Source organism: Pseudomonas sp. JZ114 (assembly GCF_051027705.1).
Lineage (GTDB): Bacteria > Pseudomonadota > Gammaproteobacteria > Pseudomonadales > Pseudomonadaceae > Chryseomonas > Chryseomonas luteola.
The window spans coordinates 57672-113774 of sequence record NZ_CP069260.1 but is presented as its reverse complement, the minus strand read 5'-3'; the positions used below and the strand labels follow the sequence as shown (position 1 = coordinate 113774).

The window sequence follows — 56103 nt, the reverse complement described above, 5'->3', positions numbered from 1 at the left end:
TCAAACAGAAGGGCACCAAGTGGAAAACGACGAACTCAGACGCAAAATTCAGGCTCACCCGGAAATTCAGAAATGCTCAGAGGGGCCGTTCAGTCGTGCATTCCTGAGGGGGCGTGCATGGATCAACACCCGCACCCTTGATACGGTGTGCTACAAATGGATTCACGAAACGCATTCACTGGTCGAACTCATCTGTAATTATTTGCTAACCAAGGACGAACGCAACGAGGTTTTCCCTTCAAATTATGACTTGGGGAGTCTTCAAAAACTCAATACGGCTAGTACCCGAACAGCACGCGTATCCGAATACCTCAAAGCTGCCTATGAGCGAGACCCAAAGCCTTTATTGAAATCAGTAAAAGAAGATATCAAGGCGTGGACGGGGTACGACTTTAAAGACTATTGCGAGGTCGACAATAGCATCGCCACCAAGGTGCTCTGCGCGATCTACGAATTTCGTGTACTAATTTATCCAAGACTCACGAGCCTGTTGGAAAATCCAACCTCGGAAGACAAGTACTCCTCTGAATTCAGAAGTGCGTGGCCAGTTGAAATTGATGGGACATCAGCTGACAAAGCGAGAAGCATCGTTTCGACTATCTCAGACCTCAAAGCCATGATGACTTTTCAGATGAGTCGTGAGGATGATGACTTAAGACGGCTCATGCTGCTCCTTCAAAGCCAGTTTGAGAGTCGTACCTTTCCCGATGTCCTCAGCACGATGAAGGGATATCGTGTAGCGAAAGAGCAATCCATGCGGAGGGTGCATCAATACTTACCGAAAGGCCCAGGCGCAAGGGTCGGCAGACTCGACCGAGTTCTCTTCGTGCATTTGACTCTGCTTGAGATCGAGCACAAACGATATGCGACCGATGCTTTAGTCGAATTCCTTAAAACCGATGACAGTATCCCTGCACTTAAATCACTAGAGTTATGCAGAGAGTGGCTTTACGACGAAGGGGAGTTTGACGACCAAACCATTTTCGGATTGGTCGCTGATATCACAGGAGTTTTGATCGAGCAGGAGGATTGGCAATCCTACTGGAATTGTTCGACGTTGATATTATCCATGAGGTTTGTGTTCAGAAATAGCGCCACATTAATCGAGCGGTTCGCTGCTCTAGTGACCCTTGTAGGATCTTCAATACAGCAACTAGAGTATCCAATCTGGTGGAAAGGTTACACCTCAATAAGTCGACGGCCATGGCTCTACTTAAAGAATGCAATGGACAGCTTGCCGAGGCTCGGAGTTACCAATGCAATAGATTCGATCCCCTATGGTTATCGGGAGTTCTGGACACAACGCTACTACCTCATTGTTCATCGCTGCATGGAAGCTGAGGAGGTATGGAGCGACTGCAACACCTGCGAGAGCAACGAAATTAGAATGGTTGTCGACATGTTTCGCTCGACAGGCATTGATGAAGCGATTGAGCTGGCCTCCGATTACATTCAGTACAAAGTCGAGAACAGCCTAGAGCAAACAGTCAAAATCATGGAAAATTAGAAGACAAAGCGCGCCCTTCTTCTAGCTACAAAGCTAGATTCGGTACATGAGGCATGAATCTCTCCACTATCGTGGTTACCTTTGAACATCTGCTTTAGCCGCTCTCTGCCAGTTGTGACCGGCAGAAACCGACCCAAAGTAGCTATTGGAGAACCGCGGCCTTGTGAAGAAAATCGAATTTGACATAAATAAAATTGATCTGCCAAACACTAAGGAAACTCCGATTAAGTCAGCAAGTGACAGCCGATTGGCGACCGAATCGATTTTTTAACCCGGTCTTCGGCGACAAGCTTAACTAGAAACCCGGCTTTTGGCCGGGTTTCTGCGCTTTATAGACGCACCTCTCCTGCATCGGTCAGCAAATGTCGGCGGGCCATCCACAGGTTCGACAGGGCGAACAGCGTGACCAACTGAGCGGTGTTCTTGGCCAGGCCCCGGAAGCGCACCTTGATATAGCCGAACTGCCGCTTGACCACCCGGAAAGGATGCTCGACTTTGGCTCGTACCTGCGCCTTGGCCTTCTCGATCTTGCGCTTGGCCTTGTAAAGGGCGCTGCGCTTGCTCAACTGCTTGTAAGTGCTGCGCCGGGCAGCGATCTGCCAGATGACCTGGCGACCTTCATGCTCGGCACGCCTCTCCACGCCGGTGTAGCCCGCATCGGCACAGACCACGTTCTCCTCCCCGTGCAGGAGTTTGTCGACCTGGGTGACATCCGCCACATTGGCGCAGTCCCCACGACGCTGTGCACCAGGCCAGACTCGGCATCGGCACCGATATGCGCCTTCATGCCGAAGAAGTACTGATTGCCCTTCTTGGTCTGGTGCATCTCAGGATCGCGTTTGCCTTCTTTGTTCTTGGTTGAGCTGGGCGCATGGATGATGGTCGCATCAACGATAGTGCCCTGGCGTAGCGACAGCCCGCGTTCGCTCAAGTGGCCATTGATTACAGCCAGGATGCCCGTCGCCAGTTCGTGCTGCTCCAGCAGGTGGCGGAAGTTCATGATCGTGGTGTCTTCTGGAATACTGCCTTGGGTCAGCGACAGCTTTGCGAACTGGCGCAGCGAGGTGATCTCGTACAGCGCTTCCTCCATGGCCGGATCGCTCAGGGCGAACCAGTTCTGCAACAGGTGAATGCGCAGCATGGTTTCCAGGGGATACGGCGGACGACCATTTCCAGCCTTTGGGTAGAACGGCTCGATCAGTGCCAGGAGACCAGCCCACGGCACCACCTGCTCCATTTCTACCAGAAAGCGTTCGCGCCGGGTCTGTTTGCGTTTGCCGGCGTACTCGGCATCGCAAAAGCTCATCTGGGTCATACGGCGGCGCTCGGGTTTAGCAAAGGTGGCATTTCACCAGATCGGCCGGGACTTTTCCGGAGTTTCCCTAGACATACCTCCCGGTCCTCGTTACGAGACAGGCCTCCACTCATCAAGGTGTAGTAGGCCTCGCAGTTGTCGTCTCTAAACTTCAACCACGCTCGTTGGCTTTGCCTCAAACTTTGGCTTAGCTCTTCTTTAGGTACTAGTCCGCCATCAAAGCCACCCGAGTCAATCTTGTGCACGATGTCGCGATAGGTTCTATTGAGCTTCGCGTCAACTGACTCCTCGGGATCGGGCGTAACACAGGGCTCCTTGCATCGCTCCTGCGCTTGAGCCTGAAAGACGATGCCCGCTATACCCGTATGGATCGATGCTTTGTCACTTGCAGTTACCTGCCTTACGATACCCGGCCGCCTGCGCCTCAGCCTCGGAACTGAACGGTACCTGATTCTTGGCCGAGACCTTGGTATAGCTTGGGCATCCCTGAGGCAGGTGATAGATGTGGCTATTCTTGTTACCAATAATGGTTTCAGGCGATATAGAGTTGCTAGTATTAGCCGGCTGGGCAGCTTTCTGATTTCGTGCCGGAATCGGGCTGACGATACCCTCCCCTACCGGCTTGTACCCCAGGGTCCACTGGCGCTCACCGGTTACGAACGGATTGTGGTGGCCCATCACTGCGGCAATACGGTTGTCCCGTTCCTTTTCCCAGGCGGTAACAGGATGCTGCCTGTCCCAGGCCATGAGGAGCTGCTGTTGCTGGCGCGACATGGACAGGTCAAAGCGATCGTACATGTAGAACGTTACCCGAGCCGTCAGGCCCTTGACCTCATCGCGGGGCTCGGCTGAGCGGCCGGCAAAGTCAACTTTCGTCTTGCACTGCCCATACTGCGGTGCCACACCAGTCACCATGCCGTACTGGTAGTTGCTTCGATCGCCATTGACCTCGCCCACCGAGGGGTAGAGGTTAAAGATATCCGCTTCCATGGCGCGAAAGATCGGATCGTCCGAGACACAGTTCTTGCGCCCGCCGTTCTGCCAGCACTGGCGCTGGTGACCAAAGATCCAGGCGGGGACGATATGCTCCCACTCGATGCGCTCGGCCCGGTTCTGCTGCGAGCGCGTCTGATAGCCACAGGACGCCAGGTCAATGCGTCCACCCGACTTGCCGGTCCAGGTCCAGTGACAGCCGCAATACAACTCACCTTGAGCGCTGCTGCCCTGGTCGAAATAGACCTTTTGCTTGGCCACAACCTTAGCCTCGGTAAAAGTAGCGGGTGGTTCGGCCTGAACGGCAAAGGGTAAGAGCAAAGCAAGGGAGAGCAGGACTTTTTTCATTACAGTATGCAGGGCAAACGAGACGGACCGGCATTATAGAGGGTGGTCAGGGATTATGCTGGCGGGAAGGTCTCTCGGCGATCATCAGTTTTGCGCGAGATACCCCGTACTTGTAGTGCGGGGAGGGATAGCGCGGCGCGCAAAGCGTGCCCTCTTATCGCTTCCTGCTAAGGGCCAATTTCTATCTCACATCAAGTTTTGTATGTTGTAAGGCATGACTAAACGCGCCTACAAATACCGGTTCTACCCAACGCTTGAACAAGCAGAGCTGCTTGCAAAGACGTTTGGCTGCGTGCGTTTGGTCTATAACACAGTGCTTCGCTGGCGTACCGATGCGTTCCATAAGGAACAGCAGAAAATCGGCTATGCCGCTGCTAGTGCCTACCTGACCGCACTCAAGAAGCAGCCGGAACTGGCGTTCCTGAATGAGGTTTCCTGCGTCCCTCTTCAACAATCCCTGCGCCACCTGCAGACTGCGTTCAAGAACTTTTTTGAAGGACGGGCCAGGTACCCCACCTTCAAGAAAAAGCGAAACCATCAATCGGCAGAGTTTACGGCATCAGCATTCAAGTATCAGGATGGCAAATTATACTTGGCCAAGAGCACCGAGCCATTGGCGATCAGATGGAGTCGTGCCCTGCCGTCAGCCCCTTCTACCGTGACGGTTTCAAGGGATGCAGCTGGGCGCTATTTCGTCTCGTGCCTGTGTGAATTCGAACCTCAAGCCTTGCCCGTCACGCCGAAAATGATCGGCATCGACATGGTGTTTGTACCCTCCGAAGGCGAGCCGGTTGCCAATGCTCGCCATACAGCCAAATACGCCTCCCGGCTGGCGTTGGCGCAGCGCCGTCTGAGCCGTAAAAAGCTCGGCTCTGCCAATCGAGCCAGGGCCCGCCAGAAGGTTGCGCGTATTTACGCCAGGATCGCTGATTGCCGACTCGACGGCTTGCACAAGCTGTCACGCAGACTGATTAACGAAAACCAAGTGGTCTGTGTCGAAACTCTTGCTGTAAAAAACATGATCAGAAATCCCAGACTGAGCAAAGCCATCGCCGACGCGGGTTGGGGTGAACTGGTCCGCTAGCTGCAATACAAGAGCGCCTGGGCAGGCAGGCGAGTGGTCGCCATAGACCGCTGGTTTCCAAGCTCAAAGCGTTGTTCTGGCTGTGGGTTTGTAGTGGACCTGATGCCGCTTAGCGTCCGTTCGTGGGTTTGCCCTCAATGCAAGGCAGAACATGACCGGGACGTGAATGCCGCCCTTAATATCAAAGCGGCCGGGCTGGCCGTGTTAGCCCCTGGAGCGAATGTAAGCGGCACAGGTCAAGTACCTGTGTCCTGTTCGCAGTGAATTGGGAATCCCCGGCCTTCAGGGCGGGGAGCAGTCAATCTGCTGGGCAATCCAGCCGTAAATGTAGTCCAAGACCTGTTTAGCCCCTTCCTCCGTATCTACCAGATCTATCGGGCAATTTCCGTCTAGGTATTCATTAGGGCTGTTCATCCACTTAAACGCATTGCCTTCACCTCCCCTGATTGGAATGGCTAAATTCAATACCTGCCGTAACAGGTCAGGACGGGCATACCATGACTCAGGCTTGATGGTAGGTCTACGGCCTTGAATGACCCGAGGTAATTGGCACGCTGCCAGCTCCGCATGCGTGATATGAGTTCTGACCCAGTGCGCTAGCTCTGCCAGACTCGTATTGGGGATTCGCTGATGATCCGAAGTGGGAACGACGATTCCTATCTTTACGTCGGTATGTTCTCGGATCATTCTTAAGGCAGGGACAATATCCGTGTCATTGGTGACAATAACCGCATGGTCAATGACGCCTGTCAGTGCATCGTGGTAGGCATGAAGCGCAAGATTCACATCGCTCTGCTTCTCTTCTACTTTCCAGGCCTGGATTTCTTGGCAGTCCCGAGGAGGCTGATCAGGATTTTCGGCATCAACAATACGAACCTTCATCTTGTTGACTGCATAGTAGCCTTCTATTACCTCTACCCTCCCCTTATAGTATTTCGCCAGGGCTGTGTGATATCTGGCCTGTGAAGAAACGGAGTCTGGCGTCTTGGCAACCTTTTCAAGAATTTTGGCAGTAAAAAATTTAAGGCCTGGGTTAACAAGAAGAGAGCCGTAAGGTGTGTTACCAGACTCATTCTTGAGCAAAGCAGACGGCAAGATTTGCTTTTCGAAAAGGGCAAGCAGGTCAAGCCACTTATAAGCCGTACCCTTCAGGCAGCCATAATAAAAATTATAGCCATCAACATAAACCCGAGTACGTAGAGGCCCTGAGGGAGGAAGCAATCCCGGCATGTTCATACTCCATAAACGAAAAAACCGGCTAAAGCCGGCTTTTTCCCCCTCAAATCAGATGGTCAAGCCACACCGATCATGAGGGTTAGTTGTTAAACTGATTATGCCATTCTGATTACAGAATACAAGGACTTTTTAGGGACTATTTAGGGCCTCGGACTGCCAACGAAGGCAGCGCTCAATTAGAAAAATCCCCCGCTATGGTCAATCTGGTGGCATAACGTACTGTTAAAGTCCAGCTAGATGCTTCGACCTCTAAATGAAGTTTTCATCCCTATTAGGCGTTAGGGCGTCTCATGATGAGACACACCAAAATTTTACCTTTAGCAGCGGCTACTTCTGGTCAAACCTGTGTCAGTAAATGGGCGAAGCGCTGCAGACGCTCGCTGGCCAACTGCATATCCTATGGTCCATAGCCAGCGGCGGCCAGATTGGCTGTCACCTTGTCGATCTCTGTCTGACTGGCCTTTATGAATCGCCTGGCTCCCTCGGGCCCGAAACTGGCCAGACAAACCTAGCCGCATAAGAAAATCTCGAAGTGGCGCCGGGTACAAAGCACATGCGTCGTAAACAGCTGTAAAGGGGGAATGCCTCATTCTTAACCCATGCCTAGCTCTTGGGACTGCTGGGCAAGTTCGGCCATCGCCTGCTCACTGGCACGCTCACGCGTTTCCTTGTAGTGCATCAGGTCGGCAAACCTCACCCTACGGTGCTTGCCGGTCCGATGATAGGCTAAGACGCCCTCTTCAAGCAGCTTGACTAAATGAGGGCGGGACACATTAAGTAGATCCGCAGCCTCTTGAGTTGTCATTTCCGCATGAACAGGTACCACCTTTACGGCGTTTCCATCAGCGAGTTCTGCCAGAATGTCTACCAGCAGGCGCAGCGCCGAAGTAGGCAGCTCGACCTGATGCGCCTGTTTCTGATCTTCAAAGATCTGAATGTGTTGCGTCTCGAACTGGATTGCCAGGTAGGGCGCCAAGGCATGATGACCCTGCACGGCCGCCCTTACCTCGCCCTCGGTGGGCATAGTCATCTTGGATTGAGCTATAGTGACCATAAATGGCTCCTCTACAAAAGCATTCTGCACACTTCAGATTAAACGAGATAATCAAGGCAAAGGATGCGCTTGGGCATATGCCTACTACTTGCATACCTGCAACTACAGGTACGCAACCGACGTGTTGTCGTATAGCACTACTACCCGCTTTACGAGGAGATAACCTCGAGAAGCAGTAGCGAACCTATAAAACCCTCAGCCTAAGATGTTGTGGCCCTTTCCAACTGTCTCTGACCGGTTTTCCAAATGAGCATAGAAACCCATATATTCCCTCAAGCCTGGGAGGAGCACCTAACTGAAGAGGCTCCTGTTAGCAGACAAAACACCACTCTGCCTACCGGCGCACATACGCTGGGCTTCAAAGACATGTCCTTCGAGCAGTTTGAGCAGTTCTGCTGGTGGCTTTTGAGAAGAGATCACGATCTGGTTGGCTGTCAGCGACTAGGGCAGATGGGAGCTAAATCTCAACAGGGTATCGATCTCTTTGCCTTTGAACGTAGCCGTCCGGATCAGCTTCATGTTTTTGAATGTAAATGCAGACGTAGTTCAGGTAAAGAGCTTCTGTCTGCGGTTGACACTTTTTTAGCAGGCGAGTGGGCGAATCGTGCCCGTAAATATACCCTAATACTGGCGCAAGACGGTCTTCAATCGCTTTCTGATTACTGGCTAGAGGCTAATCGAAAACTTCATGGAAAAGGCATCGAGGGTGATATCTGGACGGCCGAACACCTTACAGAAAGACTTCAGGATGCACCTGACGTGCTGTTGAAGTTTTTCCCTGGAGCAGATAGCCAGCAATTCGGTAACGCCTGGATGGCAAAGGTGGGCTTCACAGAGAAACTTCTAAAAGCCATCACAGATCCACGGCCTGAAATTGCAAATCTGGCAAATGATTATCTAGTTCACGCAAACCTGAAATCGAGCCAACTTGAGACACACTATTTTGATGAAAAGCACTGGTCTATCAAGCAACCCTTTATAGATCTGTCGTCGTTTCTCCCAGCACCCGATCAGTATCCAGGCTCAGCTGCAGTCTCCATTAAGCTCCCTAGTACCGGAGGCGTGACAGTAGTTCTTGATCAAAAATGGCTTCTTACTCATTTCTTAGGTAACAATGGCGAGCCGGTCTCTACCAAGACGAGACCCTTTTACCGAGGGACCTACGGGCTGGGTCAGTTCAAGCACATTGTTGATCTCAACAATTGTCAGTTTCATGTTTCAGATCAGGTGCTTCAAGAGATAGTAGGGATAGCTGATCGACTTTCTGATACCTATCTCAATTCTCTTCGCAATCTTGAAGCTGAGTTGAAAGCAAACAATTTCCCCGTGATGCAAAGACATGGCACCCAGTTTGTACTATGCGTTGTTGAGAAGGACGTATGGGATGTACTCATAAGCTTCGCTAATGCTCATGAGACAGACAACGGCAACACCACATGGCATATATTTCACAGGGCCTTTAACCGGATAATGCCCTACTCTCCCTCAGGGTACAGGGCCATGTTATTTGGAGAGTCCGTTGATGAGCTATGTGATGACCATGAGATAGCGATACTTTGGAACGCGTCCAGCTACCATTCCTCTTCTGACAACGTTACCTGGTCCTGCCAGGAATGCTATCGCTGGTTGACACAGTTTCTGCTTCCCGCTGCAGGGCATTGGCATGCGAAGCGAAGCCTGAAATGGCGAAGAGCCTGTTTTAGCCCAATCAAAACCTATCTGAACTTTAAGGAAACTGTTTCCTATTACAGCGGGCCCGAAGCATTTAAAACGGTGCAGCATACGGCCTTGCTCGACAATCACCGCTATAGAGAGATTGGTCTTGTCGCAACGGTGAGTATCTTGCAGGCGTTTTTTAACAGTAGCTGGGTTAGCGATCGAGCCTATTTCGATGCGGGCCAATTATCCGCCTTGTATGGGACACTACTGATCCTCTTGCCAGCACAGCGTGGACATCCCAGCTATATCTGCGCAAAATTAAATCTCAGCGCAAACTATCCTAATCATCTAGAGCTGGCACAGGCTGTCGAAGCGCTAATGGTTGAAGTCAAACCCTGTACCGATACTCACCTCATCGATAATGTGATGCGCGCTATGCTAGAAACACTTGATGGTGACGCCAGTTGGGTGTCTGCAGCTGATCAAGAACGTATCTTTGGAGCTTTGTTTCCCTTCATGATCTTTCATGACCAGAAGCAGTTGATTAATCGCCACAGCCTTTATCTTTAAGCGATACGGCAAATCTCCTTCGATGAATTAAAGTGTCTCATCATGAGACACTTTTTAGATCAAGTGCTAGCCACCAGCATCTTTCTCACAAATGGCGTTTGGCCTCGCTTTCAAGATGACGCCTAGCCTTTCTAAAGTGGTCTCGTCTGCTGCTCACATCATTGCCTTTACTGCTGAAAACCGGCGCCTCCCCAGTGCCTGCAAAATAGCCGAGGCTCCATAGGGCATCATGTTGACAGGCGGTGGCGATTGGCTCAGAGCGCAAGTGCTTAATGTGCCTACTCGAAGCCCCATTTCCGGAGCGTAAAGCGGAGAGAGTGAGCAGGTCAAACACAAAGGCCGCTGTTTCAAGGAGTGGGACAGCCACGGTTTGGCAGGATACAAATTCCGCTCTGCCTCGCTCCTTTAGGACGCCCGCGAATGCTGGTACTTCAATGTAGTGGTTGATGCCGATAGCAAGCCAGGGCTTGGACAGGGTTAGGTAGGCGTCGACCTTGGTCTTAAATAGATTGCGAAAATTCAGCGATGGCAGCAACCTTGAGAAACGGCAGTTCTAGTGTGATCTAGGGCCAAAGCTTGCCTCGCCCAACACAGCCAAAACAGGAAACGTATCCATACTATTCACGCCAGGATCACCACCCGGCGCAATAATGCGCTGCACCAGTTCAGCCGCAGGTTGGTAAACAGCTACGGCACCATCATCGTGGGCGACGTAAGCCCTTCGAAACTCGCCAAAACCAAGATGCTAAGTCAGTGCTGGATGCTGGCTGGACAATGCTGGAATGCAAGTGCGTTCGCGCAGGTATTGTTTTCAAGGAAATAGCCGAGGCATACACCACTTTACATGCTCAGCTGGCGGCATCCCGACAGGGGTCAAAGAGCGTCTATAAGAGAATAGGTTTGCAGCAAGTACAGTATCGGTTACGACCGCGATATCAACGCAGCCAGGATTATTTCTGCGCTCGGGCAGAAGCGCCTATCAGCGGGATACCTGTCTTTTTAGAGCACCGAGGATACCACCCGACCTATAAGAATCGGACTCATGATAGCCCGTTACTATCATAGCTATGCCCTTCATTTCTTCAACTCAGCAGCGAGACTTCTAAAATCTCACAAGGCTGCCTCAGAAATTTCCAAAAGTATTCTTGTATTGATACCAATCGAAGAATTAAGCATCACATCGTAAGCCTTGTAGTTTTAACGGCCTTTACACAAAGTGTCTCATCATGAGACACCAACGATGTCATTCCCCTTGAGCAGATTGAGAGCGCAGCCTAGCTACTACATATGTGAGGTTTTCTACAGTCGTTCATGTGTCTCATGATGGAACACTTAAACTTCATATAGACCTGACCCCAGGATGGAAGGAACAGAGCTGCGGTGGCTATGCCAAATACGAGATTAGGCGTAAGGGGACTAGGAACCATGCAAGTGTCTCATCATGAGGCACTTGCATGCCAAGGCGGAAAACGATACTCAACCCGCCCGCAATAAACGATCTGCTCTAAAAAATTACCCTATCGCTTAATTTTTTGTAGCTGATCATAAGTATACTTAAGCTGATTGGGCCTATGAGAAGGGCATAAATGTCTCATCATGAGACACCTATTTTCAGCTTCACTCTGAAGCGAAGGGGGAATGAAAGACGATGGATTCATCAAAGGCGACCGTCATTGCTGTAGCCAATCACAAGGGCGGGTGTGGCAAAACAACGACCTGTATAAACCTGGCCGATAATCTAGCCCAGATGGGTAAAACCGTTCTGGTTATCGACATGGACCCACAGGCCAACTCAAGCCTGCATATCGGAATGAACCACCCTGCCGAGATACGCTATACAGCCGCTGAGATGCTGCTAAATCTTGAGCTCCCACTTCAGGCTTTCATTCATACCGATACTCGCGTTGAAGGCGTAGCGCTGATCTATGGGTCAATGGGATTAGAGACTATTGGGGACACGCTTAAGAATAGTCATCCACGTCCGAATGAGGTGTTGCGTGCCCGGCTTGAGCCGCTGCTGGAGCACGTCGACTACATCATTATCGACTGCCCTCCTTCGCTACAGATTCTCACCATGAATGCGTTGGCTGCATCGACTCATTATCTAGTCCCGCTGGAATCAGGTGCGCCTTATGGAGCCTATGGGCTAAGTGACCTTAACAAGCGGGTAGGGCAGATCAAGCTGATTAATCCCACGCTCGAATTCTTGGGCGCCCTGCTTATCTGGCATGACGACAGGTTAAGCCTGTGTCGCCAGAATGAAGAAGATGCAGCCAAGATGTTTGGCAAGGTCATCCCGATCAAGATCGGCACGTCCTCAAAGATCAACCAGTCAGCTGCCGTCAAGGTACCGCTGCGCCTTATTGACAAGAACAACCACATTGCAAAGCAGTACAAGGAACTGGCTGAGCATATTGATAGCGTTGTAACCAAGGAGTACGCATGATGCCCGCACAAAACAAGCAAAAGGAACAAAAGCCGACCGAAGCCAAGGCCGGTAATGCCAAGCCGGGGCGCTTGAATGCTTTCATGGTTCAAAACGCTTTCTCAGCCAATTTCCAGGAGCATCAGCAAAAGCAGCTAGTAGGCAATCCCCTGTCGGGCCGTACAATCAGGTCTATTGAGGTTGACCAAATCACCTCTAGCCCTTATCAGCCCCGTCTGGAATTCGATGAGACCTATATTGAAGAGCTGGCTCGATCCATTGAAGAAAATGGTCTGATTGAGGTCATCAAGGTTCGCCCCGTGCCCACCGGGTACGAGCTGGTTGCAGGTGAGTGCCGACTTCTCGCACACAAGAAGCTGGGCCTTAAGACCATCGATGCAGAAATAGTACAGATCTCTGACGCCGAATCTGCTGTCCAGGCACTGGCAGAAAATATCCATCGTAAAAACCTCAGCGACCTGGAAATCTATCTCTCGCTTGATCGCTTCGAAGGCGCCTTTTCTACCGCCAAGCAGGTCGCATCACTGCTTGAGATGAGCCGTGCCCATTTCTATCGGATCAAGGCATTTGAAAAGCTTCCCAAGCCTGTTATTGATCTTCTCAAGACCAAACCCAGACTAGTCTCTGCGCTTTCGGCTGCCACTGTTGCCAAAACCATCGGTACACTGTTCGACGAAGGTGTGTCCAAGGCTGAAATTGAAAAGGCGCTGATTGTGGGGGTGCGGGACATGATCAGTGATGAAAAGAAAGTACCCAACCTCTCAGCGTTTCTGACCAAAAAACTGGCTCAGAAACCTCAAAAGCCCGCCGCAGAAAAGGAAGAGATCATTGTAGGTCACAAGCCTGTTGCGGTATTCGAGCGCAAGGACAAGTACCTGCAGGTACGCTTGGACAGCCAGACGTACAGTCCCGAGAAGGAAGAAAAGCTTAAGGCATTCCTCGAGCAGCTAGCACTGGAGGCGTAGATGACTGAGGAGGGCAAAAAGCGAGGCAGGGGCCTGGCCAATATCAAGGCCAGAGCTGAGGCGGTCGAGGCACAGAAATCGTTGCAGCTACCGCTTTGGGCAGAGCCCCTACGCAGTGCTCCAAATGAAATCCTACGTACCGCGCTGTTTACTGCGCGCAATAAAAAGCACCCCAGAGTCTATATCTCCAACCAGATTCTCTCCTATGGACAGACGGCTGTGTTCTATAAGGGTGAGGAGCTGCGTCAGGATGATCTGGACGTATGGCTTCAGATCCTGCACATGAGCAGAGGAAAGGAGCTGGGCAAACCGATCGAGTTTACCTTTTCTGAAATCAAGAAGGCGCTTGGCTGGGGATACGGTAAGTACTATACGCAGCGCCTGATCGAAATCCTGGATCGACTCTCCGCTACCACCGTCAGGATTGAATCCACCCGGCTCAAATCAGGTAAAGGGATGTCGCTCGTTAGAAGCTTTATCTATCAGACCCCTGACAACGAGGTTTCAGATGTCTGGTCCGTCGAAATCGAACCGGAGATGGGCGTGCTGTTTGGTATAGACGGTGCCTATAGTACCCGGCTGGAATGGCAGCAACGGTTGAACCTGGGGCCATTGGCAAAGTGGCTGCACGGCTTTTACAACTCCCACAGGGACCCGTATCCGCTGCACTTTGAGATGCTGCTTGAGGTATCTGGGAGCAGCGCAGCGCAAAAGTCCAAGGCCAAGCAGATGGTCAAGGATGCCCTTGAGGAACTGATAGAAGTTGGCTTTCTCAAGGAGATGAAGATTGATGCCAAGGGAATGGTCACTGTAGTTAAGGCAAAGGGCGCTGCTACGGTTTAGCTACTTCCCTCGTTGTAGATCAGGCGGCGTTGAAGCCGCCGTTTTTTTGCCTGTCTATCAGCAGCTGAAAATGAGGTATAGCCAAAAAGAGTCTCTACCTCATTTTTAGGTTTTGTCGCTTTATCACCGATACCGCTAGCCAACCCTGGCATAGATATCACCGAGGGGCGGGGCTTCCTACCTAAAAATGAGGTATGGATGAGCCGTTTAGAGCAGCTATTAGAAAGGCTTGGTGGGGAGACACAACAGCTCTACCTGCTGCACCTGAAAATGAGGTATTTCTCTGCCAATGGTTAAAACAAAAGTTCTCCGCCTAAAAATGAGGTATTGGCTTCGCGCTTATGCGTGGTTGTATTAAAAGCAGCGAAAATCCTTAAAAAGAGGTCTTCGACCTGAAAATGAGGTATGCACGTTTGTAGTGCACCGCCTTCTAGCACCGACCTAAAAATGAGGTAGGAAAGAAAACGAATGGAAAAGGGCGAGGTAAGAACTGATTTGAAATCACAGCTCGATGACAGCCTGAAAGGGGAGGGGAGACCTAAGTCGATTTGATTTTCAGGCGTACCTCATTTTTAGGTGCAAGAGGAGGGGCTAGCAAGACGCGAAAATCTACTATGGCCAGAAACCAATAAATACTTATATATCAATCACTTATTAGCGTTTTATACCTCATATTGAGATCAGATACCTCATTTTCAGGTCGAGATACCTCATTTTTAGGTCTGCTCAAAAGTGGCATTTGGCAGCATTTTTCCGCTCTGTAAGCCTTGAAAATCAAGGATTTAGGAAAAAAAGAGCTAAAACAGGCCCGCCACGTACCTCATTTTGAGGAACAAATACCTCATTTTGAGGCGGATATACCTCAATTTGAGGCGGATATACCTCAATTTGAGGAATGGATACCTCAAATTGAGGTACAGCCTTATCCAAAAATATTATTTAAAATCAGTAACTTAAAGCATTTAATCACAGGCCTTAACCGTTCTTTAACCATCTTTAACCGCTTTTTAACCTACAAAGGGTTCTCTAAAGTAAAAGCTTAAAGCAGTGCGTACAGTGCTAACACCATCTAACGCCTCCCCGTAAAGCGCCGATGTTTTAGCTATAAAACACCGGCGGTCCATTTGAGTGGCACGTTACATCAGCGCCGAGGCTAACCGCTGTTTTAGTTCATCTTCGGAAAATCTGGAGACCACATCGCTTGGAAACAAGATCTGCACGGTTCCCTTGGGTGTTCGCCTGAGCGAAAAGATTTTGCTTCCTGTCTCACTAAAAACAGCCGATCCGGTGTTTCGAGTATACGGATTACGGGCCTTGGCAACGGCTCTCATCAGTTTCTTCGCACCTATCTCACCTGAGGCGATTTTTGGGGCAAGCGCAATGAGGGGCTCAATGTTGTCCTTATCCTCGGAAAGGCTCAATAGAGCACGAGCTGTGTGGATGCCCACCTTTGAAAACGTACCAATGGCCTGGGAGACAGGCTCAGGAATTCGGGTATAGACAAGAATATTGGTGAGTGCCGAACGATCAATCCCCAGATGAATAGCCAGCGAGGCCTGACTGGGAAAAATGCCTCTATCCAATACCTTTTTGTAACTAAGGGCTTTGGCCCAACTGGAGATATCCTGGCGGTGTTCGTTCTCGATCACCATCTGCTGATACGCATCCTGATCATTCAGGTCGCGTACAAAGGCCTTCACCTGTATTCCAAGGTCCTTACATATTTTCAAACGTCTGCGCCCGTAGATCAGCTCGAAGCGTCCTGCAGGGGCCTGACGAACCAGAATCGGGATGGATTGCCCATGATGGGCGATGCTATTCATGAGTTCGGACAGGTCTCCAAACTCTTCTACCGGTCGATCGACCAGCTCCCATTCATCGATGAGATCCGGATCCAAATCAATGACCTGGTTAAGCGAAATGGAATCTTTCTTTATCTCCGGAAGAGGGGAGGGGGCCTGTGTAGTGCTCAGGTGTTGCTCTCGGCTCTTTGCAAGAAAAGAAACGTGGCCTTCGGATTTCGATGTCATGGTGACTCCTGGCATGGAAATACAAATTAGCTGTCAGAAACAAGGCCTACAATGAGCGACCCTAAAGCACGAGGATCTCCCACGTCGGCAACTGAAGTTATGTGCCAGAAGACTTTAACGCAGGTTATAGGCGAGCTAGGGCCGTGGTTGCTACCCGCGCGGGTAGGGAGTAGCCGGATTGACCCTACTTATTTGTCTTGACAACGACTGATAGATCTGAATTAAACGCTTGATGCATCATTTGTATTCAACCTGCGACAATCTGGACATCTATCCTATAGGACGGAAGACACTTTGCGATTTATTGATGCAGTCCTGTCACTGGCACTCATAGCGGAAATACATGGTACAGACCGGGCGGTAGCTGAGGCAGCCAAACGCTTCTCCAAACAACTGCCCAGACGTTACCGGCAGTACATGTTTGACGTCATGAACAGCTCTTCGCCGCTTCGCCATGTAAGGCTATTCATTTCAACCCTGCCAGAGGATCTCTTTCATACTGAAACTGATTGGTCAGATCATGGAAAGAACGGATCTTGAAGACAGTGACGATGGCTAGCTTATAAGCTCAATATAAAAACCCCAAGCAAATAGCTTGGGGGTGGTCAAATGACGCATTTTTATTTGCTACCTGTACCAAACTCAAAAAAATAGAGGACCATTAAAACCGTCTTCAAGCTCAGGCTTCACTAAGGGTCCAGGTATTAGGCAGAAGACCTGATGATTTATCACTTGCAGCTTTTGTCAGTGCGTCGTTTACCGCTTTTTCGTACTGGTCCTGCGCTAGCTTACTCAACGACGAAGCTTTGGAGTTATCAAAGCTGATACGAACCGTTTTTTTACTGGCATCAACCTTAATCTCTTTTGGCTTGAGTCCTGTAGCAAACTTTGAAATAAGCTGATGTGTTACGTATGTTACTGCAACCGTAGTTAAAGTAGTGCTGAAAGCAGCAACCACAAGCACGGTTTTGCCTGAGCTCAGGTCTTTACCTGCGTTGATTGCTCCTGGTACCCATTGTCCATTTGCATTGAAACTTATAGTTTCAGTCGTTGATGTACCGTCAAATGTGACAGTACCCACCAGGCTTCTATCATCGGCGATAAGCGTACCTGTATTCTGAGTATTGCCAAACCACACCTGGTATTGGTCTATAGGTGTAAGCGTTTCTGGTGCACCAGAAGGTTCCATGCCGCTCTGCTTATTCACCCAAATGGAATTGCCTTTGTTGTCCATTAGGACAGAATGAGGATTGCCAGCTAGAGAGTTAAGAATCGTGACCATACCAGGGGCAGCTGGCGCCTCGTTGTTAGCCTGGCCAAAAATTCCATTCTCATCGAGTGTGATGCACTGGCCCAGGGCAATAACTGCCGATTCCCCACCGGAAGTAAAACTGACTGCTCCCTCTCCCAGTGGATCGTTTGTATAATTCACTTGATAGTTAGGGATTGTGATATCAAATGTGTTTGTATGCTCATACGAAGGCTGGTTGACTGTTGCGACTGGACCCTTGGACTGCCAGATAACTGTGCAAACGCCGTTAACCACTTTTGCCAGATATAGATTGTAGTGATTATTCTTTTGCGCTGCTAACTGGGCGACGTCGATATCGACAATTACTGTTTCGCTAGCCATTTCCGTATCCTCTTATAGGTCCGAACCCATTGCCCGGACGGTTTTAAAATACGGCTTCATAAATTGCATAAACATCACTCCGATGGAGTATTTTCGTCTTCAAAAACATGTGTGTACGCGGCTAATTCGGAAGCTGAGTGAATTCCTAGTTGCGAAAAAATATTGCGGCGATGCTTACGTACTGTTTCCACGCTTATGAAAAGGGTCCTGCCGATCTCTTTACTGGTGTTGCCTTCTGCAACGAGGCGGGCTATTTGCTTTTGGCGGATGCTCAAGGTGGACCATGCCATGTTTTGTAGAGGCCCAGGCTAAGATCTTGCGAAATCAATGCGGCTGCATAAGCAGAGAGCTGCGCTGAGCTATGAAGGCTAAGCTTGTATAAAAGATTTGAACGATGCTTTCTAACGGTAAAGTAGGCAATTCCCAGCTGGTCAGCGATTTGTCTGGTATTTAGTCCTTTTCCAATTAATACAACAACTTCATGCTCGCGCTTGGTTAAGCGCCTTGGAGGCTCTGGCTCCATGGCATGTTTCCTAAAGTTGTACGAGTTTTGCGTGTCTATCCACGCGCGGAAATCGACTCCAAAGCTACTGGCTTTGATGAGCCGATTTTCGGGTTGATTTACTTCAAAAAAGCTAAGCAGAGGGCCATTAATGGCGTTTGAATATTCAATTGATAGTAAAGAAGAGCAGACTGACTCAGGTTTAGAAAGAGGTTAAATCGCTTACGAAGCGTTGTACATGCAAGGTTATGGGCGTTGCGTCATGAGTTAGTTCGTGAGTGTCTTTACTGCACCTTGCCAGGCTTTTAGCCCTCCGAATGCTACGATTGGATTCCAAACTGTATTAGCTGCTTATTTTCAATCAGCGATCTTCAGTCGGCAGGCCGACTAGTAGCCTCTAATAGATCACTAGATAATCATATTCGCCAGTCGCAGGAGCGTGCAATCGGGGTTGTAGATACCGGCTAGGTTCAAACCTGTTGGAAATAGGCCGTGCATAGTTTGATTTCCAAAAGGTCAGTGAAGTACGCGCCAAATATGGAAGGTGGTTGTTTTCGAATTTGGCCAGGTTGCTTACACGCAAGGTTGGTAAGGGTTTCGATGAGCGGAACCTTCGATCTATGCCCTGTTTTTATCGGGCATTTCCAATTTGGAACGCAGTGCGTACCAAATGAGCTGGTATCCTCTCTATCGGATAGATGTGCCAAAGCAGCAGGGGAGTGCATCCTCTATGGACTTCAATATTGCCCAGACTTAGGCGACCTGAATACGGTTGTTGGGGTAGCGGGTAAGCTGGAAGGAACGAGAGAAGAACCAGACTACGATGTACAGCCTGTACATCGATCGTTCCGATGTCCTTTGAGAAAATACATTCTGTACATTGTAATACCAGCCCGTATAAACCTATCTCCCATTAGCCTCCTCCTGACACATCCCACATGAGCCTTTTTCCTTCCTTTTTTCCTTTTCTTTTCCTTAGTCTTTCCTTCTTTAGGGATGGCTGGTTGGGGAGGGGGTTTTTCGATGTATAAGATGTACGGCTGGTATTATGGATGTATAGAATGTACAAAGTGGTAATAGGGTATGAGTACTTATCTTCTATTAACTGACTCATAGGGATAGGTGTTAGGTCTCTTTAGGGCCTACACACATACCCATTTTGCCGGCATGGACAGCCTTGCATATGAGTGTACATGTTACCCTTTTACCTGATTGCTATTTCAGGGATGAACATGACTGCGCGTATCCTGGCTGTTTCACTTATCAGCCTCGGCCTTTTGGCTGCCTGCGACTCTGACTCCGCATCGCTTCCCCAAAGCAGCGTTCTGTTACCTGAACAGGTGCAGGCTATTGCTCAAGGGATTGAACAGAAATACCCAAATCTCTCGGGTGCCAAGCAAGGGGAAGTTCTGGCGCTTGCGATACGCTCCCTCGACGAGATGATCTTTGTTGAGGGCGGCGAGTTTGAAATGGGTGACTTTGGCTGGATCTGTGATTTTGACCCCGCTCAGAAATGCGACTGGCCGTGTGGGGAGGAACCAGAGAACCTCTGTCCTATTACACCCGATAGTGATAATCCGCTTCATCAGGTCAAGCTGGACAGCTATTACCTAGCTAGCAAGAAAACGACGTTGAAGGATTTTGATCTCTTCAGAGAGGCACAGGGTCTTGAGGTTTTTAATAGAGAACAGCGTAAACGGGATGATTTGAAACAAAAATACCTCCCTACTAATCCAGCTCCCACTAAAGACTGGCAACAGGCCAAGGACTACTGCAACTGGATTGGCGAGCTCAGCGGCTACCCAGTGGACTTGCCTACAGAAGCACAGTGGGAATTTGCAGCGCGAGACAGAGGGAAAAAGATTCTTTACCCAACCAATGATGGTACGCTGCAAATCGGAAAGAATTTTCCAGATAGAAATACTCGACCAGGGCGCCCCGCTATGCCAACGGCAGTAGATAGCTATCCGCCAAATTCTCTAGGCCTATATATGGCAGCAGGGAGCGCTACAGAATGGGTCAATGACTGGTACAGCGAGAGTTACTATAGAGAGTCGCCAGTACTGAATCCCCTCGGCCCTGAAAAAGGTACTGAAAAGGTGGCTCGTGGCTTTCCGGCAGGGGATTCCCCCTGGTCTTCAGCCTATACTGTCTTGCGGAGAAAAGATCGCCTTGAGGGGAAGTACTTCTATCCGACTCAAAGTTTCAGATGCTCGTTACAGTCCAGTAAAAAGCTTTAAAAGCCAAGTGCATTTGCCTGAGTATTATCATCCCAACGCTTGCACGCCATGACTAATCGCTATCCCGGTTTCAACGTCTATGCCTCCTCTGGCGCCCTGAAATTCGAGCTTGCAACGAATCGATCGGGCGAGCCAGTCATCAGTGTGGATGGCGCTAACAAGTCAGGTGATGGCTACGACTGGGGCCACAAACTTACCTTTCAGGTAACGCCTCGGGAAACCACGCTTTTCATGTGTGCTGTGACCGGACTGGTACCCGAGTTCGAGGCCAGAAACCATGGTGAGGATCGCTCCAAGTCATTGCTGCTGCAGAACCAGCCAGAGCGCGGTGTGTTGCTGCTCAGGATGCAGGCGCCAGGGCGCTCCATCATCGTGCCGATTACGCCGGATAAGGCCTTTGAGCTGGGCTGTCTTGCGATGCGGGTACTCTCCTCACAGGTTGGGCTTGACCAAGCCACCTGCTTTTCAATGCTCAGAATGACCGCAGCAAGGCTCTATCAGCAGAAAAGCTGAAGATATCCGCTAGGCTTAATACGAATTTTCTCCCTCAGGTGCATTGCAGATGAACCTTTCGATCAAGAAACGCAAGTTACTATCGCAGGATCTACGCAAAGTAGGGGTAGCGGGCATTTCCATTGGCATCATCAGTCCGTTGTTTATGAGCCAGCTTGCTGAAGTCGGTCTCGGCTCGTATTGGCTTTCGGGCCTAGCACTGGCCTTAGGACTGGTGGCATGGATAGCAGGGTTAGCACTCACACCTTCTGCACAAGAAGCCTGAACAGAACGGCTAAAGCTTCTTGCGTTCGCGCCGATAACCTTAATATCCACGAGGTCTCGTGCGAATGGTCCGGTACATCGTTCAGAAATCTTTAGCCCCTTATAGGGGCTTTTTTTTTGCCTGCCCGCAACGGGCTATTTGTCAGCGTCGCCGTTGGTTTGGGCCATCAGCTCCAGGACATCCTCAGGCAGCGTCATCACAAATATTTTTATGTGCCGCAACGGTGAACGGCTGTTCATGATGTCGAACATATGCTGTCGATGGCGTCGGGGTAGTACCTTTGAAAATCGCTTTGCTGCGTCTGCCACTGCCTTGTCTGTTCCGTGGATTTCGGCTACTAGCGCTAGCGCCACGATCGCATCAAAAAATCGCACCTTGTTTAATCCTCTCCTGCTCACCGATGTGTTTTAGCTATAAAACATCATGGACTGGGTATCGTTTACGCCAGCAGTTAACGTGTTTTATAGCTAAAACATCCGTCCAGGCGACCGCGCCGGGTATGGATCTCATGCCGATATTCATGACCTTGATATGTGTTTGATTTTAAACACTTTATGGTTGAACGTAAGCTTTCATTGCTGCTTGTTCCTGCAAAGCCTTTGGTCTTCTACCTGTTGAAGACTCATCAGGTATGGATTGCCACTTCAGAATCGTCTGGCACTATGCTCTCAATATCAAAGCCAAGGAAATAGGGGAGATGACACATGTCTGACGATCAGCGTTCAACCTACGAGCAGAATCTGTCCTTCATCAAAGCCAACGTTGAGCGCCTGCAGCGCGGTGAGGTCTCCATCGATGAGCTGGAAACGCTGACCGCCCAGATGAACTAGGCCTTCAAGTTCTGCGAGGATCGATTGGCCAAAACACGGCTTGCTGTAGCCGAGACCATGAAGCAGTCTGCGCCTGCTGCTGAGTGTTGAAATGAACGCGCCAGCACCAGCGGTGCATATCTCGCTACATAGCTATCTCAAGCAGATCGAGGGGGTGATCAAGCGCTCCTTTGCCGAGCATATCTGGGTAGTGGCTGAGCTAAGCGAGTTCAACGTCCGCAATGGCGGTACCTGCTGGTTCACCCTGATCGAGAGCGCTGACGGCAAGGAAATCGCCAAGTGTTCGGCTGTGATGTTTGGCAGTGTCTCGAATGTGCAGCTAAGAGCCTTTGAACAGGTTACGGGATCAAAACCGCAGCCCGGCATGAAAGTGATGCTCAAGGTCTGCGCCACGCTGCATCCTCAGTATGGCTTCCAGCTCCAGGTCTACGGCATTGACCCGAACTACACGCTGGGTGAAATGCACGCCAAGGTCGAGCAGATACTGGCGCGGTTAAAGGAAGAGGGCATCCACGACCGGCAAAAGACGCTCGCGGCGCCAGTGGGCTTCTGGCGTATAGCGGTTGTCTCGCCTGATCAGGCCGCGGGGCTTGGTGACTTCCGGCGTGAAGCAGATTTGCTCGAACGTCATGGGCTTGTAAGCTTTCATTACTACACAGCGACGTTCCAGGGCGAGAAGGCTCCTGATTCAATCAAGCAAGCAATCCTCCAGCTCTACGAAGCCCACGGTCAGGCACCCTATGACGTGGTGTGCCTGATCCGGGGAGGAGGGGCCAAGGCCGATATGGCATGGCTCAACCATTATGGGCTGGCCAAGCTGATCTGTCGCTTGCCTATCCCGGTCTTTACCGGCATCGGCCATGAGCGCGACGAGACCGTGCTCGATCTGGTAGCGCATACCCGCTTCGATACGCCGTCCAAGGTAATCGGATCGATCCTGCGCCATCTCCAGCTGGAGTCGGAGGAGCTTGGTAGAAACATTGAGCTGGCCAGGCAGCTAATCGACCAGACCCTGAGCCGTGAAGAGACCTGCCTAGTCAGCCTGCACGGGCAGTATCAGAACCTGTCCCAGCAAAAGCTAAGCAACGAGACCCTCACACTGGCTGAGCTAAGCCACTGCTACCGCCGAGGCGTGGATGACTGCCTAAACCGGCACGAGAGACAAGTGACCCTCTGGCAGGCCCAGGCGCAGTCCATGGTGCGCGAATCGCTGCAGAGCGCCAGCGATCGCTTGCATAACTATCAGGAGCGGTATCTGGCGCAGCTTCCATCAGCCGTAGCTGAAGAGGAGCAATGTCTAGGCAATCTCCTCACACAATACACCTACCTTGCCGAGCGCAAGGCCTCTGATGCCACTCAGGAGCTCATGCAGGCCAGGCAAGCCTTGTCCTTGCAGCTGGACGCCCGACTGGCTGAGGAACAGCGCTGTGTTGATTCGCTGGCTGGTCAGTACCAGCTGGCAGCGCAGGGCGGTCTTCAGCAAGAGGAAGCCTCGCTGCAGCGCTACAAGGATCTTTATGCAGTGCTGGATCCAAGAGCGATCATGGCAAAGGGGTTTGCGCTGGTGAAGCGGGAGGATGGTCAAATAGTGAGATCCGCCTTGGGGATCTTAGTAGGAGATAGGGTAGAAATCTGCTTCCACGACGGAGTTAAAGCGGTAGTGATTCAGCAATAACAAGGAGGAAGTGAAATGCCTTATCAGATTAGGCAGTGGGAAGACATCTCTAATGATTATCATCAGGAAACCATTGTGTTAGGCAACGGCGCGAGTATTGCCGTAGATAGGAGCTTTAACTATCCATCTTTACTAGAGCATGCGCGCGATAATGGTCTGATGACAAATGATGTGGCCAAGCTTTTTGAATTCTTTGATACAGAAGATTTTGAATTGGTATTGCGTTTGGTGTGGCATGCCACAACTGTCAACAGGTCATTAGAAATACCGGATGAGCGCACTCGCTCGGCTTATAGGCATGTGAGAGATTGCTTGATCCAAGCTGTCAGGGACATTCATCCCGACTATAGTGAGGTAGATAATTATCTATCTCGTATACGTGAGTACCTCAAAGGATTCGATACTGTCTTCTCTCTCAATTATGACCTGATTGTCTATTGGGCAATGACCTATGTCCTCGATCGGAGAGATGGACATGCGTTTAAGGATTGCTTCAAAAGGGGTGAGTTTGTCGACGACTGGCAGACTTACAGAGAGCTTTATGACGAAAGGGAGCGGAGTAATACACTAGTCTTTTATCCGCATGGGAGCTTGGCCTTATGCAGAAACATGGTCGATAGAGAATTCAAGATCCAGAGTAGAGAGGGAGATCGTCTGCTGGAGACGGTTCTGAGCGCATGGAGAGATGGCTCGCGCATTCCTTTATTTGTTAGTGAAGGTACAAAAGAGCAAAAGATAACTTCGATACAAAAAAGCTATTATCTTTCCACTGTATTCAGGGAGGTTCTTACTAGTCGAAGGACTTCTTTGACCATCTATGGGTGGGGATTAGGTGAGCATGACCGACATCTACTTCAGCAGATGCGAAACACGGGTATTCAGCAGGTAGCAGTATCAGTCTATGGCAATGATCAGAATTACTGTAGACATGCTGAGCATGTAATTCACCAAGATCTAGGACGGAATATTTCAGTAGATTTCTTCGATAGTCAGAGCCCAGGTTGTTGGATTAACACTCAAGCAGCTGATCCCTTCGACTTTTAATTCTAGGCAATGGTTAACTTTTCCAGTGACACGCTTTGCTGAGCGGCATCATTGGTTCGTTAACCAAAGCAAACGATTTCAGTAGGCCGTTTTGGAAGTCTTTACTAGATAGTTACCAAGAGATGCACATAAGCCTACGATAAGCTCCGCTTCGTTGAACGTAGGCTCACGGCCTTCTCGAAGATGTCGGCCATTTTCTGATGCATAGCCCCAAGCTTTGACTACCGCCTGGTCAAGAGGCTGAGGGATGACATGTCCATGACGCTTCATGATGTCTCCAAGGTTGGCCTTTATATCACCAGTGACTTCTCTGGCAACGCACTCGAGAGAAGCCATGGCATGCTGTATAGCGCCTGTGGGGTCGGGAAGAGGCCGGCGCGATAGGTCAGCAATCGCTTGGTGAAGCTCCTTGCTGGCTGTAATGTGACCCGATTTTGATTCAGTATCTATAGCCGTCTTGACAACTACTTCAAATGACTCAGGTCCCCGCATCTCAACCCGGCCTTGATAGATTTTCCAGCCAATCCCATTTTCTAGAAAGTAATCATTTAGCTCGCTTTGAAACTGCTCACAGACGTCCCTGTTGGAGCATCTTTCAGCCAGGTGATCATAGAGCCGCTCGATAAAATCGTAGACTTTGTACCATTTACATTCTTGGATGAGTCCGTGATTTTCATAATCTATATTTGGGAATTCGCTCCAGTTAGAAGGGTCAGGTTGTTTTTTCAGCGTTCGGCATAACAAAACTCTAAGCTCTGATGGCTTCAACATGCACTCATAAGCTAATTGAATCAAATAGCCTCTTAACTCCTCAGGAGCCCCTTCACGAATTGTTATATCCACCTCAGTAGTAGAGGCAAATCCATGACGTCTAGAAAAAGTATCTTTCATTCCGATACGTCCCTTTAAAAATGGGTAGCAGTGGAAACCTTGTACAGTTCTGACGATAGCGTGATAGGACTGTAGCAAAAATAAGATTATGCGAATTTGGCGGTATAGCTGCGTTTGCTGAATTTGGACGTATGTATATTGACTTCCATCTCCAAGAAGAGGCTTAAACTGGCCTTATGGACGATGCGTACACACAAAGCCGCCTTCGGGCGGTTTTTTATGCGGTTGGGTCAACTAAAAAGGTATGTCATGACATCGATATCAAGCCAAGACTATTCCAAGGTAAACACACTATTTGAGCTGATCCATCTGCTCCAGATGGCTATCAAGCTGGATGGTTTGGAAATACAGGAAGAGGAAATCGTTGACCTGATCGTCGAGATAGCCAACGAGCTGGATGAGACAAGCCCTGCGCCATATCTGCACAACGCCTTGATTGATCCGACCGAACCTATGGAGCCTATCTGCTGGGTGACGCTTTATATGACCCTACTGCCCGCCGTAGGCCGCACGCTGGGACTCTTGACCACAGAAAGTGTTGATCCCCGAGCATGGGTTAAAGACGACATGAAGCATACGCAGAACCTTGTCAGCGAGTGGTCGCGTAATGCTGAACGCGTTATGGCTGACGTTAACAATGCTATGCGTGATCAGGTGGGATTTGATGCTGAGGAACTGTCCGAGCACATGCAAAGGACAGGCGAAAGCATGGGCCAGGCTGAGGCACGGCTATACAGCCAGCGGTCAGGGTTGAAGACAGTGCATTAAGAAAGATGGCAATGTTTTAGCTATAAAACAGATAGGAAGGCAGAAGTGATATCAATTTAACATAAGCGGTGTTATGCGAAGAGATAGGTCATAACAGGCATGCCAATCAGACCAAAAACAATCCATGGGATAGAGTCATTGAGTTCCTCCCATTCGCTCTGGCTAAGCTGATCCCAGCGGCACATCAGAATCTTAACAATCATCTCGATTAACCTATTCACGATTGTAGCAAGGCTCTCTAGGAGGCTTGGAATGCTAGTCAGGTCAATAGGTTATACAGAAGGAATATTCCACCACCAATGACCGGAACCGCAATCGCAGCCGCTTGCAAAAGCGGAACAAAGCTATTTCTTTGGTTTTTCTGCATCTGATGGATGATGCTTTGAACCTTCTGCGGATCGTTCAGGTAGGGGCTCTTGAACTGTTGTTTGGTGCTCATAGTAGACCTCTCGTGCTTTAAGCGTGGCGGTTAAGCCCGTAAAGATGGCCGCTAATACAGCCCCAATAACCGTAAGCCACTTGCGGATAGACTCCTTTCGGTAGTCTTTCACTTCTACGTCAAGCTTGCTGATGTCAAGATCCAGCTTAACGATGTCCAAAGCTGTTTTCTGATTATCCAGTTCCAGCTTTTCAAGCGTCTTCTCGAGAATTCGAATTTCGAGTCCCGTCTTTCTCAGTGTATAGACTGCCTGCTGGGATGCAATATCCTCTGGCTTGTCTGGTAGATCTGATTCGATCATTGGCCCAATCCTTCATCAAGCGACCCCATGCTGTTGACACAGATATTCCTGCGCCAACTTTCTACAACTGTCGTCAGCCTCAATCCATCATGGGGTTCCAAATAGTGGCGATATGGAGCAGCCTCAAGGTTGTATACGCTCAGTTTGTCAGCAGTTGTCCAGTTAGCATTCGCATAAACGTGTAGCTGATCGTGGCAATCACAAGGAGCAATACACATGCTCGCCAGCCTTTGCCGGGGCTGATGCCAAAGGAAGCTGAAATGACTCCAGCAGAAACAGCGGCCAGACTTGGAAACAGGCTATCCGCACGCTCTCCATTGAGCAGGCTGAAAACCAGAAACATCATGATGATGAACGTGGCTAGGCCCAGCTCCTTGGGCGAAGGGTGCTTGATCTCTACACCAAACAGGTTCATGGGTTAACTTTCCCCATTGAGCAAACGTGGCGAGCCCAGGAAGCCAACGTTGCCATCGCCATGAATGGAGCAAAGCCCAACGAGGCAAGGGGTACGACCACCTCAGGGGAGTGCTCAAAAGCGAGAAGTGAAGAATGTGTTTGAATGTCAGCTGGTAGTAAAGCCGACATGAGCACACCCAGTGCGAAGAAGACGTGAACAACGATAGTAAAAGTGATAATAACAGCACCGCTTATCACAACATTTGAATAGCACCCTTTTAATACCAACGGCATCTCGTGCACCCACCAAACTTTCAGGCCACGATTGAGAGTTTTCACATTGCAGATTGAAGCGAGATGTTCAGTTTTTGAGGGCATATTTGGTGTCCTGAGCAATGATTGCTCATGCATAAAGTTAGAGAATGAACGGATTCGGGTTGCCCCATTCCTGAAAGTAGTGCTGGAACGTCTTGCAGTCAGTGCCAATGTAGCGCAGCTCGATCTTAGGCCACCGCTTGCGGGCAACGTCAAACGCTACCTTTAAAGACCGGTCCGACAGGATGAACTGGAGTTGAGGACGTTTCTGAATGCTCGCCATGATCCTGCACCAATCAGGTTGCCTGCATTGAAATAAACGCGGTTTAAATCAGAGTGAGTGATACGTGTTATGTGAAGTCACGCTATAGCTTGAGCCATCTCTACAGCAGCAAGAACTATTGCGCGGCGCGTTGCCTCATAGTCATCGGGAATTACATCACCCTCGTTTTTGCCTGATTTAACTTGAGGGTAAGCGTGATCCATTTCACCATCCATGCAGTAAGCCGCACCGCTTGAGGTTTGCTCATTGCAAATGTTTAGCTGCAATTTGACGGCTAAACGCAGAGCATCACCGTCGTCCTCTAATGGGTTCCACCACTCGCCGATTTCTTCAACGTACAACGCTTCTTCTAGGCCGTATCGCGCCATCATGCCAGGAAGGTTTGTGGCCTCACTTGCATAACTAGCAGTATATCCGGCGGCTTTCGCAGCGAGTTCAAGCAGTTCACGATTAGTCATGTCGATTTACCTATGTAGGGATTAAGAGAAGGTTCAGCTAATCATCGCTACAACTCTTTCAGGTCCGAACTCGTGGCAACCGCATTGGCTATCTCTGTCCTTCGCAGTTCCAGTTGCCCGAACGGCATTGTTACTTGCGTGCACGTTGATGATTTCCTCGACGTCTTCTTTGGGTGACCAATTCAACCCTTTGAAATTACCCTCTCACGAGTTTGTTGAGATGCAAGGCCGTGGAACATCTTTTTTTTGCCGGGTTACGTTCGCGCATAGCTGGAGCGTTTGCGATTGTGGAAAGACCGGCCCCAGCACATGCTAATGCCCTAACTCAATGCTTGCTCAAAAGTACGGTCATTCTTCGTGTGGACTGGCTTCAGCAAGAGCTCCCGACTCCTTTCCCTAATCGCTATAGCCCTCTGTAGTGCCTGCGAAAAATTTGCCTCCCAGGTATTGGCGGTACCAATGTAGACATTCACCGGCTTTCCTCTCAAGGGCGACACCTTGAAGCTGTAGAGCAGCTGTGAACCCTTGCCGCCCCGGTTAACACTCTTGCGCGTGGCCAGCGTAATGCCGAGAGGCAGGTCAGGGCGGGCTTTATCGCTGCGCTGGTTGGCCTGATTGCGAATCGGTGCAATGTACGGACGAAGCTGATCGTTGAGTTCCTTGGCGGCTATATAGCTAGCGCCAGGATCGAAGTCATAGGCCGCATCGAAAAAGGCCTTGGGAGACTCCCCGCTCCGGATTGGTGCTACATACCAGCCGTCGTCAGTCCGGCTTCGAGTGATTCCATGGTCTGGATTGTTCTCGAGGAGCATTGCTTCACCTCCGATATCGATGTGGGTTTCCATACACCAAATTTGAATAAATGCAATAGGGTCAATCGGGCTACTCCCTACCCGCGCGGGTAGGGAGTACGCCCATTGGATGGGTTCTTGATCCCTTAACATAACACCAGCACCTGATGCCTTGAGGTATCAGATCCGCGGCTGGGGCGTTAAGAGGTCTTGCAGTCAGGTCATCTCTGAACGCACCCGGTTAATTCCACTGAGTTGTGGTTTTCTCCGGAGGCACACATGAACCTACCCATGATCTCGGTTGAGCACATCAAGACCGAGACCCTGCCCGCCCTGTTTCTTGATAGCGATGCTATCGGACAGTACGGCGCTGGCGCCATCGACAGCTCAAGCGTGGATCGCTACTCCGACCTCATGGAAACAGCCGCAGTGTCCAGGCTGGCTGGGTTGATCGGCCAGATTGTTGAAAGGCTCGCTGACGCTGATCCGCGCAAGATGGCAAAAGAGCCTACTCGGCTTGAGCGTTGGACAGGCAAGGGCCTTGAGCGCCAGGCACGCTACTACTCCGCGCGCAAGAATCTTGAGGATCTGATCGAAGAGGCACAGGTCCATGCCCAGCGTGTCACGGATACGCTCAAGGCGCTGGATAACCTTCTTGTAAGTCTTCAGGACGAGGCCGCCCGGCTACGCCTGTATATCCAGGCTGCACGGGAGTTCCTGGACGAGAACCCTGAACTTGGCCTTCACAAGCAAGCGCAATGGGAGTTCGACAACCCGCGAGACCGCCTGACGCGAAAGATCGTCAACCTGACAACCCTGCTCTCCTCACACGATATGAGCGTGATCCAGATGCGCCTGACCCGTGCGCAGGCGCTCGACATGCTGGACCGTTTCAACGAGACCGTGACCGTTCTGGTGCCGGTCTGGCGCCAGCACACCTTGACCTTACTCACAACACGACACATGAGCGCAGAGATGGTGGCCGAGGCTACTCGTGCGCACAAAGACCTGCTGGGCAGCCTTTCCAAAAGCCTTGATGGCATCCAGTAAATAACGGAGATCACGCACAATGAATACCTATATTCAGCCACAGCAGTCTCGCCATGCCGCTACCGTGTTTACGCTGGATGCCAACAGCCTCAGCGCTCTAGGCCTTGGCGATACGGATATCGAGCAGATCAAGACCGTTGCCCACACCATCAAGCTTGATGACCTCGCAAGCGTGGCCAACTTTGGGCGCGAAGTCGCGGCCCACACATCCAGCTATGCAGATCCGTTATTGGACCAGATCACCAACAAGGACCTCGACAGCGCCGGCGAAAAGCTCTCCCAGGTTGTCACCCTTGCCCGCTCGGTCAACATTAACGGCCTCACCCAGAAGCGCTCACGCCTGCCGGTCATTGGCGGCCTGATCAATCGAATCAAGTTGCGGGGAGGCAACGCTTTAGCGCGCTTTGACACCACGCGTGAGCAGATCGAAAAGCTTATCGGCGAGGTGCAGACGGCTCAAGGCAACATTGCCGAGCGCAATGCCTCCCTGAACAGCATGTTTGCTGCCGTTGAGCATGAGCACCATCTCCTGGGCGTACACGTAGCGGCCGGACACCTTCGGCTCAACGAGATGCGGTCGCAGGCCGAAGACATGCGCCAGAGCATCAACAACGATCCTACCCAGCTTCAGCGTCTGGCGGATCTTGATGCCCAGATTGCCAATCTTGATAAACGCATTGACGATCTCAGAGCCATGCAGCATTCGGCGTACCAGAGCCTGCCCGCAATTCGCATCATTCAGGCCAACAACCAGATGCTGATCGACAAGTTTCACACGATCCGGGAGATCACAGTTCCTGCATGGAAGCGCCAGTTCATGCTGGCGGTATCACTCAACGAACAGCGCAACGCTGTCGAGCTGGCGCAATCGATCGACGACACCACCAATGCCCTGCTGCGTAGCAATGCCGAGCTGCTGCACCGCAATGCCGTAGACACTGCCAAAGCCAATCAGCGACTGGCCATCGATCCTGAAACGCTGCAGAAGGTGCAGGAAGAGTTGATCAGGACTGTGCAGGATGTTCAGGCGATCATTCGCAAGGGTGCGGGTGAGCGGCGTAATGCCCAGAAGCAGATTGAGCAGATGCGTACCTCTCTTCGCACACAACTGGTCGGGAGCCAGTCGGAAGGTGTCGAATGAACATCCAGGCACAGGTGTTCAGGCAGGGCTTGGCTGAACTGGATGAGCGCTGCTGTTGGCTCAAGAGCAAGACAGGTCTCCTGTGGAAAGCCGCCGTTATAGTTGTGGCTATGTACCTGATAACAGTCACTATTAACTGGATGCTTGGAGATCTGGGCACGATCAGCTCTATCGACATACCCGCAGAACTGGCACAGCTGTTCAAGGACGTGGGCAACACTACGGGTCATGATCAGGGCATCGGGCTTGTAGCCTCAAATGAATTTGAGGCTATCCATAGTCAACTCCTAGAAATACTGACCACCTATATCGCGCCCGTGGGGTTTGCCTTGGGTCTCATGGTTGCCGGCATCAAGTTGTTAGTCTCGGGAGAACATGAGTCCGCCCTAAAGATAGCCGTTTTTTCGCTCATGCTCTTGGGAGCACCCAGGCTTGCCACAACAATGCTTGGCATTGATGACCCATCAAGTTCTGCTACATCGAGCTACGTCACCTTTACTTTGGCGGTTGAGGAGGGACGGGCCCATGATGTGGAGTATCAGCTCAAATCGATTGCCCAGAGCGGTAAGAGTGTTGATTCGCTCCAGGTTGATTACCTGCTTGCCCAGATGATTGTGCGCTACCACAGCCATCCAGAAGTCAGAGAAGGATCGTTTGAGAAAACCAGGGACTGGTATCGCTACAACAGCGGTATTGCCAAGCGCTTCACCGATGCTCTGATTGCTCGGCAAGGACAGGCACTGTTTGAGATTGACGCACACAGCCTCTCTGCCATTGCTCACTTCGTCCACAGCAAGCCATACCCACAGGCAGTGATTGATTACGAAGCCAGCCAAAGCTGGAAGCTGGCGATCCTTGCAGCATTGGAGAACCTGCTGATCGCTCTACTCGCAGTGCTGGTGATGCTCAGTACAGGTGTATTGCTAATCAAAGCCATGCTTGAAGGTCGTGCTGATCGCATCCGTAGTTTGTTGGGCGATGTCGTGGAGCAGGAGCAGGCGGTATGAGCCACTTTGACCAACAACTCAACGAACTTGAAACCCGTAGTCGCCTGCTTAAGCGCAAGGCGCGCCAGCTCTTATGGGCGTTCGGCTGTCTGGTGGGGGTTCAGGCGGGTGTGTTTGTCTTCGGTCTGTTGATCAAACCAGGTCACCCGCTGGCTCGTATCGACCTACCTGCCAACCATCGCTTCAGTTAAAGGAAAACTATGGTCGACTACCTATTGAGTGTTTTTCTGGTCGCACCGATAGCTATCTTGTGGCTGATGCTGTTAATGCCGTCCGATCAAGAGTTAGCGGTAGCATCGATTGAGAGGGAGCGTGAGCGGGTAGCTATTCAGGTTTCAAGCAAAAGGAGGCTTAACCAAAGCCTTCACACGCACCGATTCCTCAAGGGCTGGCTTGCTGCCTGTGTACTGTGGACCGCGCTGATCACAGGCGTCACGTACCTGAGCTGGCCAGAGCAGACCCGACCCATGCCTGCGCTGCCCGAGCTGCCCAGCCTCGAACACTACGAGCAGGCGTATAGCAGAGGCCTTACAAGGGAATCGTTCTTTAAATTCCATGCCGCAGCAGTAAGGAGGCAAAACACCATCCTTGCCATCCATCAGGAATTTGAAGACGGGTATGGGGACAGGATCAAGAGGCTGCTGCTTGTAGTTTTAGCGATCTGGATAGGCCCCTGTGCAGCGCTTGGAGTAACCATGGCTCGCGTTAAAGCCAAATGAGCGATATCAAAGCTATACCGTACGTATAGTCTGGGGCGATACTAGTCGTTAGGCACATTATGAGAATCCGACATGGAAATCGAGCGTGAGATAAAGGATATGGAAGAGCAGTTGCGTCAAGCTATGCTGGCCTCCGATGTCGAGGCGCTAGACAGACTCCTGTCTCCAAGCCTCATCTTTACCAATCATCTGGGGCAATGCCTAGGCAAAGAAGCAGATCTATCAGCACATGGATCAGGTGCTCTTAGTATTTCCAGACTGGACTCTTCAGAGCAAGAAGTCCGAGTGATCGGAATCGACACGGTTGCTGTTTCTGTACGGGTCCAGATTACTGGTAGATACGCCAATCAACCTGCTAATGGAGACTTTCGCTTCACGCGCATCTGGAAACGAGTTTCAAACAAACAGTGGCAGGTTGCGGTAGCCCATGCGGGCATCATTGTCTAACAGACTCAGAAGCTAACTCACCGCTGCGGCTAGGCTAGAATTATTCCATCAACGTCGTAAGAATAAAGGGCTAGCTCAAGCCATGTGAAGGCGAATCATCTCACGCAGCCGAGCCGAACATTGTCGTGCCTTGACTGCCTCTTGTCGATGCCGTTCATAGTTCTCCGGCTGGTCACTCTTTTTGGCCTGCTCGGCAAGCCGAAGGTGTAGGGCTTCCTTCTCATCGTATACACGTGTTGCCGTCCACATGGCCTCTTCAGCCAGCCGCTCCTGACTTTTGGAAAGAATCTCGGCGGAGTAGGAGTGACCGGTGTGGCAGCGATAGTGAAACTGCCCGTTCTGCTTGATCTCATAGAGTACGCCGCGACATTCCGGGCAACCAAACGGGGAGGGAGCACCGATTGCTTCCAGCCCGGGAATACCTGAGGATCGCTGCTTGGATACCTGATCTTCTGTCGCTAACCAGTCTACGTCCTGTTGCGACGGTTCGACCGCTTCGTGGGTTAGGCTTACCAACTTATCCGCTAACTGGTTAACGGGAAGCCAGTGATCGACATAGGTATGGTCAAGTCTGTTATTGACCATAAAGGGACTGACTGCTTCAAGCGGGTTCTGTGCCAGAGTGATCCCGCCATGGCACTTGACGGCCTCCATGCCCAGCACGCCATCTTCCATGTCACCGGGCAAGGTTACGCCTATGACATTCTCCCGAAACTCAATGGCAGCAGAACGAAACAACGGGTCTATGGAAGGCCGCTCAAAGTTTTCCTTGGGCCCATACACGATCCGGATCTTTCTGTTTTCAACACGCATATGCCTGTCAGGCGGAGCAATCAGGATTTCACCTTGAACAAGGGGATCCAGTTCTTTTGCATAGCGGATAGGTAGTTGAGTGTGTTGGGAGAGGATATCAAGTAGTGCCGGCTCGTTGGGACTCATGTGCACTACAACCAGCACGCCTTTAGATCAGGGGGTAGCTTGGCCAGCAGCCAGTGCAGGGCGTTGAATCCTCCTGCTGAGGCGCCGATAACGATCAGTCGATCTACCGATTCCATACCGTCACCGCTTATGGGCGTCTTATTATGAACCAGTATAGACCCTCGATAATCATCACTCACGGATGTCTATTTTCAACAGACGAGCATCTTAAGTTGAGGCTGCACCGTTTCATCGTGCTGGCTCAACGCTCCTTGCCAGCCTTAAACGATCCCTCTGATTCTCCTACTTGGGTTTGCCGGCCCTATCGTTCAACATCGCCCCGTACAAAATAAGGGCCGCGCTGGACAATAAGCCCAATCCACCTAATAAGAAGACAGGGTCTGCATATCCTAGGAACAGGCATATCACGCCAATCAGAACCATAAAAGCGCCTAGGCTAATCATCGCAGCATTCCTTAAGTGTCAATCTTTGAACGCCATTGATATAGATGGCGGCGAAGAAAGCTAGAAATGTGCCACATTAATGGCAGCCCTCCTTCAAGCTTGTCTTGCCATAGCCGATAGCTTTGCTAGCTTTAGCTTGTTTACTGAGGTGAAAAATGCAGGAAGAAGATTTCCACAGGCAGATAGTGATGGAGCTTACCCTGGGAAGGCCATTACCTAGCCTATGGGCTAAGGTTATTTCAGAAGCGAAAGGTGATAAAGCTTACGCTAAAGCCTTGTACCTACGCTATCGTATGGACAGTTTGAAGGCTTTGCATACGAGTTCACCTGATCACCCTCTCCTATCAAATGTAACTTTAAAGAGAAACTATCATCTTTATTTGTTGATCGGTACGACCTTAGTGCTCAGCATTTTTGCAAGCTGCATGGTCTTGCTGTAAGCAGCAAATAAACGCGTTTGCTCAACTACCGCCTTTGCTATTGAGTTCTTTCATTGTCTTATGACACACCTGTATCAGGTGTTCTAATTTCCAGGGCTTGGCCAAGAAAGACGAATGATCCCTTCGTGGCAGGTCAGCACCTGCACAATAGGCAGAGGACAGGACAATATGGAGCTCCGGACAGGCACTTGCTGCAAGACGCGCCAGGTCTATGCCATTTAGACGCCCCGGCATGCAGATATCAGAAACCAGCAGTACAACCTCGTTGAGATGGTTTTGCAGGTAATCCCACCCAGCATCCGCTGTCGAAAATGAAGCAACAGAGAATCCCTCCATCTCCAAGACGTCTCTCACCAATTCACGCACCAGCTCTTCGTCTTCGCAAAGAACCGCGGTAGGAGGCTTTGCGCTGGCCGATTCCAAGGTAGGCATAAATAAGGGTCATCAAATCAGCTTCGGCAACAAATTCAAGGACTTGAATTTAGCCAGCCTGTTCAAAGTACCTGACCGGAAACCTATTTGTATAACAATTGCCATTAAACTTGTACAAAATAGCTAATATGTACAGCTATTTGGATACATGTTCTATAGTTGCTCTAGAGATTCCGGTTGCCAGACCTCTCTAGGTCAGACTGAAATGATCAAAACATTGAGCATTTACAATGCGCTGGTGATTAACTGGACAGGAAAGCTATGGCAGATTTTAGCGGTTTCAACCCAAACGCTTCTTATGAGGTTCGATGTGATGGAGTCAGGTTTGCTGAGATTCATCAGAGCCGTTTTTTGAAGGTAAAAGTCGAGACCTTCCCACAGGCGAGATACGAGAGAGCAAGCTCTTTATCAACGGAACACCTGTAGGTGTGGTGTCAGGCCTTACCATTACTCGTGTGAATGACAATGTTGTTTTTGAGCTGCTCCCTCTTCCCTAATCCTGGCGATATCCCTAGCTATTGGATTCTTTCAAGGTATTTCGGATCTCAGCCTTTACAGCTGCCGCATCCTGACTCGTCTCGTGCTGTCTGAGCACCCTTTCACAATCGGCAATGATCAAGTTCAGAAGAGCACTATTAGCGATGTGGCTGGGCTTAAGGCTTCGTGTCAGCAGCATCTCACCTGATTGCGTCCTTAAACATAGCAATGTTTCATCGGCGCTTACAGACTGAGCCTTGATTTCATAGGTATGATCGAACACCTGAAACAGGCGCTCTATATGACGTCGCAAGGGCATAATCTTTCAAATTATCAATCATCTGGCTATTTGCCAGATAGCTTAAACCAAAGATCTGCCTGATGCCTGTCTAGCTCTGATCAACTGTGCGCCGCTGGTCAGTCTGGACAAGAGCTTTTTAAATGAAGCCATCAACAACACCTGGTTTATTCAGCTCTTCTACCGAAAGATAGCAGGAACAGATCACGGTGCTTTCTACTGCACGATAGACCGAAAGCAGCATATGGCTTTCGGCTAAAGCCTCGTACCTACAGCGCAGCGGGTACAGCTCGCGAGCAACACGTTGCATCACGACACGTAAAGGGTCACTCAAGGTGTCAATTCCACAAAGGCTTAAACATCGCTAGATCTAGCTTCGTGCCGAGAGGTCGAAGACATGCAAATTTATCATTTCCGATCCCATTTCTGTACGCGAAAAGATGACTGGTAAGTCTACGTTTTGAGATCTTCTTACCAAGCAAATGATCGATAGACAAGCGATTAGAAACCCTGACGAATAAGTGCTGGTCTTTTTATTGGAAGCAAAAGGATCTTGCCTGATCCTCTGTTAGCCGCTGCAGGTAGAGTACACCCCTATACTGCGGCAGCTCTTTTTAATTGATTCAGGCACATCCCTCACTTAACCTAGACCAATGCATATCGGTTAGAAATGATGATCCCAAACTCTAGCCAATCCCATGATTACCGTTCGTATAAGATCGAGCGACTTTTTGAGCAAGCCATCAACTATCTAGGACCTAAAAGCTATCTTGCTCAGGTTATAGACAGCTATCGGACGTCTATCATGGACGCAGAGGCGACTGCGCTGTTAAGGCTTCAATTACTGCTTCAAGGTATCCACGAGGCGGGAGGTCTTAAAGATGATCAATTTGAACATCTGGTGGGCACTATCCTTACCGGCCAGACTGAGGGCTGGCTCCTTTGATTATGATTGTAATCCTAGTCAAACACCTTAGCCATCTTCACCCTGACCAACGCTCGGTTTCCACCTGTTTCATTAACAGCTCACAACCCCGTAGGGCAAGCGTATCAACCGCAAACGGCTTGGTTAAAATCTGCACTCCCGGCTCCAGACGACTGTTGCCTATTGCAGCGTTTTCAGCGTATCCAGTGATAAGCAATACTTTGAGGCCTGGCCGGACTTCACGTGCTGCATTAGTCATCTTTCAACCGTTCATGCCCCAAGCAGACCGACGTTAGAGATAAGGAGGTCAATATGTATGTCAGAGGCAGGGCCTGAGCCCCAAGCACATCCGTTCGCAGCATACGTATCGTAGGTTCGTCATCCACAATCAACAGCGTCTCGAGTCATGGGGCATTGTTGGGTATTGCCACGCTCTGTATTCATTGTTTTTTTCTAACGACTGCAATTTTAGAATCAAAGACTTTAAAGCGATAGAATTTACTATCGTCTCATGGTAGGTACTTAAGGATGGTAGCTATTTTTGTAGGCTTTAGAATGAAATAAAGATCACTGCCTGTTTTTAAGTCAGGCCCTATGGCCTATAGCGGATGGCAGAAAATTACCCTGCAAGAAGTATTCTTTCAGGGGACAAATTTGCAGGGGCCGCATAGTAATCAGACTCCCACGGATATATTCGCTCGTTACTATTGCTATAGTATATTTTCAGGATGTTCTTTATATCCTGTCTGAAACAGGTCCAATGTAATACTACTCAGAAGGTTCCTTAAGTTCATTGATATGGATGACAGGCTAAAACAGTTGCAATCACGATTTACTGATTACTGCTCCTTTCACGTTGAAAAAACCAAGAATGGCGTTCTAATCCTGGCTACAAGCCATACAGGGCGCTAGTGAGTAGCTGCTACCTCCCTGATGATCAGGACAGGGATTTTACAGACAGAATGTTGGGCGAGTTTGAGCAAACTCTTATTGTTAAAAGAGCTCGTGGGTAGCATGACTTATTTCTAGAGGGATACAGGCTAAATTGCGAGAGCGGTTGAAAAAGCAAGAAGGTAATAAAAGGGTACAAAAAAACCGTTCAAGCCAGTCTCTTGAGCCAGATAGGCGCAGTGCCCAGCAATATCCAGGCGGCAACGACCGAAAACTTCGGTCACGATACATAATAGGGTGTCGCCCACTCATTACCGTCTGCCTGCAAAGGGAGTTGAGATTGAGCTTAGCGTACCCAGTGTTTCCTGAGCAAAATAACGTTTGAGCCGTTGTCAGGGTCCAGTAGTTTTTGCATACGGTAGGCTGCACACAGCAAGATGAGCGCTCGAATAGTCTCGTTTGTATCGACCTCATTGAGTGGCACCTCCCACTCAAATCGCCCCTTGCCTGGTATGCCGGCAGTGGGACAGCTGATCCTGGCAACACGACCAGCACTCTCCGAACACATGCCGAAGGTGAGATGAATTTCCATGGCTATCTGAAGCTGACGCGAGTCACCATCATCAAGATGCGGCCGCCATGGCGCAGGCTTGTCCGTTTTGCCTTCCACCAACGGGACTGACCCTTCCTCAACCCAGTCCACGATCCTGTAGCCGCAGCCAAGTGCCGCCAGTTTGAGTTGCCGTTCAAGAGGTAACAGGTAGCTCTCAAGGTCATTGCTCATAGGTAGAGGTCTCGTTGTGGCAAACACGCTGGCGTCGTTGAGAAACACTAGCTGTATAAAGCGAGGTAACACGGTCTCGTCGTCAAAAGCCCTGTTTACGTTAACCTCGCTGATCTGACCACCCTTCAAGCAGGAAAAGTTACAGGCGGTAGGCTCTAGATCGCGGCTTTAAGCACCGCACCTACACAAACAGAAGGCAGAAATGGGAAGAACGCAGAGGTGATGGAGCTATCACCCTAAAAAATGCCCTGCAAAGCAGGGCTAAACCTTCAGAAGTGTCTTTCAGACAATAGGATGCTAAGCATTCCATGTTACATTTCTATGAATAGGTTGTCATACAATCACTGCCAAGAGCTTGAGGCGCTGCGCCTTTATAGCTCAAAGAGCAAGTATTGCGTTGTAAGGGATTTACCGATGTACGAGACAGATGCAGACATAGACGACGTGCTCATTCGTCGCGTCGAGTGTGAGGAATGTGATGAGGTAAAGGCATGTATGTATACCCTGCATCCTGAATGCGACACGTTGAGATGGATTTGCCCCGGTTGCATTGCTGAACTCCGGCCTGAGTGCCAGTAAGTGCTTTTGCAAAGGAAGCAGTCATACCAGCTCGTTCTGCGAAAGTACAAGATAAAATTCGTCTAGTAAAAGCCAAGGTCGCCGCTGATAGTGCGAGGCCGCCCAGATCTAAGCTCATCATTAAGCCCGTCAAGTCCCATTGAGAAAAGCGAAGGCGCCATCTGAATTATGGTCTGAGCGGTGATATCTAATCGTCTGGCAATCGATGAGTCAGATTCACCGCTAGCGCAAGAAAAAATGATTTCAGTTCATAGTTTTATTGTAGTTCACCACACTTACCCCTTCATTCCGCGACGTAACACCTAAGCACTATTCTGCTGGAAGAGGTTTCAACGATTGAAGCGCTCTGCCAGATCGCGCAGATAGACTGCCATCTGCTCAAGTTCACCACTGAGCACGGCACCTTGCTGTGACTGTTGAGTGCTGTGATCGGATAACTCGGCAATGCGGGTGATCTGCTGATTGATGTCCTCTGCCACATGGCTCTGCTCTTCTACCGCCGTAGCCATCTGCTGGCTCATGGCCGTGATTCGCATGACCGCCTGGCTGATTCCCTCCAGTGCCTCGCGTACAGCTGCCGTGTGTTCTTCACTCTGCCGTGAGGCCTCTTCGCCCTTGGCTGCTGTAGCAACGGCGCGTTGTGCGCCTGAGCGCAGGTTCTCGATGATCTGGTGAATCTGCTGGGTAGAATCACGCGTACGTGAAGCCAGCGAGCGCACCTCGTCTGCGACCACGGCAAATCCGCGACCAGCCTCACCTGCCCTCGCCGCTTCAATCGCAGCATTAAGCGCCAGTAGATTGGTCTGCTCGGCAATCGAAGTAATCACATCGGCAACACTGCCGATCGACTGGGTGGAATCGGCAAGCTCACCCACCGCCTGTCCAATTTCACTCACGGCGCCAGCCAGCTGCCTCATGGAGGCTAAACTCTCATCCGCCACGTCACGACCATGCAGGGCCAGCGACTCCGCCTCGCCAGCAGCCTGAGCCGTCTGGTTAACGTTTTGCGAAACCTCCTGAATGGTGGCAGACATTTCATTGATTGCGGTGGCTGACTGGTCGGTCTCATGGCGCTGACGATCAAGCAACTCGGCTTGAGCACGTGCAAGACGCGACGACTCTGCTGCCTTGCTCTGCACGTTGTTGCCGGTATCTACCAGGCGAGTCAGTGCCGTTTGCAAACGTGACTCCTGGCTTTGCAAGGCGAGGTCCATCTGGCCTGCCGCACCAAACTGGTTACTGTACGTAGGCGCAACGATGGCGCTGGTAAACATCTTCGGATTGGCCTCGAAGATCTTTTCAATAGCCCAGCGCTGGCGCTTGAACTGCCAGAAGGTAATGCCTAGTGCGCTGGCAACGATCACACCCGCCTGGGCAAGGTCGTTGAAATAGAAATGACCGCCAAGGATAACGGCACCGCTGAAAAGCGTAGGCCATGCAATTTTGACAGAATGCCTGATGGCTTCTGTCACTGGTACTGCACGCTTGCCTTCACGCAGCCGTGTATACATGACATCGGCCCGTCGAATCTGATCCGCGGTAGGCAGCACACGTACGGACTCATAGCCCACCATCTGGCCATTTTCCCAGATAGGCGTGACGTACGCGTTCACCCAATAATAGTCGCCGTTCTTGCAGCGGTTCTTGACGATACCCATCCAGGCCTTGCCTTGTTTAAGGGTATCCCACATATGGCCAAATACACCCTCAGGCATATCTGGATGACGAACCAGATTATGTGGACTGCCAATAAGCTCTTCTCGTGTAAAACCACTTATTGCGACAAAAGCGTCGTTGCAATAAGTAATTTGTCCCTTGAGATTCGTCGTTGAGATAAGACGCTCACTTTCCCTGAATGTACGAGCCTGTTGTGTCACTGGCAGGTTTTTGCGCATGGCGGAAGAGCCTTTATTGATATCGAAAAGATCTGCTGTTTATTTATGCTGACAGACCCGTACTATCATCGGCCCTATAGAAAGATTCTGAAGTAACGCCGCTGTATAACTGACGAATGCACAACCGAAGTGCGTCTGGCTAGTGCATCCAGACGCATCGATTGTCATTTATTCGAATGAATTAGCTGCACTCTGCCAGCCTGTTGCTACGTACGTCCGAGATGACTACTAACCAAAGTCTATGTGCCAATAGGCTAGAGGCGGGAGATAAAAAGCTGCTTGGCGTTCTCAGTGGCTTTAGAGCTGGTCCACAGACGGCCTCTTGTCCCGCTCAATATAACGAGGAAGGCGCTCAAGCGGGTCCTCTTTCTTCTGCCGTGATGCAAGGCGATACTGGATATCAGCCAGCCTGCGTGCGAGTTTTTTTCGGTGTGCATGCTGTTCAAAGACTATGGCAGTCAGCGTCATAGCCAATAGCGAGACGGTGGCAAGTGAAACCAATGTTCCGAGCCAGTAGGCATGAATGCCTTCCAGCATACCCCCGCTCACGCTTGCTTTATGGAAGTGCGCGCCAGCCATTCCCGCGTAATGCATCGCAACGACGCCAAAGCCCAGAAAAATGGAGGCGGCAAAGCGCAGCATCCAGACATGAGGCAAGGGACGTTTGAGATGAAAAGCCACACACAGCGCGGAGGTTGATGCGAGTATGGCAATCACAATGGATACGCAAAACCAGACCGGATCATAGCTAATTGCCGGATGTATGTTGAGCGCCGCCATACCCGTATAATGCATACCGGCAATACCGCATCCCATCACCAGACCGCCTACTGCGAAATGCCTGGTCTTAAGATCCGTACGACAGACGATTCTGAGCGCCAGGGCTGAAGCTAGCACGGCGAGTCCCAGTGACAGCACGGTAGTTGAGATCTGGTAGCCAAGCTCAATTGGCAAACTAAAGGCAAGCATCCCAATAAAATGCATTGCCCAGATGCCGGTCCCCATGGCCAGGGCGCCACAGCTCAGCCACACCCGGGCAGCCGTACCGGACGTTCCAAATACGGCAGACGCCAGTTGCAGCGCAGTGTAAGAGGTCAGCACCGCCACGATTACAGAGACCAGCACAAGAAGTGGGTCATAACTACCAGCAAGCATACGAACCACCAAAATTTTAGACCCAAAGCTTAACGGCTGCCGTACGCCATACTGAAATCTTAGCTACGATTTTCATCGCAAAGAATTGTACGCTCATCTGTTGAAATAACTATTTAGGAATTTAAGTTAATTAATAAGCTATTTAGCCGACAGTTGAGCAAATAGTCTTTCTTGAAAGACGCCCCGCTGAAACTGCCATTGCCCGGATTGATAAGAAAAGGCTTCCATGAAACAAACCAATCGTCTTCGGCGTGTGTTTATTGCCTTTTCTGTGTGCTTTACGCTGGGCCTTGTCAGTGTCGTCTCGCTGCAGCTGTTCAGGAGCTATGAGGCGACCCTACGCGCGGCTGAAACCAATGCTGCTAACCTTGTGAAATCCATGGCGCAGCATGCCTATGACATCTATGAAGACCTTGACCTGGCCAGCTATGGGATCGTCGAGCGTCTGGAATGGGATAACTTTGGCGCTGGGTTATCGGGCGATGATGTGACGCGTTTGAAGCGACTATTCAAACGCCAGGTTGCGCAGATGAATCAGGTGCATGGCTTCTTCGTATATGACAAGGACGGCAACTGGATCGTAACGGACAAGGATGACTATCCCGCCAGCATCAACAATAGTGACCGTGACTATTTCATTTATCACAAGACCTTTATGGATCGAGCGATACGTATTGGTACCCCTCTGCGTAGCCGCTCCACAGGTGACCTCGTCGTGCCGGTCTCGCGCCGGATCAACAACCCGGACAACAGCTTCGCGGGTGTTTTTCTTATCACGGTCAACATCGAGTACTTCAACCAGTACTATGCCGACTTTCATCTAGGCCCAAGAGATATTATCTCGCAGGCCTTACGCAGTGGCGAAGTCATCTCACGGCTTCCTTATTCAGAAAAGAACATCAATTACAGTCTTTCCAAAGGTGAGGTCTATAGCAAGTACCTGCTGCAAAGTCCGTCGGGGGTAGCGCGCATCCGGTCCGTTGTTGACGGTATAGATCGCATCCAGGGCTATCAGGCCCTTGAGCGCTATCCTGTGGTCGTTCAGGTCGGACTCTCCCGACGCGATGTGCTGGCGGCCTGGATAACCGAGGTTGTTATCTATACAGGCGGCCTGCTTGTCATGCTGGCTGTTTTATTTGCAATGGGCCTGCTGGTCTTACGCTATATGCGACTGGACCAGGAGCATCAGCTCGAGCTTGCGACAGCTTATGAAGCAGTTGAAAAGCTGGCAATGGAGGATGGTCTTACCGGTCTTTCCAACCGGCGTCACTTTGATGTCATGCTGCCGGTTGAGCTTAATCGAGCAAAGCGACAGGGGTACCCTGTAGGGCTGATTATGCTTGATGTTGATTTCTTCAAGAACTTCAACGACCGCTATGGGCATCAAATGGGAGATCTGTGCCTGCAAGCGGTAGCTCAGGTCGTCCAGAAAAGCGTACGGCGTGCAGGCGATCTAGTTGCACGTTATGGAGGAGAAGAAATAGTCATTCTCCTACCTAATACGGATGAACCGGGTACCCATCAGATCGCTATGTCCATAGTAGAGGGTATCAGGGCGCTCAATATCGAACACCTGGACTCTCCGTTGGGACGTGTGACTGCCAGTATCGGCTACCATGTGGTCGGCTGCGATGGCTTTGCTTACAGCCCGACGGAAGCGCTTGGGCTGGCTGATCAGAACCTGTACGAGGCAAAGGGACTGGGCCGGAACAGAGTGCACCCTGCGATGTGCCAATCATAAACTTATTGTATGCCAGATGCTGAAGCATAGGTCTCTAGTCAGATTTCTTAATCTATGCAGGGTGAGGACTTGTCCTTGCCAATGCCTAGGATCGACAAGAGAAAAAAGGGCACCAGTGAGCAAAAGGCAATGAGCCCCTTATGCTCGTAATTACTTTCCTGCGCTCCCGTTAGAAACCAGACGGGAAGCGAAGCGGCTCCCAATGCTATACAGCCAAGCCTGATGGCGTGCCTGGCCGGATTGCGCTTTTTTAGTCTCTGCATGTCGCCTTCCTGCAATCGTTAGTCAGCTAGCCAATCAAAGCTGACGGAGGCCACCTATGCCAGGATGCATCAAGTCCTATGCAGAATTGTCGATGGGAGAATCCGCTGATCCTATACCGGCAAGCAGTAGCATGGCCTAACTCATACCATTTCATTTGATTCCAGACCTCTCGGCTGGCATAAGAGGATTAGTTGTTTAGACGCCGATTTGAGTCCCTATCATGCTAATCGCACCTCTGCCCGCCAATGAAGAGGCGCGGCTTCGCCTGCTTCATAGTCTCGACCTGCTTGATACCCCAGCGGAAGAGACCTTTGACCGTATCACCCGGGTGGTCTCCGAGCTTCTTCAGGTTCCTATCGCCCTAGTGTCACTGGTGGATGAGCATCGGCAATGGTTCAAATCGGTGGTGGGCCTTGAGGTGTGTGAGACGCCACGAGATCTGGCCTTTTGCGCCCATGCGCTTCATGTCGAGGACATGCTGCTGATTGAAGATGCATGGCAAGATCCACGCTTTGCGGACAACCCGCTGGTTACCGGCGAGCCCTATGTACGGTTCTATGCTGGTGTGCCGCTGCGCAGCAGTCAGGGTCTGGTGCTTGGTACCCTGTGCGCAATCGATACCCAGCCCCGAACCCTAACTGAGCGAGCCAAAGCTAGTCTCAAGGATCTGGCCCGTGTGGTTGAACGTGAACTGATACAACGGGAGGCGGCCAGGGAAACCCGGCTGATCCAGGAACAGGATGCTCAGGCGCTGCGTTATCGTGAGGCGCGTTTTACAGCCATGTTCCAGCAGTCGCCTATTGGAAAGACGCTGATTGACCTTCAGGGACGGTTTGCCGAGGTTAATCCAAGGCTGTGCGAGATACTGGGCTATACGGCCGGGGAGCTCAGGCAGAAGACATTTTCAGACGTGACCTATCCCGAGGATCTGGCAGCGGATCTGAATCTTATTGCTGATCTCATGTTTAATCGACGCCAGACCTACTCGCTTGAGAAGCGCTACATTCACAAGGCTGGACATCTGGTCTGGGTAGCAATTGACGTTACGCTGGTAAGAGATGGCGCAGGCAATCCGTTACACTTTATCGCCGCGGTGCATGATATCCGCCAGCGTAAGGAGCACGAAGCCCTGCGGCTGAACTATCAGGCTGAACTGGAAAGGCGTGTCCAGGAGCGGACGCTTGAGCTGCAAAGTAGCCGGGAAACCCTGCAAACCATCACGGACAACCTGCCTATTCTCATTGCGCAGGTAGACCGTAACCTGTGCTATCGCTTCAATAACGACGTGTATCGTCAGATCTTTAATATCGATCCGAAAACCCTGCTGGGTAAACCCCTGACGGCGATGTTGCGCCCTGAGCTCTATAGGGAACTGCTTCCTTGTTTCCAGCGGGCATTGGCAGGGGAGCGGGTCAGCCATGACAATATCCAGTACAGCCTTGAACAGGACCGTATCTGGAGCGCTACCTATATTCCTGACGTGCGTCATGGTGAGGTGGTCGGCTTTTACGTTATGTCCCAGGATGTCACAGAACGTAAGCGGGCAGAAAAGGCTCTGGTCGACAAGGCCATGCTTGATCCACTGACTGGCCTACCCAATCGCCGCGCCTTGCATGACAGGCTCGAACAGGTGATAGCTGCCGCCCGGCATGATGGCGTTCCATTTTCCCTGTTTTTCCTTGATCTTGATGGGTTCAAGCTGGCCAATGATACCCATGGCCATGAGGGTGGTGATGAGATCCTGAAGCAGGTAGCGCGCAGGCTCGGTCAAGCGATAAGAAAGGATGACTTCATCAGCCGACTGGCTGGTGATGAGTTTGTCATTATTGCCAGTGGCGTTGCGTCAGAAGCTATCTGTAGCCGTATCGCCAAGAGTGTATGCGATACGATCAACGTTCCTTTTTCTCTTCCTGATGGACCAGCCAAAATTGGCACCAGCATTGGCATCGCGCTGAGCTCCACGACTGATAATCTCTCAGCGGAAAGCATCATGGCTCGGGCTGATGCGGCCATGTATACCGCTAAACGCAAGGGCAGAAACAACTATCAATTCGCCTCAGGTTCGGCGGAGCTGCCTCATAACGTACGGCCAATCAATCTGCGTAAGCAGGAAGACTAGGCTACTTTGCAGATCCTTGGCCATAGTACCAGCGAAGCCTCAGCAGCGGTCTATACTCTGAAACGAGATAACAGCATTGTTTAGCTGATAAGAAACCTATTAGCCTGAAGTCTTTAAGGAACCTGTGATGAGCGAGCCTCTTTCTCCTGAAACCATTGCCATCGTTAAATCTACTGCTCCTGTCCTTCAGGAGCATGGCGTGGCAATTACCACTCGAATGTACGAGCGTCTCTTTGTTGATCCTGAAATCAAGGCGCTATTCGATGACGCAGCTTTCAAGTCCGGCGAGCAGCCCAAGCGACTGGCTGGCGCTATCTTGGCGTTTGCTAAAAATGCAGATCGGGTAGAAGCCATTCAGGGCGCTGTAGACAAGATCTGCGCTCGCCATGTTGCAACCCATATCAAGCCCGAACACTATCCCGCCGTGGCTAATGCGCTGTTACCCGCCATCAGGGATGTATTGGGCGATGCGGCAACTGATGAGATCCTAGACGCCTGGGGCAAGGCCTACTGGTATCTGGCGGATATCATGATCAATCGTGAAAAAACTTTATACGGCGAAGCGCATTAATGGTTGTGGCCCGAAGCTTATCCTCTGTGTGCCTATGAAGGCTGGAGCTCTGTTTTGCAAAAAGGACAGAGCCAGCCAAGCGAGTCACTTTCAGGATGAAGCGTGTAATGACATGGCCTCATCTCGCCGCATTCCTCGCATTCGACACGACGAACAAGGGCATCCTCTTCATCGGGCAACACAGACACAAAGACCTCCACCTTAGGGATAGTTGGAAAAGAGCGGTATACAAGAAGGCTGCTTAGGAGCAGCCTCCTCTGGCATTAGCCGCTCGCACTACCATTAGGGCTTGGTGCGATTGGTAAGGTCTGTATCTGCGTCATGAGTACCGCTCAGGTGTGAGCGAGTACCATCCTTCTCAATATCCACATCAGTACGGCGTACGGTATCGCGTACCGTTTCGGTGTGCTGTGTGGTTTCCTTGCCCACTACCACTTCTTCAACGACTCGTGCAGTCTTGGCCACAACAGCTTCTTCAGCAGTTTCCTGAATCTCAACCGTACCCTCACGGAATGCAGACACGTCATCGGTTGAGACCGGACGATCTACCGGGCGACGCTCGATAACTGCATGCTCTTCACGCAGGTTTACGGTTTCCTCAACGGGACGTTCGGTCATATGGGAAACCACACGCACTCGTCCCAGGCGATTCTCTCGCTTACCCACCTTCAGGTCTTCTTCCATCACTGGAATGGCCGTTGTTTCAGCCGGCATCTGATCAGCCAGTGGGGTAGCGTTTACGCCCATGGTAGCTGCCGTAGTTGAGGTAGCTGTTGGCGCCATGGTGGCATCGCTGGTGACTGCGCTATCGCCCATGGTATTGGTATAAGCCGTTGCGCCCTGGCTGGTCCAGGTAGCGCTGCGCTCATCAATATCGATTGCGCCGTTACGCTCGAGGATGTCTTCAACTACCGGGACCTGAGCGTCGTCATTAACGGTCACAGTTACTACGGTAGAGCCTCGACGAACCGCTTCGGTGTAGGTATCCCGATAGCCTTTATGCTCGGTGTCATCATCACTAAAGAGTGACCGGAAAAAATGGCCTACTTTTTCAGAGACCGAGCCGTCGTGAGTATCGGTATGGGATGCGTCTGTGCGCATAGACGTATCGGTCGTGCCATCCATCACACCGGTTTCGTTGGCAGCGGCAATCTGAATATTGGTCTGGGAAACGCCCTTGGCCAGGAGTTCGCGTTTAACCAGTTCAGCTTCGTTATAGCGATCAAACGCGGCTACTAGAGTATGTTGCATAGGTCACCTCTGGGTCTCTTCAACAGCCTTGGCTGTGATGGGTTTAAGTGGTGTGCTTTGCACCACGCCTGGTATCTGGCATCCAGGCTAGTCAGTCTTTAAGCGCAACTGATCTGATGTCATCAGACTGTCCAGATGCGCTGGCTGGCATCATTGCCACTATAGGTCTGGAGTCGGGGTTTGCCGCTTTAGTTCAGAGAAACCTACAAATGGCAGGGCTTTCCCATGGCAGACCTTGGCTTGGTTCAAAGTCTCATATGAAAGGCCGCACTCAAAGGAAACCCGGCAAGCTACCGATACTCACTATGAATGGCGCCTGCGAAATGCTGAGCAATGTTAATCAGATTTGGCGCGTCTTAAATCGCCATACGATTTAGCTCAGATATACTTCTTTTGGGTTCTACCCCGTCAGGAAAGGAAGGCATAAAAGGATCCTTACGAGAAAGACCTTTTATGCCCGAGCGGCTACTAACGGAGGGAGCTTTGGCCGCTCTCTCGATCCTAGGGCCGCGACAGCCTGAGAGTAGAATCGAGAGCAGGCATCATACGAGAACCTCAAGACCTGTGCAATTTAGGTGGGAACCCATTTCCATTACCATGTTGATGCCCCAAAGATAATCCAGTGATGAAAGCCCCACACCTTGGGTGATTCACGGCTCATGATGCGGCCGTAGCCTTTTTGAGCCAGCAGATCCATGACGTCGCCCAATTCAACAACGTGTCCCATCCAAGCATCTTCAAGCATGCATTTGACTGCCGTTTTAGCACTGTCACACAGCTACCTGGCCCGCGTTGCCTCTTCAGCCATTTCAACCTGGATCGGTAACGGCGTGATTTCAGGCCTTGTCTGAAATTGTGGATCGACCTCATGACCTTGCGCCAGGTCGATCCACAGGCTCTCAACATTGCTGTCAATAATACGCTTGAGCTCATCAGATGTGCGAATAACAAACCCACCCGCCAGAAGGGATGATCGGCCCGTGGAGTGCAGAATTCCTTAACATACACCTCCAGACGAGCCTGATTAGTTGACTACTACAGGGTGTGTTGGGAAAGGATATCCAGTAGCGCCTGCTCGTTGGCACTGATGTGCACAACAACCCGCACGCCAGCCTTTAGTTCTGAGGGCAACTTGGCCAGCAGCCAGTGCAAGGCATTGAACCCTCCTGCTGAGGAGCTGATAAGGATCATTCACCCACTATAATAGATGAATTAATACACCTAAGCGTTATCTACAAGGCATTAAAACTCTTTTTTATCCTGCTGATCCTATCCGAGCGCAGCAATGCCCAATCAGAGCCAAAACCATATAAAAGCAAGGCTTGTCTCAATGCAGCAGCTCGGACTGGCTTTTGTCTGTTTAGTAATTTTTGCATTAACCGCAATGGAGTGCTGGCAGGTCTGGAGCGGCTATCGTCAAGCTCTACTGGAAGCAGAAACCAGTACGTCCAACCTAGCCAGGTCGGTAGCTCAACATGCTGAAGACAGCATTAAAGAAATCGATACCTTAACGATTGGAGCACAGGAACGGCTGGAGTGGGACGGTCTCGGAAATATTCAAACTGAAAGACTTAGAGCGCTTTTCAAAAGACAGGTGGCTGGCATTCCTCAGCTGCATGGCTTGTTTGTCTACGATAAGGAAGGCAAGTGGCTTGTTACTGATAAGGATGTGGTACCTGAGGGAGCTAACAACTCGGATCGAGAGTATTTTATTTATCATCAAAACCACACCAGTTCTGAGCATCGAATAGGCCCCGTCGTCAAAAGTCGCTCTACAGGTGAATTAATTTTGCCTGTATCGAGACGGATCAGTAACCGTGATGGAAGCTTTGCAGGCGTTCTACTGGCGACCTTACGGGTGGACTATTTCGTGCAATTTTATTCTGGTTTCAAGGTCGATGACAAAGGCGCCATAGTGCTTGCCTTGACTAATGGGACTATTCTGGCGCGTAGACCATTTAACGAGTCCGTTATAGGCAGCAGTTTGTCAAAAAGTGAGATCTTTACTCGATACCTGCCTCACTCCCAAAGCGGTACAGTACTTATTACAGCTGTAGTTGATGGTGTAAAGCGGATGTACAGCTACCAGCAACTGACCCGATACCCTCTGATAATCGAAGCCGGCCTGTCTAAAGAGGCTATCCTTGCCTCCTGGCGAGCAGATGCAGAACGGTCTGCTGCCGTTGTCGCCTTTATGATAGCGGGGATGCTGGCCCTAGGCGTCACTTTGCTTCGCCAGATTAGACGTACTGTGCAAACCGAAGAACAACTTCGTCAAGCGCATAGAGAACTGGAGGAGCTTTCCTTACATGATAGCCTCACCGGTCTTGGCAATCGTCGACAACTAGACCGGGTGTTGCCTATTGAGATAAATCGCGCCAGACGTAGCCACGATCCGCTTGGCGTTATTATGATCGATATTGACCATTTCAAGCGCTATAACGATCTTTATGGCCATCTGGCAGGCGATGCCTGTATTCAAGCGGTAGCTCAGGTAATCAGGGACGCTACGAGGAGAGTTTCTGACCTGGCGATACGGTATGGGGGAGAAGAAATGACGATATTGTTACCAGGAACGGACGAGCTTGGAACATATCAGGTAGCTGAGCGCGCTCTTACAGCAATCCGCAGTTTACATATTCCTCACCAGGGCAGTGAAATAGGTGAGGTAACGGTTAGCGCTGGGGTTTATACCTACCGTCCCACAGAAGAGCATATTGCTCCTGAGCTTCTGATCAAGGCCGCTGACAAAGCATTGTATATAGCCAAAGAGCATGGCCGTAATAGGGTATACCCTGCGATTTCAGCAGATACAGTTTGATCCAATCAAATCTTCAGGCTCAGTTTTCATCCCTAACGGACACAGCTTGGAATAACCTCAGACTCGTTCTGATCTAACAGCACATGTAACAGTCGGTTTAAGACGTAAAACAGTTGTCGAAGCTGCGATTATTATCTTAAGAACAGCTACATGCACAATGAGATGTTACCCCTTAAAACAGCTTGACAGTGAAGCATAGGGATGTAGGCAATAAAGGCCATACAGAGACTACAGCTTTAGATACTTTTGCTCATTTTGCCTACTCTATTCCTCAGTTTTGCTCGGTAGAGCTTTTCCTTTCGTATCAGGCCTGGTGATTGAAATGCTAGATAAAGAAGCAGCGCTCGCGGTGCTTGAAGCACTGCCGATACCGGTCATAGTTAAAGACCTCAATCACCGGATCGTTTTCGTCAACCAGGCGGCTTCCGGCTATTTTCAGGATCCTATTGATACGCTTGTAGGCAAAACTGACTACGACTGCTTTCCAGCAGAGCATGCAGCTACGTATTGGCAAATGGAAGAAAAGGTAATTGCCACACAGTGTCCGTGTGAAAACGAAGAGACGATCATTGGTCCAGAGGGAAAACCTCAAATCATCATTACTACTAAGACGCTGGTAACAGTTGCTAATGAATCACTACTGGTCGCCTACTTTATCAATGTGACAGCTCAGCGCCAGTTCGAGGAGCAATTGCGCCAGGCCCAAAAAATGGAAGCTGTAGGCCAGTTGACTGGAGGTATAGCCCATGATTTCAACAACCACCTCGGAGGCATTATCGGCTCGCTTGGAATCATGCAAAAGCGCATTGCAAAAGGAACATGTGTAGGCCTTGAACGCTACACAGACAACGCAATGGCTTCGGCGCAACGTGCAGCCTCCCTCACCCACCGTTTGCTGGCTTTTTCTCGCCGGCAATCGCTCAACCCAAAGCCTTTAAAACTCAACGACCTTTTTGATGAATTCCAGAGCTTTATTAATCAGTCGTTAGGGCCTGAGTATCGGTTTGAAGTGCACTATGAAGGTGACCTTTGGACAACATTCTGTGATCATCACCAGCTGGAAAATGCCGTCTTGAATCTGGCAATAAATGCACGTGATGCAATGCCCAACGGAGGGATCATCATTTGCCAGATCACCAACAGTGCTTCCGTTCCCGGCTTATTTGAGGGTGAATGTGTTTGTATCAGTATTGTCGATACCGGGACAGGTATCGCGCCCGAGATAATGGATCGGGTTATAGAGCCCTTTTTTACCACGAAGCCCATAGGCGAAGGCACAGGCCTAGGTCTTTCCATGGTTTATGGCTTTGTGAAGCAAAGCAATGGGCATTTTACTATTGAGTCGACTCAGGCCAAAGGCACAACGGTAAGCCTTTATCTGCCACGATATATTAGAGAGACCTGTCAGCATACTTCTTCAACTGACGAGCCTTTGAAAGAAGGACTACAGCAAACGGTTATGCTTGTTGAGGATGACGAGGTGCTACGTGAGATCATTATCGAAGTTTTAGAGGACCTTGATTATCATGTTCTAAGCACAGGCAATGGCCAGCACGCATTAGAATTGATAGTTACGGCAGCCAAACCTGTGGATCTCCTTCTGACCGATATAGGCCTACCTGGCATAAACGGCCGTGACCTGGCGGCACATGTGCTGGATAGGTTTCCCAAACTAAAGATCATGTTCATTACCGGATATGACAAAACAGTAACCTTGCCCAAAAGCTTGTTCCGCCATGATGTCGAAGTTATGACGAAGCCTTTTACGATTTCAGAATTAGCCTCAAGGGTACAACGACTACTCGAGCAAGATTAATAGATGCGCTGGCACAATAGTTACCATGCATGCACAAAAATTTATAGCGTCAACTGTATCTCGAATGTAACCTTTTAAGGCGTTTTATGAGACTGCTTATATCCGCGTAAACTTGAATCTGCGGGTTGTGGCCGGCTAAAGAGATAGCCCTAAAACTGTAAGTATCCCTCCTCCTTGAGCTTTTAAAGCTGTTCAACGCCCTCGGCAGTGATTCTGATACCAAGACTCAAGCTTAGACCGATGATAGCCTTCACAATGGATAACGCTTGTGGGCTGGACTCCATTTGATGAACCAATGACTTATCAATTGTGTTCTTGTCTAATGGAAACGACTGAAGGTAGCCCACGGAGGAATAGCCGGTTCCAAAGTCATCCAGCGTTATTATGGCGCCTATGAGACTACAGCAGCTAACAGAGATCTTAGTAGTCTGTCGTAATTAGAAAAAAGCTGCTCCACTCCTGCACCAGGCCTCCGTTTCTCTAACAGATCCCCTCGGTTATAGGCCGCCTCCACCTTGCTGCCCAAGGTATGCGCCAGCGCCATCTCACAGACCTCTCGAGGATAATTCGTGATTTCCGCCGCCCAGGTTCTGAACGTTGCGCGAAAGCCATGCGGGCCTGCTAGGCTAAACATTCAACTTAAGCCTGCTTTGCCTCTGCCGATAGCTTTTAGCTCTTCTCATCAAGCGGCTTGTTTATAAATGAATGATGACGATTTTCACAGGCAAATAGTCATGGAACTCACCCTACAAAGACCTATTCCCACTCTTTGGGCTAAAGCTGTTTCAGAGGCGAAAGGTGACGAGACACATGCCAAGGCATTGTACCTGGGGTACCGGATGGGCCAGCTCAGAGCTTTACACCAAGGCCCAGTTGAATACGCAAAGAGTATGGAAGTGACGTCACAGAGAAATTGTCATGTTCAACTATTACTTTGTTGCGCCTCCATAGCGCTCTTCACTTTAGCTGCAATCAGTATGATTCTTCTCTAGACATCACTGCTAACAGCCACATCCTACGCCAGTGGTCGACAATCCAGCGAAGGAAGATTGCGCTATCTAGATCAACGTCTATGACGCAGCTATGCAATGTCTATCAGAGCCTGCCCTATAGGCTGCTTTTTACAAAGTCTGGGTCCACGTTACCATCGAAACCCTGTATGAGATGATATCTTTGCGTAGTCGGGGTGGCAGCGCTAAACCTTATAATGTTTTGCATGGCTAATCATATTCAAGGACGCTAGAAACGTGGGCAATATCCCCAATCCTTTTCACTATGTCATTGCGCCACGAACGGATGCTGAGCGGCTGGAGGTTGAAGCCTGGTTGCTGGCTGACCAGCTGATCAATGTCTTGAATGATGGACAGCCGAAGGCGTTTCAAAGACGGGACCAGATAAGATGGCAAATTGAAGGTTTCATGAACGCATTGCAAGCATTACAGACGCCCGAATCCTCAAGGATTTATATAGCGATGCAGGAGCTAACCATACAAATGCGCCAGCAGAGTGTCAGAGATTTCTATCAGGCAGCCAAGCTCTACTCTCGAAAGCAGTTGATACCTGAATAATTCCATAACCAAGCCTCGCAGGTGCTGCAGATGAATACGAGCACTCTTTGTCCAAGGCTTCTTTTACAGTGGTTGATGTAAATCTTTATAGTCTGTGGAATCATGCAGAAAGCCGCTCCACTCCTCCATTAGCCCCCTTCTCTTTTCCAGCAAATCCCCACGGTTGTAGGCCGCTTCCACCTTGCTGCCCAGCGTATGCGCCAGCGCCATCTCACAGACCTCGCGAGGGTAGTTCGTGGTCTCTGCCGCCCAGGTTCTGAAGGTGGCGCGAAAGCCATGCGGCACTGCCATGTGAACCTTTAAGGTATCCAATGCGCGGCCAATGGCATTACCGGGTATACAGCCTGTGCGGCGACTGTTTGGGAAAACCCACTCCGGATGCTGGCCCTTCTGCTGGCTGATCACCTCAATCATGGCCTCGGTCAGAGGGATGCGGTGCGTCTTGCCCGTCTTCATGCGCTCGCCCGGAATAGTCCAGAGCTTTTGCTCAAAATCCAGCTCGGCCCAGCGGGCACCGCAGGTCTCGCTGTTACGGGTTGCGGTCAGGATCATGAGTTCTGTTGCGCGTGCTGCAGCACCCTCCAGGCTATCGAGCCGATGCATGAGCCGTGCGGTATCCTCGGCAGACAACGAGCCAAACGGCTTGACCCTGCTGCCCTGTTTGGGCAGGAGCTTGTCCAGGTGCCCGCGCCAGCGCGCCGGGTTCTCCCCTTCCCTCAGCTTTCTGGCCTTGGCCGCATCGAGGACCAGTTCAATACGGTTGCGCAGGCGACTGGCCGTTACCGGGATAACACTCCAGATAGGCTCCAGCACTTCCAGCACGTCATCGGTGTCGATCTGGGCCAGCGGCATGGAGCCAATCACGGGAAATACGTACTTCGCTAGTGAATTCTGCCACTGTTGCGAGTGCTTGGTGCTCCAGCTGGGCGAGTGCG

General features: G+C 50.5%; 56 protein-coding genes and 7 pseudogenes (1 of these 63 cut by a window edge). 29 read left to right on the top strand and 34 right to left on the bottom strand.

Annotation, left to right across the window (positions count from 1 at the left end):
* Nucleotides 1–19 precede the first annotated feature (19 nt).
* The gene (locus JQR90_RS24530) at nucleotides 20–1507 is read left to right on the top strand and encodes a hypothetical protein (RefSeq protein WP_434141382.1); all 1488 of its coding nucleotides are present in this window, start codon (nucleotides 20–22) and stop codon (nucleotides 1505–1507) included.
* Nucleotides 1508–1836: 329 nt separating this feature from the next.
* Here the strand turns inward: JQR90_RS24530 and JQR90_RS24525 are convergent.
* The 3 genes and pseudogenes from JQR90_RS24525 to JQR90_RS24515 form a co-directional block, all read right to left on the bottom strand.
* Nucleotides 1837–2822: pseudogene (locus JQR90_RS24525) on the bottom strand (IS5 family transposase).
* On the bottom strand, nucleotides 2819–3067 hold the full coding sequence (locus JQR90_RS24520) for a lysozyme inhibitor LprI family protein (protein WP_434141384.1): 249 nt from the start codon (nucleotides 3065–3067) through the stop codon (nucleotides 2819–2821). The pseudogene JQR90_RS24525 and the gene JQR90_RS24520 overlap by 4 nt, the downstream one beginning before the upstream one ends.
* A 136-nt stretch (nucleotides 3068–3203) precedes the next feature.
* Nucleotides 3204–4163: an endonuclease gene (locus JQR90_RS24515; protein WP_434141386.1), complete on the bottom strand. Its 960-nt coding sequence runs from the start codon at nucleotides 4161–4163 to the stop codon at nucleotides 3204–3206.
* A gap of 214 nt (nucleotides 4164–4377) precedes the next feature.
* Between JQR90_RS24515 and JQR90_RS24510 the strand changes: the two are divergent.
* A pseudogene (locus JQR90_RS24510) lies at nucleotides 4378–5511 on the top strand (RNA-guided endonuclease InsQ/TnpB family protein).
* A gap of 18 nt (nucleotides 5512–5529) precedes the next feature.
* On the opposite strand, the gene JQR90_RS24505 reads toward JQR90_RS24510, so the two are convergent.
* The 3 genes and pseudogenes from JQR90_RS24505 to JQR90_RS24495 form a co-directional block, all read right to left on the bottom strand.
* Nucleotides 5530–6477, bottom strand: coding sequence for an antitoxin Xre/MbcA/ParS toxin-binding domain-containing protein (locus JQR90_RS24505; RefSeq protein ID WP_434141388.1), 948 nt, complete (start codon nucleotides 6475–6477; stop codon nucleotides 5530–5532).
* A gap of 467 nt (nucleotides 6478–6944) precedes the next feature.
* A pseudogene (locus JQR90_RS24500) lies at nucleotides 6945–7073 on the bottom strand (PIN domain-containing protein); the annotation flags it as partial.
* A gap of 2 nt (nucleotides 7074–7075) precedes the next feature.
* Nucleotides 7076–7537 carry a helix-turn-helix domain-containing protein gene (locus JQR90_RS24495; RefSeq protein ID WP_434141390.1) on the bottom strand — a complete coding sequence of 154 codons (462 nt, stop codon included), beginning with the start codon at nucleotides 7535–7537 and terminating at the stop codon, nucleotides 7076–7078.
* A 246-nt stretch (nucleotides 7538–7783) separates the two neighbouring features.
* Between JQR90_RS24495 and JQR90_RS24490 the strand changes: the two genes are divergently transcribed.
* From JQR90_RS24490 to JQR90_RS24470, 5 genes are all read left to right on the top strand, one after another.
* A complete protein-coding gene (locus JQR90_RS24490) occupies nucleotides 7784–9766 on the top strand; it encodes a hypothetical protein (protein ID WP_434141392.1) in 1983 nt (660 codons plus the stop codon).
* Between the two features lie 1648 nt (nucleotides 9767–11414).
* The gene (locus JQR90_RS24485) at nucleotides 11415–12212 is read left to right on the top strand and encodes a ParA family protein (protein ID WP_010799181.1); all 798 of its coding nucleotides are present in this window, start codon (nucleotides 11415–11417) and stop codon (nucleotides 12210–12212) included.
* Nucleotides 12209–13177 carry a ParB/RepB/Spo0J family partition protein gene (locus JQR90_RS24480; RefSeq protein WP_434141394.1) on the top strand — a complete coding sequence of 323 codons (969 nt, stop codon included), beginning with the start codon at nucleotides 12209–12211 and terminating at the stop codon, nucleotides 13175–13177. Before JQR90_RS24485 ends, JQR90_RS24480 begins: the two co-directional genes overlap by 4 nt.
* Nucleotides 13178–14020: a plasmid replication initiator TrfA gene (trfA, locus tag JQR90_RS24475; protein ID WP_010799179.1), complete on the top strand. Its 843-nt coding sequence runs from the start codon at nucleotides 13178–13180 to the stop codon at nucleotides 14018–14020.
* Nucleotides 14021–14787: 767 nt separating this feature from the next.
* A complete protein-coding gene (locus JQR90_RS24470) occupies nucleotides 14788–15063 on the top strand; it encodes a hypothetical protein (RefSeq protein WP_434141396.1) in 276 nt (91 codons plus the stop codon).
* Between the two features lie 93 nt (nucleotides 15064–15156).
* Here JQR90_RS24470 and JQR90_RS24465 read toward each other — a convergent pair whose 3' ends face one another.
* Nucleotides 15157–16050, bottom strand: coding sequence for a ParB/RepB/Spo0J family partition protein (locus tag JQR90_RS24465; RefSeq protein WP_404629373.1), 894 nt, complete (start codon nucleotides 16048–16050; stop codon nucleotides 15157–15159).
* A 294-nt stretch (nucleotides 16051–16344) separates the two neighbouring features.
* On the opposite strand from JQR90_RS24465, the gene JQR90_RS24460 reads away from it, so the two are divergent.
* Nucleotides 16345–16590, top strand: coding sequence for a DUF7740 domain-containing protein (locus tag JQR90_RS24460; protein ID WP_434141398.1), 246 nt, complete (start codon nucleotides 16345–16347; stop codon nucleotides 16588–16590).
* Nucleotides 16591–16729: 139 nt separating this feature from the next.
* Here JQR90_RS24460 and JQR90_RS24455 read toward each other — a convergent pair whose 3' ends face one another.
* From JQR90_RS24455 to JQR90_RS24445, 3 genes are all read right to left on the bottom strand, one after another.
* Nucleotides 16730–17683 (bottom strand): hypothetical protein, encoded by a 954-nt coding sequence (locus JQR90_RS24455; RefSeq protein WP_239382998.1) that lies wholly within the window; start codon nucleotides 17681–17683, stop codon nucleotides 16730–16732.
* A gap of 74 nt (nucleotides 17684–17757) precedes the next feature.
* Nucleotides 17758–17973 carry a response regulator transcription factor gene (locus tag JQR90_RS24450; RefSeq protein ID WP_414479242.1) on the bottom strand — a complete coding sequence of 72 codons (216 nt, stop codon included), beginning with the start codon at nucleotides 17971–17973 and terminating at the stop codon, nucleotides 17758–17760.
* Complete coding sequence (locus JQR90_RS24445) at nucleotides 17955–18206, bottom strand: response regulator transcription factor (protein ID WP_239382999.1); 252 nt, start codon at nucleotides 18204–18206, stop codon at nucleotides 17955–17957. The genes JQR90_RS24450 and JQR90_RS24445 overlap by 19 nt, the downstream gene beginning before the upstream one ends.
* Before the next feature lie 527 nt (nucleotides 18207–18733).
* On the opposite strand from JQR90_RS24445, the gene JQR90_RS24440 reads away from it, so the two are divergent.
* From JQR90_RS24440 to JQR90_RS24425, 4 genes are all read left to right on the top strand, one after another.
* Nucleotides 18734–18859, top strand: a complete 126-nt coding sequence (locus JQR90_RS24440; protein WP_434156963.1) for a hypothetical protein — start codon at nucleotides 18734–18736, stop codon at nucleotides 18857–18859.
* A gap of 519 nt (nucleotides 18860–19378) precedes the next feature.
* Entirely contained in the window at nucleotides 19379–20425 is a 1047-nt protein-coding gene (locus JQR90_RS24435) for a formylglycine-generating enzyme family protein (protein ID WP_434141400.1), read from the top strand.
* A gap of 48 nt (nucleotides 20426–20473) precedes the next feature.
* On the top strand, nucleotides 20474–20938 hold the full coding sequence (locus JQR90_RS24430; RefSeq protein WP_434141402.1) for a hypothetical protein: 465 nt from the start codon (nucleotides 20474–20476) through the stop codon (nucleotides 20936–20938).
* Between the two features lie 49 nt (nucleotides 20939–20987).
* Nucleotides 20988–21203, top strand: coding sequence for a hypothetical protein (locus JQR90_RS24425; protein WP_434141404.1), 216 nt, complete (start codon nucleotides 20988–20990; stop codon nucleotides 21201–21203).
* Between the two features lie 134 nt (nucleotides 21204–21337).
* Here JQR90_RS24425 and JQR90_RS24420 read toward each other — a convergent pair whose 3' ends face one another.
* Nucleotides 21338–21511 (bottom strand): hypothetical protein, encoded by a 174-nt coding sequence (locus tag JQR90_RS24420; protein ID WP_434156965.1) that lies wholly within the window; start codon nucleotides 21509–21511, stop codon nucleotides 21338–21340.
* A 396-nt stretch (nucleotides 21512–21907) separates the two neighbouring features.
* Between JQR90_RS24420 and JQR90_RS24415 the strand changes: the two genes are divergently transcribed.
* The 3 genes from JQR90_RS24415 to JQR90_RS24405 all read left to right on the top strand — a co-directional run bounded on the left by JQR90_RS24415 (nucleotide 21908) and on the right by JQR90_RS24405 (nucleotide 24752).
* Nucleotides 21908–22033, top strand: a complete 126-nt coding sequence (locus tag JQR90_RS24415; RefSeq protein WP_434141408.1) for a hypothetical protein — start codon at nucleotides 21908–21910, stop codon at nucleotides 22031–22033.
* A 91-nt stretch (nucleotides 22034–22124) separates the two neighbouring features.
* The gene (xseA, locus tag JQR90_RS24410; protein ID WP_434141410.1) at nucleotides 22125–23708 is read left to right on the top strand and encodes an exodeoxyribonuclease VII large subunit; all 1584 of its coding nucleotides are present in this window, start codon (nucleotides 22125–22127) and stop codon (nucleotides 23706–23708) included.
* A gap of 15 nt (nucleotides 23709–23723) precedes the next feature.
* The gene (locus tag JQR90_RS24405; RefSeq protein WP_434141412.1) at nucleotides 23724–24752 is read left to right on the top strand and encodes a DUF4917 family protein; all 1029 of its coding nucleotides are present in this window, start codon (nucleotides 23724–23726) and stop codon (nucleotides 24750–24752) included.
* Nucleotides 24753–24830: 78 nt separating this feature from the next.
* Here the strand turns inward: JQR90_RS24405 and JQR90_RS24400 are convergent, their stop codons facing one another.
* Entirely contained in the window at nucleotides 24831–25643 is an 813-nt protein-coding gene (locus JQR90_RS24400) for an AbiJ-NTD4 domain-containing protein (protein WP_434141414.1), read from the bottom strand.
* Nucleotides 25644–25892: 249 nt separating this feature from the next.
* On the opposite strand from JQR90_RS24400, the gene JQR90_RS24395 reads away from it, so the two are divergent.
* Nucleotides 25893–26411 (top strand): hypothetical protein, encoded by a 519-nt coding sequence (locus JQR90_RS24395; RefSeq protein ID WP_434141416.1) that lies wholly within the window; start codon nucleotides 25893–25895, stop codon nucleotides 26409–26411.
* 71 nt (nucleotides 26412–26482) lie between these two features.
* Here the strand turns inward: JQR90_RS24395 and JQR90_RS24390 are convergent, their stop codons facing one another.
* The 7 genes from JQR90_RS24390 to JQR90_RS24360 form a co-directional block, all read right to left on the bottom strand.
* Complete coding sequence (locus JQR90_RS24390; protein WP_434141418.1) at nucleotides 26483–26614, bottom strand: hypothetical protein; 132 nt, start codon at nucleotides 26612–26614, stop codon at nucleotides 26483–26485.
* A gap of 141 nt (nucleotides 26615–26755) precedes the next feature.
* Nucleotides 26756–27151 (bottom strand): hypothetical protein, encoded by a 396-nt coding sequence (locus JQR90_RS24385; protein ID WP_286790721.1) that lies wholly within the window; start codon nucleotides 27149–27151, stop codon nucleotides 26756–26758.
* A 139-nt stretch (nucleotides 27152–27290) separates the two neighbouring features.
* A complete protein-coding gene (locus JQR90_RS24380; protein ID WP_286790720.1) occupies nucleotides 27291–27566 on the bottom strand; it encodes a hypothetical protein in 276 nt (91 codons plus the stop codon).
* Nucleotides 27563–27925 (bottom strand): hypothetical protein, encoded by a 363-nt coding sequence (locus JQR90_RS24375; RefSeq protein WP_434141420.1) that lies wholly within the window; start codon nucleotides 27923–27925, stop codon nucleotides 27563–27565. Before JQR90_RS24375 ends, JQR90_RS24380 begins: the two co-directional genes overlap by 4 nt.
* Before the next feature lie 37 nt (nucleotides 27926–27962).
* On the bottom strand, nucleotides 27963–28145 hold the full coding sequence (locus tag JQR90_RS24370; RefSeq protein ID WP_434141422.1) for a hypothetical protein: 183 nt from the start codon (nucleotides 28143–28145) through the stop codon (nucleotides 27963–27965).
* A gap of 77 nt (nucleotides 28146–28222) precedes the next feature.
* Entirely contained in the window at nucleotides 28223–28603 is a 381-nt protein-coding gene (locus JQR90_RS24365) for a hypothetical protein (protein WP_434141424.1), read from the bottom strand.
* Between the two features lie 320 nt (nucleotides 28604–28923).
* Entirely contained in the window at nucleotides 28924–29415 is a 492-nt protein-coding gene (locus JQR90_RS24360) for a hypothetical protein (protein ID WP_434141426.1), read from the bottom strand.
* A 258-nt stretch (nucleotides 29416–29673) separates the two neighbouring features.
* Here JQR90_RS24360 and JQR90_RS24355 point away from each other — a divergent pair, with 258 nt between their 5' ends.
* The 6 genes from JQR90_RS24355 (at nucleotide 29674) to JQR90_RS24330 (ending at nucleotide 33758) form a co-directional block, all read left to right on the top strand.
* Nucleotides 29674–30444: a toxic anion resistance protein gene (locus JQR90_RS24355; RefSeq protein ID WP_434141428.1), complete on the top strand. Its 771-nt coding sequence runs from the start codon at nucleotides 29674–29676 to the stop codon at nucleotides 30442–30444.
* A gap of 19 nt (nucleotides 30445–30463) precedes the next feature.
* On the top strand, nucleotides 30464–31585 hold the full coding sequence (locus JQR90_RS24350) for a toxic anion resistance protein (protein ID WP_434141155.1): 1122 nt from the start codon (nucleotides 30464–30466) through the stop codon (nucleotides 31583–31585).
* The gene (locus tag JQR90_RS24345; protein ID WP_434141157.1) at nucleotides 31582–32592 is read left to right on the top strand and encodes a hypothetical protein; all 1011 of its coding nucleotides are present in this window, start codon (nucleotides 31582–31584) and stop codon (nucleotides 32590–32592) included. The genes JQR90_RS24350 and JQR90_RS24345 overlap by 4 nt, the downstream gene beginning before the upstream one ends.
* Nucleotides 32589–32783 carry a hypothetical protein gene (locus JQR90_RS24340; RefSeq protein ID WP_434141159.1) on the top strand — a complete coding sequence of 65 codons (195 nt, stop codon included), beginning with the start codon at nucleotides 32589–32591 and terminating at the stop codon, nucleotides 32781–32783. The genes JQR90_RS24345 and JQR90_RS24340 overlap by 4 nt, the downstream gene beginning before the upstream one ends.
* Nucleotides 32784–32792: 9 nt before the next feature.
* Nucleotides 32793–33311: a hypothetical protein gene (locus JQR90_RS24335; protein ID WP_434141161.1), complete on the top strand. Its 519-nt coding sequence runs from the start codon at nucleotides 32793–32795 to the stop codon at nucleotides 33309–33311.
* A gap of 72 nt (nucleotides 33312–33383) precedes the next feature.
* Nucleotides 33384–33758 (top strand): nuclear transport factor 2 family protein, encoded by a 375-nt coding sequence (locus JQR90_RS24330; protein ID WP_434141163.1) that lies wholly within the window; start codon nucleotides 33384–33386, stop codon nucleotides 33756–33758.
* 75 nt (nucleotides 33759–33833) lie between these two features.
* Here the strand turns inward: JQR90_RS24330 and JQR90_RS24325 are convergent, their stop codons facing one another.
* Together JQR90_RS24325 and JQR90_RS24320 are read right to left on the bottom strand one after the other, a co-directional pair.
* Nucleotides 33834–34697: a chemotaxis protein CheB gene (locus JQR90_RS24325; protein ID WP_434141165.1), complete on the bottom strand. Its 864-nt coding sequence runs from the start codon at nucleotides 34695–34697 to the stop codon at nucleotides 33834–33836.
* 5 nt (nucleotides 34698–34702) lie between these two features.
* Nucleotides 34703–34813 carry a chemotaxis protein CheB gene (locus JQR90_RS24320; RefSeq protein ID WP_434141167.1) on the bottom strand — a complete coding sequence of 37 codons (111 nt, stop codon included), beginning with the start codon at nucleotides 34811–34813 and terminating at the stop codon, nucleotides 34703–34705.
* Between the two features lie 483 nt (nucleotides 34814–35296).
* On the opposite strand from JQR90_RS24320, the gene JQR90_RS24315 reads away from it, so the two are divergent.
* Entirely contained in the window at nucleotides 35297–35581 is a 285-nt protein-coding gene (locus JQR90_RS24315) for a hypothetical protein (protein WP_434141169.1), read from the top strand.
* A gap of 21 nt (nucleotides 35582–35602) precedes the next feature.
* Here the strand turns inward: JQR90_RS24315 and JQR90_RS24310 are convergent, their stop codons facing one another.
* The 6 genes and pseudogenes from JQR90_RS24310 to JQR90_RS24285 form a co-directional block, all read right to left on the bottom strand.
* Complete coding sequence (locus tag JQR90_RS24310; protein WP_434141171.1) at nucleotides 35603–36013, bottom strand: response regulator; 411 nt, start codon at nucleotides 36011–36013, stop codon at nucleotides 35603–35605.
* 1758 nt (nucleotides 36014–37771) lie between these two features.
* Nucleotides 37772–38114, bottom strand: a pseudogene (locus JQR90_RS24305) (hypothetical protein); the annotation flags it as partial.
* Nucleotides 38115–38950: 836 nt separating this feature from the next.
* Complete coding sequence (locus JQR90_RS24300; protein WP_434141173.1) at nucleotides 38951–39388, bottom strand: hypothetical protein; 438 nt, start codon at nucleotides 39386–39388, stop codon at nucleotides 38951–38953.
* Nucleotides 39389–40296: 908 nt separating this feature from the next.
* Nucleotides 40297–41247 (bottom strand): annotated as a pseudogene (locus JQR90_RS24295) (methyl-accepting chemotaxis protein); the annotation flags it as partial.
* A 333-nt stretch (nucleotides 41248–41580) separates the two neighbouring features.
* Nucleotides 41581–41862, bottom strand: a pseudogene (locus JQR90_RS24290) (PAS domain-containing protein); the annotation flags it as partial.
* A gap of 297 nt (nucleotides 41863–42159) precedes the next feature.
* The gene (locus tag JQR90_RS24285; RefSeq protein ID WP_150345672.1) at nucleotides 42160–43017 is read right to left on the bottom strand and encodes an MHYT domain-containing protein; all 858 of its coding nucleotides are present in this window, start codon (nucleotides 43015–43017) and stop codon (nucleotides 42160–42162) included.
* Between the two features lie 226 nt (nucleotides 43018–43243).
* Between JQR90_RS24285 and JQR90_RS24280 the strand changes: the two genes are divergently transcribed.
* Nucleotides 43244–44758 carry a sensor domain-containing diguanylate cyclase gene (locus JQR90_RS24280; protein ID WP_219654306.1) on the top strand — a complete coding sequence of 505 codons (1515 nt, stop codon included), beginning with the start codon at nucleotides 43244–43246 and terminating at the stop codon, nucleotides 44756–44758.
* Nucleotides 44759–44805: 47 nt separating this feature from the next.
* On the opposite strand, the gene JQR90_RS24275 is transcribed toward JQR90_RS24280, so the two are convergent.
* Nucleotides 44806–45021, bottom strand: coding sequence for a hypothetical protein (locus JQR90_RS24275; protein WP_197873335.1), 216 nt, complete (start codon nucleotides 45019–45021; stop codon nucleotides 44806–44808).
* Between the two features lie 221 nt (nucleotides 45022–45242).
* Here JQR90_RS24275 and JQR90_RS24270 point away from each other — a divergent pair, with 221 nt between their 5' ends.
* Both JQR90_RS24270 and JQR90_RS24265 read left to right on the top strand, forming a co-directional pair.
* A complete protein-coding gene (locus JQR90_RS24270) occupies nucleotides 45243–47141 on the top strand; it encodes a bifunctional diguanylate cyclase/phosphodiesterase (protein ID WP_150345675.1) in 1899 nt (632 codons plus the stop codon).
* A 127-nt stretch (nucleotides 47142–47268) separates the two neighbouring features.
* A complete protein-coding gene (locus tag JQR90_RS24265; RefSeq protein ID WP_150345676.1) occupies nucleotides 47269–47712 on the top strand; it encodes a globin domain-containing protein in 444 nt (147 codons plus the stop codon).
* A 282-nt stretch (nucleotides 47713–47994) separates the two neighbouring features.
* Here JQR90_RS24265 and JQR90_RS24260 read toward each other — a convergent pair whose 3' ends face one another.
* From JQR90_RS24260 to JQR90_RS24250, 3 genes are all read right to left on the bottom strand, one after another.
* Entirely contained in the window at nucleotides 47995–48963 is a 969-nt protein-coding gene (locus tag JQR90_RS24260) for a YsnF/AvaK domain-containing protein (protein WP_150345677.1), read from the bottom strand.
* A 592-nt stretch (nucleotides 48964–49555) separates the two neighbouring features.
* Nucleotides 49556–49708, bottom strand: a complete 153-nt coding sequence (locus JQR90_RS24255; RefSeq protein WP_434141175.1) for a hypothetical protein — start codon at nucleotides 49706–49708, stop codon at nucleotides 49556–49558.
* Between the two features lie 290 nt (nucleotides 49709–49998).
* The gene (locus JQR90_RS24250; protein WP_434141177.1) at nucleotides 49999–50154 is read right to left on the bottom strand and encodes a chemotaxis protein CheB; all 156 of its coding nucleotides are present in this window, start codon (nucleotides 50152–50154) and stop codon (nucleotides 49999–50001) included.
* A 139-nt stretch (nucleotides 50155–50293) separates the two neighbouring features.
* On the opposite strand from JQR90_RS24250, the gene JQR90_RS24245 reads away from it, so the two are divergent.
* Both JQR90_RS24245 and JQR90_RS24240 read left to right on the top strand, forming a co-directional pair.
* A complete protein-coding gene (locus tag JQR90_RS24245; protein ID WP_434141180.1) occupies nucleotides 50294–51784 on the top strand; it encodes a sensor domain-containing diguanylate cyclase in 1491 nt (496 codons plus the stop codon).
* Between the two features lie 322 nt (nucleotides 51785–52106).
* Nucleotides 52107–53600, top strand: a complete 1494-nt coding sequence (locus tag JQR90_RS24240) for an ATP-binding protein (RefSeq protein ID WP_150345681.1) — start codon at nucleotides 52107–52109, stop codon at nucleotides 53598–53600.
* Nucleotides 53601–53782: 182 nt separating this feature from the next.
* On the opposite strand, the gene JQR90_RS24235 is transcribed toward JQR90_RS24240, so the two are convergent.
* Nucleotides 53783–53947, bottom strand: a complete 165-nt coding sequence (locus JQR90_RS24235) for an EAL domain-containing protein (RefSeq protein ID WP_434141183.1) — start codon at nucleotides 53945–53947, stop codon at nucleotides 53783–53785.
* Between the two features lie 73 nt (nucleotides 53948–54020).
* A pseudogene (locus tag JQR90_RS24230) lies at nucleotides 54021–54216 on the bottom strand (tyrosine-type recombinase/integrase); the annotation flags it as partial.
* Nucleotides 54217–54847: 631 nt separating this feature from the next.
* Here JQR90_RS24230 and JQR90_RS24225 point away from each other — a divergent pair.
* Complete coding sequence (locus JQR90_RS24225) at nucleotides 54848–55168, top strand: hypothetical protein (protein ID WP_010799403.1); 321 nt, start codon at nucleotides 54848–54850, stop codon at nucleotides 55166–55168.
* 63 nt (nucleotides 55169–55231) lie between these two features.
* On the opposite strand, the gene JQR90_RS24220 is transcribed toward JQR90_RS24225, so the two are convergent.
* Nucleotides 55232–56103: the 3' portion of a tyrosine-type recombinase/integrase gene (locus JQR90_RS24220; protein ID WP_434141186.1), read on the bottom strand. 328 nt of this gene lie beyond the right edge of the window; only the last 872 of its 1200 coding nucleotides appear in the window; the start codon falls outside the window, past its right edge; the stop codon is at nucleotides 55232–55234.

Excerpts from the sequence above, each read along its gene's own strand:
- JQR90_RS24515 (WP_434141386.1), bottom strand. The coding sequence starts at position 4,163 with ATGAAAAAAGTCCTGCTCTCCCTTGCTTTGCTCTTACCCTTTGCCGTT.
- JQR90_RS24505 (WP_434141388.1), bottom strand. The coding sequence starts at position 6,477 with ATGCCGGGATTGCTTCCTCCCTCAGGGCCTCTACGTACTCGGGTTTAT.
- JQR90_RS24495 (WP_434141390.1), bottom strand. The coding sequence starts at position 7,537 with ATGGTCACTATAGCTCAATCCAAGATGACTATGCCCACCGAGGGCGAG.
- JQR90_RS24490 (WP_434141392.1), top strand. The coding sequence starts at position 7,784 with ATGAGCATAGAAACCCATATATTCCCTCAAGCCTGGGAGGAGCACCTA.
- JQR90_RS24485 (WP_010799181.1), top strand. The coding sequence starts at position 11,415 with ATGGATTCATCAAAGGCGACCGTCATTGCTGTAGCCAATCACAAGGGC.
- JQR90_RS24480 (WP_434141394.1), top strand. The coding sequence starts at position 12,209 with ATGATGCCCGCACAAAACAAGCAAAAGGAACAAAAGCCGACCGAAGCC.
- trfA (WP_010799179.1), top strand. The coding sequence starts at position 13,178 with ATGACTGAGGAGGGCAAAAAGCGAGGCAGGGGCCTGGCCAATATCAAG.
- JQR90_RS24465 (WP_404629373.1), bottom strand. The coding sequence starts at position 16,050 with ATGACATCGAAATCCGAAGGCCACGTTTCTTTTCTTGCAAAGAGCCGA.
- JQR90_RS24455 (WP_239382998.1), bottom strand. The coding sequence starts at position 17,683 with ATGGCTAGCGAAACAGTAATTGTCGATATCGACGTCGCCCAGTTAGCA.
- JQR90_RS24450 (WP_414479242.1), bottom strand. The coding sequence starts at position 17,973 with ATGGCATGGTCCACCTTGAGCATCCGCCAAAAGCAAATAGCCCGCCTC.
- JQR90_RS24445 (WP_239382999.1), bottom strand. The coding sequence starts at position 18,206 with ATGGAGCCAGAGCCTCCAAGGCGCTTAACCAAGCGCGAGCATGAAGTT.
- JQR90_RS24435 (WP_434141400.1), top strand. The coding sequence starts at position 19,379 with ATGTTACCCTTTTACCTGATTGCTATTTCAGGGATGAACATGACTGCG.
- JQR90_RS24430 (WP_434141402.1), top strand. The coding sequence starts at position 20,474 with ATGACTAATCGCTATCCCGGTTTCAACGTCTATGCCTCCTCTGGCGCC.
- JQR90_RS24425 (WP_434141404.1), top strand. The coding sequence starts at position 20,988 with ATGAACCTTTCGATCAAGAAACGCAAGTTACTATCGCAGGATCTACGC.
- JQR90_RS24415 (WP_434141408.1), top strand. The coding sequence starts at position 21,908 with ATGTCTGACGATCAGCGTTCAACCTACGAGCAGAATCTGTCCTTCATC.
- xseA (WP_434141410.1), top strand. The coding sequence starts at position 22,125 with ATGAACGCGCCAGCACCAGCGGTGCATATCTCGCTACATAGCTATCTC.
- JQR90_RS24405 (WP_434141412.1), top strand. The coding sequence starts at position 23,724 with ATGCCTTATCAGATTAGGCAGTGGGAAGACATCTCTAATGATTATCAT.
- JQR90_RS24400 (WP_434141414.1), bottom strand. The coding sequence starts at position 25,643 with ATGAAAGATACTTTTTCTAGACGTCATGGATTTGCCTCTACTACTGAG.
- JQR90_RS24395 (WP_434141416.1), top strand. The coding sequence starts at position 25,893 with ATGACATCGATATCAAGCCAAGACTATTCCAAGGTAAACACACTATTT.
- JQR90_RS24390 (WP_434141418.1), bottom strand. The coding sequence starts at position 26,614 with ATGATTGTTAAGATTCTGATGTGCCGCTGGGATCAGCTTAGCCAGAGC.
- JQR90_RS24385 (WP_286790721.1), bottom strand. The coding sequence starts at position 27,151 with ATGATCGAATCAGATCTACCAGACAAGCCAGAGGATATTGCATCCCAG.
- JQR90_RS24380 (WP_286790720.1), bottom strand. The coding sequence starts at position 27,566 with ATGAACCTGTTTGGTGTAGAGATCAAGCACCCTTCGCCCAAGGAGCTG.
- JQR90_RS24375 (WP_434141420.1), bottom strand. The coding sequence starts at position 27,925 with ATGCCCTCAAAAACTGAACATCTCGCTTCAATCTGCAATGTGAAAACT.
- JQR90_RS24370 (WP_434141422.1), bottom strand. The coding sequence starts at position 28,145 with ATGGCGAGCATTCAGAAACGTCCTCAACTCCAGTTCATCCTGTCGGAC.
- JQR90_RS24365 (WP_434141424.1), bottom strand. The coding sequence starts at position 28,603 with ATGACTAATCGTGAACTGCTTGAACTCGCTGCGAAAGCCGCCGGATAT.
- JQR90_RS24360 (WP_434141426.1), bottom strand. The coding sequence starts at position 29,415 with ATGCTCCTCGAGAACAATCCAGACCATGGAATCACTCGAAGCCGGACT.
- JQR90_RS24355 (WP_434141428.1), top strand. The coding sequence starts at position 29,674 with ATGAACCTACCCATGATCTCGGTTGAGCACATCAAGACCGAGACCCTG.
- JQR90_RS24350 (WP_434141155.1), top strand. The coding sequence starts at position 30,464 with ATGAATACCTATATTCAGCCACAGCAGTCTCGCCATGCCGCTACCGTG.
- JQR90_RS24345 (WP_434141157.1), top strand. The coding sequence starts at position 31,582 with ATGAACATCCAGGCACAGGTGTTCAGGCAGGGCTTGGCTGAACTGGAT.
- JQR90_RS24340 (WP_434141159.1), top strand. The coding sequence starts at position 32,589 with ATGAGCCACTTTGACCAACAACTCAACGAACTTGAAACCCGTAGTCGC.
- JQR90_RS24335 (WP_434141161.1), top strand. The coding sequence starts at position 32,793 with ATGGTCGACTACCTATTGAGTGTTTTTCTGGTCGCACCGATAGCTATC.
- JQR90_RS24330 (WP_434141163.1), top strand. The coding sequence starts at position 33,384 with ATGGAAATCGAGCGTGAGATAAAGGATATGGAAGAGCAGTTGCGTCAA.
- JQR90_RS24325 (WP_434141165.1), bottom strand. The coding sequence starts at position 34,697 with ATGAGTCCCAACGAGCCGGCACTACTTGATATCCTCTCCCAACACACT.
- JQR90_RS24320 (WP_434141167.1), bottom strand. The coding sequence starts at position 34,813 with ATGGAATCGGTAGATCGACTGATCGTTATCGGCGCCTCAGCAGGAGGA.
- JQR90_RS24315 (WP_434141169.1), top strand. The coding sequence starts at position 35,297 with ATGCAGGAAGAAGATTTCCACAGGCAGATAGTGATGGAGCTTACCCTG.
- JQR90_RS24310 (WP_434141171.1), bottom strand. The coding sequence starts at position 36,013 with ATGCCTACCTTGGAATCGGCCAGCGCAAAGCCTCCTACCGCGGTTCTT.
- JQR90_RS24300 (WP_434141173.1), bottom strand. The coding sequence starts at position 39,388 with ATGAGCAATGACCTTGAGAGCTACCTGTTACCTCTTGAACGGCAACTC.
- JQR90_RS24285 (WP_150345672.1), bottom strand. The coding sequence starts at position 43,017 with ATGCTTGCTGGTAGTTATGACCCACTTCTTGTGCTGGTCTCTGTAATC.
- JQR90_RS24280 (WP_219654306.1), top strand. The coding sequence starts at position 43,244 with ATGAAACAAACCAATCGTCTTCGGCGTGTGTTTATTGCCTTTTCTGTG.
- JQR90_RS24275 (WP_197873335.1), bottom strand. The coding sequence starts at position 45,021 with ATGCAGAGACTAAAAAAGCGCAATCCGGCCAGGCACGCCATCAGGCTT.
- JQR90_RS24270 (WP_150345675.1), top strand. The coding sequence starts at position 45,243 with ATGCTAATCGCACCTCTGCCCGCCAATGAAGAGGCGCGGCTTCGCCTG.
- JQR90_RS24265 (WP_150345676.1), top strand. The coding sequence starts at position 47,269 with ATGAGCGAGCCTCTTTCTCCTGAAACCATTGCCATCGTTAAATCTACT.
- JQR90_RS24260 (WP_150345677.1), bottom strand. The coding sequence starts at position 48,963 with ATGCAACATACTCTAGTAGCCGCGTTTGATCGCTATAACGAAGCTGAA.
- JQR90_RS24255 (WP_434141175.1), bottom strand. The coding sequence starts at position 49,708 with ATGCTTGAAGATGCTTGGATGGGACACGTTGTTGAATTGGGCGACGTC.
- JQR90_RS24250 (WP_434141177.1), bottom strand. The coding sequence starts at position 50,154 with ATGATCCTTATCAGCTCCTCAGCAGGAGGGTTCAATGCCTTGCACTGG.
- JQR90_RS24245 (WP_434141180.1), top strand. The coding sequence starts at position 50,294 with ATGCAGCAGCTCGGACTGGCTTTTGTCTGTTTAGTAATTTTTGCATTA.
- JQR90_RS24240 (WP_150345681.1), top strand. The coding sequence starts at position 52,107 with ATGCTAGATAAAGAAGCAGCGCTCGCGGTGCTTGAAGCACTGCCGATA.